The sequence below is a fragment of the Flavobacterium macacae genome (genome assembly GCF_003865365.1).
Lineage (GTDB): Bacteria > Bacteroidota > Bacteroidia > Flavobacteriales > Flavobacteriaceae > Flavobacterium > Flavobacterium macacae.
The window spans coordinates 68,249-125,919 of the sequence record NZ_RQVR01000012.1; the positions used below are offsets into that span (position 1 = coordinate 68,249).

General features: G+C 35.2%; 58 protein-coding genes (2 of these 58 running past the window's edge). 26 read left to right on the plus strand and 32 right to left on the minus strand.

What is annotated here, in order from left to right:
- The 5 genes from EG849_RS11145 to EG849_RS11165 form a co-directional block, all read left to right on the plus strand.
- Positions 1-460, plus strand: the final stretch of a protein-coding gene (locus EG849_RS11145; RefSeq protein WP_125013162.1) for a T9SS type A sorting domain-containing protein. Its footprint begins 1,298 nt before the window's first position; only the last 460 of its 1,758 coding nucleotides appear in the window; its start codon lies off the left edge, out of view; it ends in the stop codon at positions 458-460.
- 89 nt (positions 461-549) lie between these two features.
- Positions 550-1,548 (plus strand): glycosyltransferase, encoded by a 999-nt coding sequence (locus tag EG849_RS11150; protein ID WP_125013163.1) that lies wholly within the window; start codon positions 550-552, stop codon positions 1,546-1,548.
- 12 nt (positions 1,549-1,560) lie between these two features.
- A complete protein-coding gene (coaE, locus tag EG849_RS11155; protein WP_125013164.1) occupies positions 1,561-2,145 on the plus strand; it encodes a dephospho-CoA kinase in 585 nt (194 codons plus the stop codon).
- A 71-nt stretch (positions 2,146-2,216) separates the two neighbouring features.
- The gene (locus tag EG849_RS11160) at positions 2,217-3,803 is read left to right on the plus strand and encodes a sensor histidine kinase (protein WP_125013165.1); all 1,587 of its coding nucleotides are present in this window, start codon (positions 2,217-2,219) and stop codon (positions 3,801-3,803) included.
- Between the two features lie 3 nt (positions 3,804-3,806).
- Positions 3,807-4,529 carry a response regulator transcription factor gene (locus EG849_RS11165; protein WP_125013166.1) on the plus strand — a complete coding sequence of 241 codons (723 nt, stop codon included), beginning with the start codon at positions 3,807-3,809 and terminating at the stop codon, positions 4,527-4,529.
- An 80-nt stretch (positions 4,530-4,609) separates the two neighbouring features.
- Here the strand turns inward: EG849_RS11165 and EG849_RS11170 are convergent, their stop codons facing one another.
- The 8 genes from EG849_RS11170 to EG849_RS11205 form a co-directional block, all read right to left on the minus strand.
- Positions 4,610-5,347, minus strand: a complete 738-nt coding sequence (locus EG849_RS11170) for an acyl-[acyl-carrier-protein] thioesterase (protein ID WP_125013167.1) — start codon at positions 5,345-5,347, stop codon at positions 4,610-4,612.
- Between the two features lie 17 nt (positions 5,348-5,364).
- Positions 5,365-6,288 (minus strand): tRNA (adenosine(37)-N6)-dimethylallyltransferase MiaA, encoded by a 924-nt coding sequence (gene miaA, locus EG849_RS11175; RefSeq protein ID WP_125013168.1) that lies wholly within the window; start codon positions 6,286-6,288, stop codon positions 5,365-5,367.
- A 234-nt stretch (positions 6,289-6,522) separates the two neighbouring features.
- The gene (locus EG849_RS11180; protein WP_125013169.1) at positions 6,523-7,359 is read right to left on the minus strand and encodes an ion transporter; all 837 of its coding nucleotides are present in this window, start codon (positions 7,357-7,359) and stop codon (positions 6,523-6,525) included.
- 23 nt (positions 7,360-7,382) lie between these two features.
- Positions 7,383-8,744, minus strand: coding sequence for an exonuclease domain-containing protein (locus EG849_RS11185; RefSeq protein ID WP_125013170.1), 1,362 nt, complete (start codon positions 8,742-8,744; stop codon positions 7,383-7,385).
- Between the two features lie 85 nt (positions 8,745-8,829).
- The gene (locus EG849_RS11190) at positions 8,830-9,492 is read right to left on the minus strand and encodes a YggS family pyridoxal phosphate-dependent enzyme (protein ID WP_125013171.1); all 663 of its coding nucleotides are present in this window, start codon (positions 9,490-9,492) and stop codon (positions 8,830-8,832) included.
- Between the two features lie 18 nt (positions 9,493-9,510).
- Entirely contained in the window at positions 9,511-10,728 is a 1,218-nt protein-coding gene (locus EG849_RS11195) for a DUF1015 domain-containing protein (protein WP_125013172.1), read from the minus strand.
- A gap of 259 nt (positions 10,729-10,987) precedes the next feature.
- Positions 10,988-11,875, minus strand: a complete 888-nt coding sequence (locus tag EG849_RS11200; RefSeq protein WP_125013173.1) for a 3-hydroxybutyryl-CoA dehydrogenase — start codon at positions 11,873-11,875, stop codon at positions 10,988-10,990.
- A gap of 105 nt (positions 11,876-11,980) precedes the next feature.
- Entirely contained in the window at positions 11,981-12,946 is a 966-nt protein-coding gene (locus EG849_RS11205) for a Gfo/Idh/MocA family protein (protein ID WP_125013174.1), read from the minus strand.
- Positions 12,947-13,113: 167 nt separating this feature from the next.
- Between EG849_RS11205 and EG849_RS11210 the strand changes: the two genes are divergently transcribed.
- Both EG849_RS11210 and EG849_RS11215 read left to right on the plus strand, forming a co-directional pair.
- Positions 13,114-13,755, plus strand: a complete 642-nt coding sequence (locus tag EG849_RS11210) for a protein-L-isoaspartate(D-aspartate) O-methyltransferase (RefSeq protein WP_125013175.1) — start codon at positions 13,114-13,116, stop codon at positions 13,753-13,755.
- A 43-nt stretch (positions 13,756-13,798) separates the two neighbouring features.
- Positions 13,799-17,548: a transglutaminase domain-containing protein gene (locus EG849_RS11215; protein ID WP_125013176.1), complete on the plus strand. Its 3,750-nt coding sequence runs from the start codon at positions 13,799-13,801 to the stop codon at positions 17,546-17,548.
- A gap of 48 nt (positions 17,549-17,596) precedes the next feature.
- Here EG849_RS11215 and smpB read toward each other — a convergent pair whose 3' ends face one another.
- A complete protein-coding gene (gene smpB / locus EG849_RS11220; protein ID WP_125013177.1) occupies positions 17,597-18,052 on the minus strand; it encodes an SsrA-binding protein SmpB in 456 nt (151 codons plus the stop codon).
- 144 nt (positions 18,053-18,196) lie between these two features.
- Here smpB and EG849_RS11225 point away from each other — a divergent pair, with 144 nt between their 5' ends.
- Positions 18,197-18,877: an OmpW/AlkL family protein gene (locus tag EG849_RS11225; protein ID WP_125013178.1), complete on the plus strand. Its 681-nt coding sequence runs from the start codon at positions 18,197-18,199 to the stop codon at positions 18,875-18,877.
- A 55-nt stretch (positions 18,878-18,932) separates the two neighbouring features.
- Here the strand turns inward: EG849_RS11225 and EG849_RS16035 are convergent, their stop codons facing one another.
- The 3 genes from EG849_RS16035 to EG849_RS11235 are packed head-to-tail and all read right to left on the minus strand — an operon-like array spanning position 18,933 to position 19,933.
- A complete protein-coding gene (locus EG849_RS16035) occupies positions 18,933-19,220 on the minus strand; it encodes a GNAT family N-acetyltransferase (protein ID WP_317125204.1) in 288 nt (95 codons plus the stop codon).
- Entirely contained in the window at positions 19,159-19,479 is a 321-nt protein-coding gene (locus EG849_RS16040) for a GNAT family N-acetyltransferase (protein WP_317125205.1), read from the minus strand. Before EG849_RS16040 ends, EG849_RS16035 begins: the two co-directional genes overlap by 62 nt.
- A complete protein-coding gene (locus EG849_RS11235; RefSeq protein WP_125013179.1) occupies positions 19,466-19,933 on the minus strand; it encodes a phosphoglycerate mutase family protein in 468 nt (155 codons plus the stop codon). Before EG849_RS11235 ends, EG849_RS16040 begins: the two co-directional genes overlap by 14 nt.
- Positions 19,934-20,023: 90 nt before the next feature.
- Between EG849_RS11235 and EG849_RS11240 the strand changes: the two genes are divergently transcribed.
- Positions 20,024-20,254, plus strand: a complete 231-nt coding sequence (locus EG849_RS11240; RefSeq protein ID WP_125013180.1) for a VF530 family protein — start codon at positions 20,024-20,026, stop codon at positions 20,252-20,254.
- A 283-nt stretch (positions 20,255-20,537) separates the two neighbouring features.
- Here EG849_RS11240 and EG849_RS11245 read toward each other — a convergent pair whose 3' ends face one another.
- The 3 genes from EG849_RS11245 to EG849_RS11255 form a co-directional block, all read right to left on the minus strand.
- Positions 20,538-21,089 (minus strand): DUF3575 domain-containing protein, encoded by a 552-nt coding sequence (locus tag EG849_RS11245; protein ID WP_125013181.1) that lies wholly within the window; start codon positions 21,087-21,089, stop codon positions 20,538-20,540.
- A 54-nt stretch (positions 21,090-21,143) separates the two neighbouring features.
- Positions 21,144-21,992 carry an aldose 1-epimerase family protein gene (locus EG849_RS11250; protein ID WP_125013182.1) on the minus strand — a complete coding sequence of 283 codons (849 nt, stop codon included), beginning with the start codon at positions 21,990-21,992 and terminating at the stop codon, positions 21,144-21,146.
- A gap of 77 nt (positions 21,993-22,069) precedes the next feature.
- Positions 22,070-22,468 carry a hypothetical protein gene (locus EG849_RS11255; protein ID WP_125013183.1) on the minus strand — a complete coding sequence of 133 codons (399 nt, stop codon included), beginning with the start codon at positions 22,466-22,468 and terminating at the stop codon, positions 22,070-22,072.
- Positions 22,469-22,896: 428 nt separating this feature from the next.
- Here EG849_RS11255 and EG849_RS11260 point away from each other — a divergent pair, with 428 nt between their 5' ends.
- Positions 22,897-23,178 (plus strand): BRCT domain-containing protein, encoded by a 282-nt coding sequence (locus EG849_RS11260; protein ID WP_125013184.1) that lies wholly within the window; start codon positions 22,897-22,899, stop codon positions 23,176-23,178.
- A 16-nt stretch (positions 23,179-23,194) separates the two neighbouring features.
- Positions 23,195-23,434 carry a hypothetical protein gene (locus EG849_RS11265; protein ID WP_125013185.1) on the plus strand — a complete coding sequence of 80 codons (240 nt, stop codon included), beginning with the start codon at positions 23,195-23,197 and terminating at the stop codon, positions 23,432-23,434.
- Between the two features lie 152 nt (positions 23,435-23,586).
- Here the strand turns inward: EG849_RS11265 and EG849_RS11270 are convergent, their stop codons facing one another.
- The 3 genes from EG849_RS11270 to clpB form a co-directional block, all read right to left on the minus strand.
- A complete protein-coding gene (locus tag EG849_RS11270) occupies positions 23,587-24,036 on the minus strand; it encodes an SRPBCC family protein (protein ID WP_125013186.1) in 450 nt (149 codons plus the stop codon).
- A gap of 81 nt (positions 24,037-24,117) precedes the next feature.
- Positions 24,118-24,312: a hypothetical protein gene (locus EG849_RS11275; protein WP_125013187.1), complete on the minus strand. Its 195-nt coding sequence runs from the start codon at positions 24,310-24,312 to the stop codon at positions 24,118-24,120.
- A 247-nt stretch (positions 24,313-24,559) separates the two neighbouring features.
- The gene (clpB, locus tag EG849_RS11280; RefSeq protein WP_125013188.1) at positions 24,560-27,160 is read right to left on the minus strand and encodes an ATP-dependent chaperone ClpB; all 2,601 of its coding nucleotides are present in this window, start codon (positions 27,158-27,160) and stop codon (positions 24,560-24,562) included.
- Between the two features lie 127 nt (positions 27,161-27,287).
- Between clpB and ytxJ the strand changes: the two genes are divergently transcribed.
- Complete coding sequence (ytxJ, locus tag EG849_RS11285; RefSeq protein WP_125013189.1) at positions 27,288-27,689, plus strand: bacillithiol system redox-active protein YtxJ; 402 nt, start codon at positions 27,288-27,290, stop codon at positions 27,687-27,689.
- Between the two features lie 186 nt (positions 27,690-27,875).
- Here ytxJ and EG849_RS11290 read toward each other — a convergent pair whose 3' ends face one another.
- From EG849_RS11290 to fahA, 13 genes are all read right to left on the minus strand, one after another.
- The gene (locus EG849_RS11290; RefSeq protein WP_125013190.1) at positions 27,876-28,949 is read right to left on the minus strand and encodes a type I restriction endonuclease; all 1,074 of its coding nucleotides are present in this window, start codon (positions 28,947-28,949) and stop codon (positions 27,876-27,878) included.
- A gap of 212 nt (positions 28,950-29,161) precedes the next feature.
- Positions 29,162-30,472 (minus strand): argininosuccinate lyase, encoded by a 1,311-nt coding sequence (argH, locus tag EG849_RS11295; protein ID WP_125013191.1) that lies wholly within the window; start codon positions 30,470-30,472, stop codon positions 29,162-29,164.
- Positions 30,473-30,480: 8 nt separating this feature from the next.
- Positions 30,481-31,548: a M20 family metallo-hydrolase gene (locus tag EG849_RS11300; RefSeq protein WP_125013192.1), complete on the minus strand. Its 1,068-nt coding sequence runs from the start codon at positions 31,546-31,548 to the stop codon at positions 30,481-30,483.
- A complete protein-coding gene (gene argB, locus EG849_RS11305) occupies positions 31,545-32,327 on the minus strand; it encodes an acetylglutamate kinase (protein ID WP_125013193.1) in 783 nt (260 codons plus the stop codon). The genes EG849_RS11300 and argB overlap by 4 nt, the downstream gene beginning before the upstream one ends.
- On the minus strand, positions 32,317-33,267 hold the full coding sequence (locus tag EG849_RS11310; RefSeq protein ID WP_125013194.1) for an N-acetylornithine carbamoyltransferase: 951 nt from the start codon (positions 33,265-33,267) through the stop codon (positions 32,317-32,319). Before EG849_RS11310 ends, argB begins: the two co-directional genes overlap by 11 nt.
- Positions 33,264-34,409 carry an aspartate aminotransferase family protein gene (locus EG849_RS11315; RefSeq protein ID WP_125013195.1) on the minus strand — a complete coding sequence of 382 codons (1,146 nt, stop codon included), beginning with the start codon at positions 34,407-34,409 and terminating at the stop codon, positions 33,264-33,266. Before EG849_RS11315 ends, EG849_RS11310 begins: the two co-directional genes overlap by 4 nt.
- A 122-nt stretch (positions 34,410-34,531) precedes the next feature.
- The gene (argC, locus tag EG849_RS11320; RefSeq protein WP_125013196.1) at positions 34,532-35,509 is read right to left on the minus strand and encodes an N-acetyl-gamma-glutamyl-phosphate reductase; all 978 of its coding nucleotides are present in this window, start codon (positions 35,507-35,509) and stop codon (positions 34,532-34,534) included.
- Positions 35,502-36,695, minus strand: coding sequence for an argininosuccinate synthase (locus EG849_RS11325; protein WP_125013197.1), 1,194 nt, complete (start codon positions 36,693-36,695; stop codon positions 35,502-35,504). Before EG849_RS11325 ends, argC begins: the two co-directional genes overlap by 8 nt.
- Positions 36,696-36,699: 4 nt before the next feature.
- Positions 36,700-37,308, minus strand: a complete 609-nt coding sequence (locus tag EG849_RS11330) for a GNAT family N-acetyltransferase (protein WP_125013198.1) — start codon at positions 37,306-37,308, stop codon at positions 36,700-36,702.
- Positions 37,309-37,760: 452 nt separating this feature from the next.
- On the minus strand, positions 37,761-39,230 hold the full coding sequence (locus EG849_RS11335; RefSeq protein WP_125013199.1) for an N-acetylmuramoyl-L-alanine amidase: 1,470 nt from the start codon (positions 39,228-39,230) through the stop codon (positions 37,761-37,763).
- 1 nt (position 39,231) lies between these two features.
- Positions 39,232-40,077 (minus strand): TolB family protein, encoded by an 846-nt coding sequence (locus tag EG849_RS11340; protein ID WP_125013200.1) that lies wholly within the window; start codon positions 40,075-40,077, stop codon positions 39,232-39,234.
- A 102-nt stretch (positions 40,078-40,179) separates the two neighbouring features.
- The gene (locus EG849_RS11345) at positions 40,180-41,364 is read right to left on the minus strand and encodes a hypothetical protein (RefSeq protein ID WP_125013201.1); all 1,185 of its coding nucleotides are present in this window, start codon (positions 41,362-41,364) and stop codon (positions 40,180-40,182) included.
- Between the two features lie 318 nt (positions 41,365-41,682).
- On the minus strand, positions 41,683-42,966 hold the full coding sequence (gene fahA / locus EG849_RS11350; protein ID WP_125013202.1) for a fumarylacetoacetase: 1,284 nt from the start codon (positions 42,964-42,966) through the stop codon (positions 41,683-41,685).
- 110 nt (positions 42,967-43,076) lie between these two features.
- Between fahA and glyA the strand changes: the two genes are divergently transcribed.
- The 12 genes from glyA (at position 43,077) to miaE (ending at position 54,889) form a co-directional block, all read left to right on the plus strand.
- Positions 43,077-44,351, plus strand: coding sequence for a serine hydroxymethyltransferase (gene glyA / locus EG849_RS11355; protein ID WP_125013203.1), 1,275 nt, complete (start codon positions 43,077-43,079; stop codon positions 44,349-44,351).
- 196 nt (positions 44,352-44,547) lie between these two features.
- Complete coding sequence (locus EG849_RS15625; RefSeq protein ID WP_158611944.1) at positions 44,548-44,781, plus strand: hypothetical protein; 234 nt, start codon at positions 44,548-44,550, stop codon at positions 44,779-44,781.
- The gene (locus tag EG849_RS11360) at positions 44,753-46,399 is read left to right on the plus strand and encodes a type VI secretion system Vgr family protein (RefSeq protein ID WP_233581786.1); all 1,647 of its coding nucleotides are present in this window, start codon (positions 44,753-44,755) and stop codon (positions 46,397-46,399) included. Before EG849_RS15625 ends, EG849_RS11360 begins: the two co-directional genes overlap by 29 nt.
- 11 nt (positions 46,400-46,410) lie before the next feature.
- Positions 46,411-46,578: a hypothetical protein gene (locus EG849_RS15630; protein WP_158611946.1), complete on the plus strand. Its 168-nt coding sequence runs from the start codon at positions 46,411-46,413 to the stop codon at positions 46,576-46,578.
- Between the two features lie 7 nt (positions 46,579-46,585).
- Positions 46,586-48,151 (plus strand): glycoside hydrolase family 19 protein, encoded by a 1,566-nt coding sequence (locus tag EG849_RS11365; protein WP_125013205.1) that lies wholly within the window; start codon positions 46,586-46,588, stop codon positions 48,149-48,151.
- 10 nt (positions 48,152-48,161) lie between these two features.
- A complete protein-coding gene (locus EG849_RS11370) occupies positions 48,162-48,887 on the plus strand; it encodes a hypothetical protein (RefSeq protein ID WP_125013206.1) in 726 nt (241 codons plus the stop codon).
- 76 nt (positions 48,888-48,963) lie between these two features.
- The gene (locus EG849_RS11375) at positions 48,964-49,719 is read left to right on the plus strand and encodes a hypothetical protein (protein WP_125013207.1); all 756 of its coding nucleotides are present in this window, start codon (positions 48,964-48,966) and stop codon (positions 49,717-49,719) included.
- Positions 49,709-50,212 carry a DUF4280 domain-containing protein gene (locus EG849_RS11380; RefSeq protein WP_317125206.1) on the plus strand — a complete coding sequence of 168 codons (504 nt, stop codon included), beginning with the start codon at positions 49,709-49,711 and terminating at the stop codon, positions 50,210-50,212. Before EG849_RS11375 ends, EG849_RS11380 begins: the two co-directional genes overlap by 11 nt.
- Positions 50,213-50,223: 11 nt before the next feature.
- Positions 50,224-52,533, plus strand: coding sequence for a phospholipase effector Tle1 domain-containing protein (locus EG849_RS11385; protein WP_125013208.1), 2,310 nt, complete (start codon positions 50,224-50,226; stop codon positions 52,531-52,533).
- A 77-nt stretch (positions 52,534-52,610) separates the two neighbouring features.
- Positions 52,611-53,597 (plus strand): DUF2931 family protein, encoded by a 987-nt coding sequence (locus EG849_RS11390; RefSeq protein ID WP_233581787.1) that lies wholly within the window; start codon positions 52,611-52,613, stop codon positions 53,595-53,597.
- 140 nt (positions 53,598-53,737) lie between these two features.
- Positions 53,738-54,055: a hypothetical protein gene (locus EG849_RS11395; protein ID WP_125013210.1), complete on the plus strand. Its 318-nt coding sequence runs from the start codon at positions 53,738-53,740 to the stop codon at positions 54,053-54,055.
- A 246-nt stretch (positions 54,056-54,301) separates the two neighbouring features.
- Positions 54,302-54,889 (plus strand): tRNA-(ms[2]io[6]A)-hydroxylase, encoded by a 588-nt coding sequence (miaE, locus tag EG849_RS11400; protein WP_199732280.1) that lies wholly within the window; start codon positions 54,302-54,304, stop codon positions 54,887-54,889.
- On the opposite strand, the gene EG849_RS11405 is transcribed toward miaE, so the two are convergent.
- Entirely contained in the window at positions 54,876-55,469 is a 594-nt protein-coding gene (locus EG849_RS11405; protein ID WP_317125207.1) for a pentapeptide repeat-containing protein, read from the minus strand. The genes miaE and EG849_RS11405 overlap by 14 nt on opposite strands.
- Positions 55,470-55,602: 133 nt before the next feature.
- On the opposite strand from EG849_RS11405, the gene EG849_RS11410 reads away from it, so the two are divergent.
- Both EG849_RS11410 and EG849_RS11415 read left to right on the plus strand, forming a co-directional pair.
- Positions 55,603-56,721: a vWA domain-containing protein gene (locus tag EG849_RS11410; protein WP_125013212.1), complete on the plus strand. Its 1,119-nt coding sequence runs from the start codon at positions 55,603-55,605 to the stop codon at positions 56,719-56,721.
- 146 nt (positions 56,722-56,867) lie between these two features.
- On the plus strand, positions 56,868-57,671 hold the 5' portion of the coding sequence (locus EG849_RS11415) for a magnesium chelatase (protein WP_125013213.1). 660 nt of this gene lie beyond the right edge of the window; only the first 804 of its 1,464 coding nucleotides appear in the window; it begins with the start codon at positions 56,868-56,870; its stop codon lies off the right edge, out of view.

The window sequence follows — 57,671 nt, forward strand, 5'->3', positions numbered from 1 at the left end:
AGGTAATGACAGCTTTATAAACGCAAATATCAGAATTGTCAATGCTTCAATTTCTGCAGAGAGTAAAATAGTTCAATCGGAAACGGCTTCGGGTGAATATTCTCTTTTTTCACCCGCTTCTATTGTAGGAACAGGAACTTTAACAACAGTTTCACCAATAATAGCGACTGATTTTAAAGGTTTCTTTTCTCACGGAATTGAAAACCAATTAGGAACAGATACTTTTACAAAATCTGTTTTTAAAGCGTATCCAAATCCTGTAAAAGATGTTTTAAACTTAAGTTCTTCTGAAGAAATCAGTTCAATTGAAATTTATAACTTGATTGGACAAAGGGTTTTATTTAAAAAAGTAAATGATTTACAAATCAGCATTGATTTGAGTTCTTTACCTAAATTAACTTACATTTTGAAAGCATTTTGTGGAGATTATGTACAGACCGTTAAGATTATAAAAGAGTAATTTATTCTCAATTTCAATACAAACCAACCTAAAATTTTAGGGTGGTTTTTTATTTTTAAAACTTATCTTTGTTAAAGTTAAAATCTACTATGAAATTCTCCTTTATAATCCCTGTTTTCAATCGACCAGACGAAATTGACGAACTTTTGCAAAGCTTGGCTAAGCAAAATTATTTAACTGATTTCGAGATTGTTGTTGTGGAAGATGGATCCTCAGTTCCTTGTCAATTTATTATAAATTCGTACAAAGAAAATCTGAATATTTCCTATTTTTTTAAATCAAATTCAGGTCCTGGAGATTCACGAAATTTTGGAATGAGAAATGCAAAAGGCGACTATTTTTTGATTTTAGACTCCGATTGTATTTTACCCCCAAATTATTTATCCGAAGTTGAAAAGGCTTTAAATGAAGATTATGTAGATTGTTTTGGCGGGCCAGATAAAGCTTTAGTTAGTTTTTCTGATGTGCAAAAAGCAATTAATTTTTCAATGACTTCTTTTATGACAACGGGAGGAATTCGGGGCGGATCAGAAAAAATAGGCAAATTTCAACCCCGAAGTTTTAATATGGGATTGTCAAAAAAAGCCTTTGATGCTAGCCAAGGCTTTGGGAACATTCATCCGGGTGAAGATCCAGATTTGTCTATTAGATTATGGAAAATGGGCTTTGAAACCCGACTTTTCATCAATGCGCATGTCTATCATAAGAGAAGAATTGATTGGTCTAAATTTTATAAGCAAGTCCATAAATTTGGTAAAGCAAGACCGATTTTAAACAGTTGGTATCCAGAATACAACAAATTGACTTTCTTTTTTCCATCCTTATTTTTAATCGGATTTTTGTGTTCTGTGCTGTTTCTAATTTTCGGAATTTCATTCTTTCTCGGAATGTATTTGTTGTATTTTCTATTGGTTTTCGTTATTTCTACAATTCAAAATAAGAGTTTAAAAATAGGAAGTTTTTCTCTTTTGGCGGTAGCCACGCAGTTTTATGGCTATGGTGTTGGCTTTATAAAGTCATATTATAATGTAATTATTTTAAAAAGAAAACCGCAAGAAGCAATGCCCGAAATGTTTTTCAAATTATAAAAAACTCAAATTATGCCTAAAATAATCGGATTAACAGGAGGTATCGGAAGCGGGAAAAGCACTATTGCAAAGCATATCGAACAGCTTGGAATTCCAGTTTATATTGCAGATATTGAAGCTAAAAAAATCCTTGAAACAAAGGTAATAATCGATAGAATTAGCGACGCATTTGGTCATGATATTCTTGAAAATCAAAAAATTGACAGAAAAAAGTTGTCAAAAGTGGTATTTGAAAACCCAGAAAAGTTGAAAACTTTAAACAGCATAATTCATCCCGAAGTTGCCAAACATTTTAAAAATTGGGTACAAGAAAATCAAAATCACCAAATCGTAGTCAAAGAAGCAGCTATACTTTTTGAAAGTGGAAGTTATAAAAATTGCGATAAAGTAATTTTAGTAACAGCGCCAAAAGAAACTAGAATTCAGAGAGTTATAAATCGAGATAACATTTCGAGAGAAGAAATTGAAAATAGAATGGCGAATCAATGGAGCGAAGAAAAGAAAAAAGAGTTAAGCGATTTTGTAATTATCAATGAAGATTTACAAGAAGCTTATAAAACTACCGAAATGATACTTTCTTTATTAAGGAATAAATAATTTAGGAATTAGATGTTAATGTTTGGTTAATGTATTAATTGCTTAAATGTTAAAATGTTAATTTTGTTTCGATGAATAAGACATTGTTTCGCTTGCTAGTTGTATTAATGAGCCTATCACTGATAGGAATTATTTTGGTTCAATTGTATTTGATTAATACTTCGTTCAAAAATAATGAAGAGCAATTTAAATACCACGTTCAGCAAGTTATCGCAAATGTTTCTGAAAAATTAAAACAAGAAGAAACGTACAGTCTATTAAATCAGTATAATATTTTAAAAGACAGCATTGGAAAAGCACCGAATACTAGTGAACTATTAGATTTTGTGTTGGTTCAAAAAAATAAGGTTACTAATGAAACAGTAATTTATTCGAATAATATTATTGCTGAAGATTATAATGTAAACCTTTCGTTCTTTGATAAAAAAAAGGATTCAATAAGAAAAGCTCAAAATTACAGCGCAAAGCGAAGAACAGAAATTTATTCTGGCAATCAGATTGACAATTCTGCGATGCAAAAAACAACAACTCCAGATATTACTGTGGAAAAATCAGGTAATATGGAAATGTTGGTCAAAGCACAATACGATACATTTTTGAAAGATATTGCTGAAACCAAGCCGTTAAAAGATAGAATTTCAAAAGAAAAACTTCAAAAGATGTTAGCGCACGAGCTTAAACTATATGAAGTAAAAACACATTTTGAATACGGAGTTTACAGTGACGGATTGGCTACAAAAATAAAATCTGATAATTTTAAGTTCGATAAAAATTCGACTTTTCAGACACCAATTTTTGCAGACAATGAAGGAAAAGCTAAATTTCAATTACTAGTAAGTTTTCCTGACAAAAAGAAATTTTTGTTTACCGATTTGATTGGAATTACGATTTTGTCCATCACATTTACGCTAATTATCATTATTGCTTACGCAAGTGCTTTGAATCAATTAATAAAACAACGTCAGATTTCTGAAATCAAAACCGATTTCATTAATAACATGACACACGAATTTAAAACGCCTATTGCCACTATTAACTTGGCTTTAGATGCAATCAAAAATCCAAAAGTAATCGAAGATACTGAAAAAGTATTCAGATACCTGCAGATGATTCGTGACGAAAATAAAAGAATGCACGCTCAAGTTGAAAACGTTCTTCGAATTTCTAAATTAGAAAAAAGAGAACTTGAAATCAACAAAGAACCAATGAGTGTTCAAGAAATTGTGGAAGATGCAGTAGAACACGTAAACCTGATTATAGAAGACAGGCATGGCGTAATTAACACCCATTTTGCTGCAACAAGAACAACAACATTAGTCAATGATGTTCACTTTACAAACGTAATGGTAAACATTTTAGACAACGCCATAAAATATTCTCCAGAAGCGCCAGTCATTGACGTTTACACAGAAAATGTAAAAGATTTCATTGTGATAAAAGTAAAAGACCAAGGACAAGGAATGAGTAAAGTGGCTCAAAAACGAGTCTTTGAGAAATTTTATCGAGAGCACACAGGTGACCGTCACGACGTTAAAGGTCACGGTTTAGGTTTGGCTTATGTAAAAAGAATTGTTGACGACCACAATGGTCAAATATTTGTAGAAAGCGAAAAAGGGAAGGGTAGCACCTTCATTATAAAATTACCACTAATCAATTAAGCTATGGAAAATGTAAACAAGAAAATCCTTTTAGTCGAGGACGACCCAAACTTTGGTTCAATTTTAAAAGATTATTTAAATCTGAACGATTTTGAAGTTACTTTGGCAAAAAACGGGATGGAAGGTTTCGAAAAATTTAAAAAAGACACATTTGATTTGTGCATTCTCGACGTTATGATGCCTTACAAAGATGGATATACTTTGGCTAAAGAAATCAGAGAAAAAAATAAAGACATTCCACTTATTTTCTTGACGGCAAAGTCAATGAAAGAAGATGTGTTGAAAGGATATAAAGTGGGGGCTGACGATTATTTGAACAAACCTTTTGATTCAGAAGTATTGTTGATGAAAATCAAGGCAATCATCCAAAGAAAAGCATCTGACAGCAAAACAGATAACACTAAATTTGAATTTCAAATTGGTAATTTCCACTTGAATTCAAAATTACGTTTCTTGACTTTCAAACAAGAAGAGCCAATAAAACTATCTCCAAAAGAGAACGAATTATTGAAAATGTTAGCTGTTCACGAAAACGATTTGATGCCGAGAGAACTAGCCTTGACAAAAATCTGGAGAGACGACAACTATTTTACATCAAGAAGTATGGACGTTTACATCGCCAAACTAAGAAAATATTTGAAACTGGACGAAGAAGTAGAAATTCTAAACATCCACGGAGAAGGATTCAGATTGGTAGTGAAAAACAAACCAGCTGTATCAGAATAAAACATCAAAGCTTCGAGAAATCGGAGCTTTTTTTTATGTCTTTTTTTGAATAAATCTCTAAAAATTTGTGGAATCTGTGTTTAAAACCCCAATTCCAGAGCAAAACAAGCCTTTTTATCTTTCAAAATAGCATAAATCAATTTGCCTTCTTCTTCAAAAGAATCAATAGAAACAGCATCATCCAGCATCAATTCCTTCCTAAAATTCATGTCGATACTTTTCAATTGTTTTGTCAAAATCAACTTTACATCGGCCAAATCCAGGCACCATTCCAGATATTTGACATTATTTACGTGATTGACAATATCCAAATCTGACAGCACCACTTTTCTTTCGTGTAAGGTTTTCATTTCTTTGGGCAAATCAATTTTTTTCACGCGCTCAGTGGTAGAAAATGTAGTTCCGAATATTTCAAAATGTTCGTGAGGCAAAGCCAGCGCTTCCGGACGACGCAATTTGGTATTAAAAACCGCCCAGAAAGATTCACAGCCTACAATTTTTTTTCCGTTCAAATGCATTTCTAAAGCTCTTATCGAGCGCGAGTTTTCTAACGACACAATCCACGTTTTTACCGTTACCACATCGCCCCATTTGGGCAACGCATCAATTTCAAGTTTCATTCTGCTCAAAACCCATGCCTGGTTGAATTCCTGCATATCGGTAAAACTAATGCCACCCACAACCGAATGATCTCCGGCTGTCAGCTGTAGCAAATTGCACAAATCAGTATATTTCAAATAACCGTTCGGCGTGCATTGTGTGAAATTGATTTCCCAGTCTCTGCTGAAAATAGAAGTGAAATTTGGAGAAATTGGCATTTTAAAAGAATTATGAATTATGAATTTTCGGAATTAGAAATTGAATTTATAATTTTTTCAACATCTGTTTTATAATCAAACCATTTTGCATTTTCTTTTCTTTTAAACCACGTCATTTGGCGTTTTGCAAAACGTCTTGTATTTTTCTTGATTTCTTCGAGGGCAAAATCTAAGGTAAATTCACCATCAAAATGACTGAACAATTCTCTATAGCCAACGGTTTGCAAAGCGTTCAATGTTTTATTTGGATATAATACTTTCGCTTCTTCCAGTAATCCGGCTTGCATCATCAAATCAACCCGACAATTGATTCGGTCGTACATTTCTTGACGATCGGCTTCCAGGCCAATGATGATGGGCGTGAAATTTCGTGTGTTTTTCTTTTGGTTCAAGAAAGAAGAATACGGTTTTTTGCTTCCGATGCAGACTTCCACAAAACGCATCATCCGCTGTGGGTTTTGCAACGTTTGTGGATTTTCTTTGGAAATGATTTCGAAATAGTTTGGATCCATTTCTTCTAATTTATTTTGAAGATATTCAATTCCGAATTGTTCATAATTAGAAATAATATCAGTGCGGACAGCAGTTTCAATCCCTGGAAATGTATCAAAACCTTTTAAAATAGCGTCAACATACAGTCCGGAACCTCCGACTAAGATGGCATAATCATTGGTTTTAAACAATTCATCAAGTTTTGAAATAGCTTCTCTTTCAAAATCACCAACGCTATAATTTTCAAAAATCGATTTGTTTTGGATAAAATGGTGTGGGGCAGAAGCCAGTTCTTCATCAGAGGGAACAGCAGTCCCGATTTTCATTTCTTTAAAAAACTGGCGTGAATCGCATGAAAGGATTTCACAATTGAAATGTTGCGCCAATTTGATGCTTAACGCCGTTTTGCCGATTGCCGTTGGGCCAATGATGGTGATGAGTTTTTTCATTTGTAGCAAAGTTACTTTTTAAACAACGGTTTTAAAAATTCTGCTGTTGATTTTTAGTAATTTAGTTGATTTTTAGTAGTTTGATAGCCCTGATTGTAGTGGAAAGCTTTTTTGAGAAGCCTACATTTTTTTGCCAGATAAAAAAAACGACCGGGGGAAGCTCTTTTTATTTGTGCAAAAAAGGAGGCTTGAAAAAAACTTGTAGCGGAAAGCCGGAAATAGCTTCTTAAAAAATTAATTTTCGAGCGTTGTTCCGCATTTGTAGCAGAACTCAGCTGTATTTCGGTGATCGCTTGTGCCACATTTTGGACAGGCTCCCGGAAGCAACTTTCGAGATTTAGACCCACTTGCAAGTTCAGCCGTTACGATTCCGGTTGGTACGGCGATGATACCGTAACCTAAGATCATTATGAAAGACGCAATGACTTTTCCTAATGGCGTTATTGGGGCGATATCGCCATAACCAACGGTTGTCAGCGTCACGATACACCAGTAAATACTGGTAGGAATGCTGGTGAAACCGCTTTCTGGACTTTCGACCACGTACATTACGGCACCAAGCAAGATGGAAATGATGAAGACGAAATAGATGAAAACGATGATTTTGGTCTTACTGGCGTTGATGGCTAATTTGAGCTGTGACGCTTGACCTGAAAATTGCACTAAATTTAAGATTCGGAAGAGTCTTAAAAGTCGTAAAGCCCTTACCACTGTTAGTATTTTTGAACTTGGTATAAAAAACGAAAGATACATGGGCAGTATCGAAATTAAATCAATGATGCCATAAAAACTAAAAATATATTTCAAGGGTTTTCGGGTAGAAATGATTCGGAGAATGTATTCTATTGAGAAAAAAATGGTGATAACCCACTCTGAAATAATGAAAAATCGATGGTAAACAATATCGAGTGTTTCAACGCTTTCAAGCATTACCAAAACCACGCTGAGTAAAATAATGAAGAGAAGAATAATGTCAAAAAGTCGCCCTGCGGGCGTGTTGACGCCGTGGATGATGATATTTATTCTTTGACGAAAAATGTCATAAGGTGTTTTACACTCTTTTTCTTTCATACTTCTAAAGTAGCAAAAATATTCTAAAAATGGATGATTTTCGCCTGCTTGCTTTTTTTAATGTAAGCGAGCGCGGTATTTTTTGAATCGCGGTTATTTGGAATTGCGATTAAGATGTTTTTTAGCACTTCAGTATTGGTAACCTGATAGTTCAGATCGTAGAACGCATACCCTTTCAGAACGCCATTTTCAATAAGGACAGCACTTCGTTCGTGCATGTTTCGGCCTTTTTCAATGATGATTATATTTTGATTCTGATATTCATTATTTTGAAGAAATTCTTCTACACGGGCGTTATAATCTTCAGGATCTTCTTGCCCTATGCAGGCGCCATTGCATTCATTCATTTCAAATGGAAAACAATGTGTTTTTACATTTTCCAAATGATTTATTTTTTGACAAAGAACATATTTATCGGTAATTTTGAATAAAGCACTTTGTGCTTCAGCTTGGCTCGAAAAGGAGGCAACTTCTTGTTTCCGGGCATCCGTTCTTTGAAGTTTTAAAGCAATGAAACCTTCTTTAGTTATGCTTTGATACAATGAAACAGGGAAAATGTTTTTTCGTAAAACCCTATTGTATTTGGGTTTATTCAGTTTAACTTCTTCTGATTCTTTTAATAATGCAATCAATTCACTGCCCGTTTCTTCATAGGTTACTGAAAAAACTTCTGCTTGAATTTTTTTATCTTTTCGAGAAGAACCTGTAAAATGCTGGTTGACGCGTTTTTTGATGTTTTTATTTCTTCCGATATAGATAATTTCGCCATTTTCTTTGTGAACATAGTATATTCCGGTTGTGGATGGAAGATTTGAAATTATATCGAGCAATTTTGGAGCAAGACCTTTTTCAATTTCAGTCTTGATGAACGTTTTTACGATTTCTTTTTCCAAATCTTTCTCCAAAAGCATCTTGAAAAGTTTGACAGTCGCCAAAGCATCGCCAGAAGCACGGTGTCTGTCAGCCATCGGAATTCCCAAAGCACGAACTAATTTTCCTAAACTATATGATGGCTGTTCTGGAATTAATTTTTTCGCCAACTCAACGGTACAAAGGTGGTGTCTTTCGAAATTGTAACCCAAGCGATTGAATTCTGTGCGTAAAATTCGGTAATCGAACTGTGCATTATGAGCCACTACCACACAATCCTGTGTAATTTCAATAATGCGTTTTGCTACTTCATAAAACTTAGGAGCACCAACAAGCATCGCATTGTTAATGCCGGTAAGTTTGACCACAAAAGGCTGAATCGGCTTTTCAGGATTTACTAAACTGATAAATTGGTCGACAATTTCGTGTCCGTCAAATTTATAGACAGCAATTTCTGTAATTCCTTCTTCGTTGAATTGGCCTCCAGTGGTTTCTATGTCGAGTATTGCGTACAAAATAGTAGTTTTCAGTGTTTGGTTTTAGTTGGCAGTGAATTCGAAGCTTAAAGTCAACGCAACATCTTTTTTTCTGGCTTTTTTTCTAATTTCTATTCCCAAAGATACTACTTCCAATCCGAACCATTGTACTTCCGCAGTCAATTGCGAGTCGATAATCGCCCGACATTCCCATGGAAAGAATTTCCAGTTGGCAGTTTTCAGTTTTCAGTTTTGAAGTTGTATCGAAAATAGTTTTTAAATGTAAAAATTCTTTTTTGATTTGGTCTTGGTTTTCAGTGAAAGTGGCCATTCCCATCAAGCCTTTTATTTGGATGTTTTTTAGATTTTTGAAGGATTCTGAATTTAATAATTCGCTTAATTCCTTTTCGTCTAAACCAAATTTGGTGTCTTCTTCCGCAACATGGATTTGCAAAAGACAATCGATGATTCTATTGTTCTTTAATGCTTGCTTGTTGATTTCTTCTACTAATTTCAACGAATCAACGCCGTGAATCAAGCTTACAAACGGAGCCATAAATTTGACTTTGTTGGTTTGAACATGTCCAATCATGTGCCATTCGATGTCTTTGGGCATCTGCTCGAATTTGTCTGCCATTTCTTGGATTTTATTTTCTCCAAAAATGCGTTGTCCCGCTTCATAAGCTTCCATTAAATCAGCAACAGGTTTAGTTTTTGAAACAGCAACCAGAGTTACATTTTCTGGAAGTGATGTTTTTATTTCGAGTAAGTTTGATTGTATTGACATTTTTTTGAAATTATCGAATTATAATTCATAAACCACCAAACCGCTTCTAAATTTCGGATCGATGTACGTACTTTTTGGAGGCATAATCAAATTATTATCGGCCAATTCTTTTATTTCAGAAATATCCGTTGGAAAAAGCATAAACCCCAATTCAAATTCGCCTTCGTCCACGACTTCTTTTATGGTGACTATAGATTGCTTTCCAGGAATATAATCAATGCGTTCGTCGTTACGCAAATCTTCAATTCCAAGGATTGGATTTAGGACTTTTTCGTATAAAATTTGAGCGTCTAAACTTTCTAAAACCGAAGTAAAACTGTGTTCATCTTTTAAGGTCAACGAATAAAATTCGCCATCAAGATACATTCCGAATTCGAATTTTTTTGTGGGTTTCCACAATTCTTGCTCTTTGTTTTTAAGCCAGAAACTCTCGGATAATTTATTCAGAAATGCCTCTTTTGAAAGTCCGTTTAAATCGCGGATGATTCGGTTGTATTCGTATATTTTCACGTTGCTTTCGGCAATGAGGAAACTCATAAAATAGTTCAAATTCTCGTTTCCGGAAGCTTTGTCTTCTTCGTATAATAATTCTGCCGAAGCCGAACGGTGGTGTCCGTCAGCGATATATAAATTGCCAATTTCTTTGAATTTTTCTTGAAGCCAAGCCATTTCGTTTTCGGCTTCAATTTTCCAAAGAATGTGTTTTTCTCTTTTGGTAGTTGAAAATTCGTATAAAGAATCGGTTTGTTTTTTGTCCGAAATCCAAGCGGTTAATTCTGGATTGTCGGGATACGTGATTAAAACGGGTTCGGTGTTGAAACCGGTTCGATGCAAATAATCTTTGAATAATTCTACACGATATTGCAACGTGTCTTCGTGTCTTTTGATGACATTGTTTTGGTAATCTTCAATGGAAGTTCCGGCGATGATTCCAGTGAAATTTTGGTTTTTGGTTTGGATTTCGTAGATGAAAAAAACCGGTTTTTCTTCTTTTATCAAAACGACTTCTTCCTTAAAATCATTGTATTTCTGGGCAACGAGCTTAAATCTTTTTTCAAGTCCGATTTTTTGCTGGTTGACATAAGCCGGATTCAAAACGTGAAGAAATGAAAACGGATTAAAATCCAACTGCGACGCCAATTCAGCTGGAGAATATTCGTCGTACGAACGCGATGTTACCAGGCTGACCTTGTCGCGGGTTGGTCGGACTGCTTTGAAAGGGATGATTTTTGCCACTTTTTTTGTTTAAAGTTTAAAGTCTAAAGTTGGATTTCGAAAGAACTTTATTGTGTTTTTTTTTTAAGCCAAACGGTAGAAATAAAGTAAGTCTTTTTCCCGCTTTTCGTTCCAATCTTTTATCTCGTTAAAGAAACGAGATAAAAGGATTTTCTCTTCAATCGGGGCTAAATGAAAAGTTTAGGCACTTTTTAAAGGTCAGTTTTCCAATCTTTGTCGATACCGAAAACTTTAGACTTTAAACCTTAAACTTTTATTTTTAAGAAAACTGCTTGGCTACTTTTTCTGCCTTTCTGCTTTCGGAATAATCATAGAAACCTTCGCCCGATTTCACGCCTAATTTTCCGGCGCGAACCATATTGACCAAAAGTGGGCAAGGAGCATATTTAGGGTTTTTAAAACCTTCATACATTACATTTAAAATGGCAAGGCAAACGTCAAGACCAATGAAATCAGCCAATTGCAACGGACCCATTGGGTGTGCCATTCCTAATTTCATCACGGTGTCGATTTCATAAACGCCAGCAACACCGTTGTATAACGTTTCGATGGACTCGTTAATCATCGGCATTAAAATTCGGTTGGCCACGAAACCAGGATAATCATTAACTTCAACCGGAGTTTTGCCTAGTTTTTCAGACAGATCCATAATGCTTTTGGTTACTTCATCTGAAGTATTGTAACCGCGAATGATTTCGACCAGCTTCATAATAGGCACCGGATTCATAAAGTGCATTCCGATAACGCGTTCAGGATGGGTGACAACGGCTCCGATCTGCGTGATGGAAATCGATGAAGTGTTGGTTGCCAAAATGGTATCGTGCGAACAGGCTTCGTTTAATTGTTTGAAGATGTTCAGTTTTAGTTCAACATTTTCGGTTGCAGCTTCAACCACTAAATCAACGCCAACAACGCCGTCCTTAATGTCGGTATAAGTGATGATATTGCGGATGGTTTTCATTTTATCGTCTTCGGTAATGGTTCCTTTTGTGACCATTCTGTCCAAATTTCCGGCGATAGTTGCCATTCCTTTGTCTAACGATTTTTCTGAAACGTCGATTAGTTTTACGGTAAATCCGCTTTGTGCAAACGTGTGCGCGATTCCGTTGCCCATTGTTCCGGCTCCGATTACTGCTATGTTTTTCATATTTATATTGAAATATTTAAAAATTTTATGATTGAAATATTTTGAACCATTAAGAGATTAAGGAAAGTAAAGACTTAATGAAACGTAATTCCCGTAAGATTAAATTTACTTCTTGAAGCAATCTATAATTTGATACGCCACTCTCAAAGCATCCGTTCCGTCTTCTAAAGTCACGATTGGCGTTGTATTATTGTTGATGGCATCAGCAAAAGTTTCCAATTCGTCCAAAATAGCGTTGTTGTTTTCCACATCTGGATTGTCAAAATAGATTTGCTTTTTTACACCTTCGGCGTTTTGCAAAATCATGTCAAAATCACCTGGCGTTTCTGGAGCGTCTTTCATTTTCACGACTTCGCATTTCTTTTCTAGGAAATCGACTGAGATATAAGCGTCTTTTTGGAAGAAGCGTGATTTACGCATGTTTTTTAAGGAAATTCGGCTTGAAGTCAAATTCGCAACACAGCCGTTTTCGAACTCAATTCGAGCATTTGCAATGTCTGGAGTGTCCGAAATTACCGAAACACCACTTGCGTGAATGTTAGTCACTTTTGATTTTACAACGCTCAGAATAGCATCGATATCGTGAATCATCAAATCTAAAACCACAGGAACATCGGTACCGCGAGGGTTGAATTCTGCCAATCGGTGCGTTTCAATGAACATCGGATTTATGATGTCATTTTTCACCGATTTAAACGCCGGGTTGAATCTTTCTACGTGACCAACTTGTCCTTTTATATTATATTCTTTCGCTAAAGCGATAATTTCTTCTGCTTCTTCAACCGTATTTGAAATGGGTTTTTCAAGAAATATATGTTTGCCTGATTTGATTGCAACTTTAGCACATTTATAGTGTGAAAGCGTAGGAGTTACAATGTCCACGACGTCAACAGCGTGAATTAATTTGGCAATAGTATCGAATTTTGTATACCCAAATTCCTTGGCTACTTTTTCGGCATTCTCCTGATTTGGGTCATAAAAGCCAACTAATTCGTATTTCTCAGATTGTTGTAATAAACGCAAATGAATTTTTCCTAGATGTCCGGCACCTAATACTCCAACTTTTAGCATATAAATGTATTTTCCACAAAAATAGCATTAATTGTTTAAAGTACATAAGTTGAATGCCATAAAGTCGCAGGCTAAAAGAATTTTTTGGCATTGCTTAAACTTTCAACTTTAGGTTTGACTTTCGACTTTTCTTTGCCTATTTTTACCAAAAATAATTACTCCCAATTTTGAAAGATACTGGCAAACATCAAGGACTTCGCAATCAATTAGTAACCGTTTTAGAACAGAAAGGGATTACGGATAAAAATGTATTGGAAGCGATCAGAAAAATTCCAAGACACTTGTTTTTGAACTCCAGTTTTGAAGATTACGCCTATCAAGACAAGGCTTTTCCGATTGGAGCTGGGCAAACTATCTCGCAACCTTATACTGTCGCTTTTCAATCGCAGTTATTGGAAGTTGAAAAGGAACATAAAATTTTAGAAATCGGAACCGGTTCGGGATACCAAACGGCTGTTTTATGTACGATGGGAGCGAAGGTTTATAGCGTGGAAAGACAAAACGAATTGTTTAAAACGACTTCATTATTACTGCCTAAATTAGGAATTCGCCCGAAATTATTAACTTTTGGAGACGGATACAAAGGACTTCCCAATTATGCTCCGTTTGACAGCATCATTGTAACGGCCGGAGCTCCAATTATTCCAAAACCTTTGATGGCACAGCTGAAAATAGGAGGAAGGTTGGTAATTCCGCTTGGCGAAGAGCATCAAATTATGACCATGCTGATCCGTAAAAATGAAACGCAATTTGAAAAACACGAGTTTGGAGAGTTTCGATTTGTGCCTTTGCTAGAAAATAAAAACTAGAATAAGATTTTTCGCTATATTTATCGCCTAAACTATTTATATTGTGAAAAAAATTACTTTATTGTTCTGTTTATTGCTTTCTATTGTAGCATTCGCACAAAATTCTGAAAAAAAGGTTTGGGATTTATTATTAGCAAACAAAAGAGCTGAAGCCAGAAAATTATTCGACAAAGATTTAAAATCCCAAATAGACAAAAATATTGACTATTTGATTTTGGATGCATTAATTCACATCGAATCTGGGAAAACTGAATTCGACGAGAGTTTCGCTATTAAATTTGCCAAGTTTCCTGAAAGCAAATATTATTTTTTACCATTGTTGAAATCGCCTCTCTTGGTAGATGACATCTCAACTTTAGGATACAATAATTACACTTACAAAAAGATTGATTTTCTTAGCCAAGAACCCTTCTTGAAAGATAATTCTACTATTATTTATCATAAAGCAACTGCAGATAGAAATCGTAAAAATACAATTGGTTTTACTGAAGAAATTAATGAAATCAACGCAATTACTGCGTGGCAATTTTGTGGTGTTTTCGAAAATTTGAACGACAGCGGACTTGATATAGAATATGAACCAGAGTACTATCCGAAGAATGATAAGCTTTTTGATGCCAATAGTAATGGAAAAGTAGGATGGTATAATCCTGCAATCCCTTCTAATGAAGTTTATCAAATATTTCAAAATGAAGGAGAATATGGACACGGAATTATGTATTCACAAACCTTCATTGATAATCCAGAACAGCGTGAAGTTTTCTTAAGTTTTGGATCTGGTTCGTCTATAAAATTATTTTTAAATGATACCGAAATTTACTCCAATAATTTAATTTATCAATCGGATCAAGAAGCATTTAAGTTAAAAGTGAATCTCCCAAAAGGAATGAATCGGTTGCTAGTAAAATCTTCTGTGACAAACGGAAACGACTATTTTATAATCTCAATCACTGATTTGGAAGGTAAAAAAATAACCAATCTTAGTTACAATAAAAACTTTAAAGAATATCAAAAATCTAGTTTAGAACAAATTAATCCAGTTGAATTTAAGACGGTTCAAGAGGAATATTTGACTGAAAAGATTGCTAAAAATCCCGATCATCCACTCTATAAGTTTTTATTATTCCAAACATTTATGCATAATAAAAAGCTGGAATTAAGTGATGATGTAATTGAAGATTTAGATAAAAAATATCCAAATTCATCGATGATTAAAGCAAATTTGGCTAGTTATTTTGCCATAAAAGGGGATGATGCTAAAAGCAATGAGATTACAAAAAATCTCGAAATACAAGATCCAGAATATTATTATAATTTGTTGCTAAAAATTCAAGATGATGATTGGATGCGTGCAGCAAGTGTGGAACAAATTGAACAGCTTAGAGAAAAATCTAAAAAACTACCTTCAACCACAATTACCTATTTGTTAGACTTTATGATTGCCGCTCGAAATAACAATCTTCAAGTTATGATTGCCAAGATTGACGAGATGATTGCGAATTCAAATAATAGTGAATTTTTTATTACGTCATTTTCTCCATTGTATGATTCTTTAGAAAAAGACAAAGCAAAAACAATTTCGTTGCTTGAAAATCTTTACAATCAATCTGAAAATTTTTCTGCTTTCAATCAATTGACCCGATATTACAAAGCTGCAAATAAGAAAGAAGAAGTAAAAGAAATGGTTTTTGAAAGAAAAAACAGATTTCCTTACAACAACAGTTTGGCAATTGAGTACATTAATATTTTAATCGAAGAGAAAAAATACGATGAAGCGTTGTCAGAAATTGACAAATGTCTTGCGCAATTTCCATTTTCTTTTGATTTGATGGAAAAAAAAGGAATGGTTTATAATTTAAAGGGAAATTTGAAAGAAGCTGAAAAATATTTCAGACAATCTCTTTCACATTATTCGTCAAATTCACGTTTGAGAAAAACGCTTTATGATGTAACAAAAGTTCCTGATGAAATTGATTTAGTGAAAACTGCTGACGTTTATAAATTCATAAAAGAAAAAAGAAATTCGAAGCTAAAAAGTGATTATGGGGTGAATGTTCTTTTGGATGAATATATTATAAATATTTTACCAGAAGGCGGACGCAAGTCAAAAGTAACAATGGTTTATGAGATTACAGCCGAAAATGGAATTGAAGAATTAAAGGAATATAATTTGAATTCATACGGAATTTCATTGCTGAAATCTGAAATCGTTAAGGTAGATGGTTCGATTGTTCCTGCAGAAAATGGCGGAAGTAAATTAGTTTTTACAAATTTGAAAGTGGGCGATGTTATTTATCTTGATTATGAATCGTACGATAATTCTACCGGAAGATTCTACAAAGATTTTAATTTTTCCTATGCTTTTAATGGAACGTATCCAATAGTAGAAGCGGTTTTTGGAATTATTTACCCAAATGATGTCGCATTTAATGTTGATTATAGCAATGGAGAAATTCCTACTACCACTAAAAAAATAAACAACAAAACATATAAATCTTGGAAAAAATCAAACACAGCTTCATTGGCTTTGCTTGATAGTTATTCTGCTTATTATGATGACTTAAGGAATGTGGTTCGAATTGGAACAATTAAATCTTGGAAAGAAATTGCAAATTGGTACGCTGATTTGGTGAAAAAGACTTTGAAAGCCGATAAAGTTACTACAAACACTTTTAACGGAATTTTTCCTGAAGGTGTTGCAAATCTTTCGCAAGATGATAAAGCCAAAAGAATTTACAAATATATTGAGGACAATATTACTTACAGTTCTTTAGATTTTAGACAAAGTGGCTATGTGCCTCAAAAGCCCTCAAAAACGATTACAACCAAGTTAGGCGATTGCAAAGATGTGTCAACGCTTTTTGTAGCTTTGGCTGATTTAGCGGGTTTAAAATCAAATTTAGTTTTGGTTTTAACAGCAGATAATGGTTTGAAAAGCGTCAAATTACCAAGCGTAAATTTTAATCATTGTATTGTAAAACTGGATTTAAACGGGAAAGATCATTTCCTTGAATTGACGGACAAATATTTGCCTTTTAACGCGATGCCAATGAGTTTGGTTAACGCCAGTGCATTGGTCATTTCTTTCGATAGATTTGAAAATGAAAAAGCAAAATTGATTAGCATTCCGGTTGATAACGCTTTAAGAAATGTGAGTTCAAATAAGATGGAGGTTACAATTGATGATAATTCAAAACAGTACAAAGTAACTTCTCAAGTACACGGGTTTTTAAAAGCTTATTACAATGAATTGTTTTCAAATTCAATAACCGAAGATGTCAGAAAGAAAGAATTTGAAGATGATTACAATTCAAAATTGGCTTCAAACATATTATTTAAGTCGGCAAAAGTGATAACAAACGACTTTTATTCTGATGAAATTGTTTTTCAATCTGAATTTTCTGTTCCAGAAAGACTGCAGAGTGTTGGAAGTTTAAAGATTTCAAGTATTCCTTTTTTAGACAAAGTTTATACTCGAAACATTATTGAGGAAAACGCTAGAAGCTATGATATTTTTTATGCAAAATATGAAAACTGTAAAGAATATAATTCAGAAATTATTTTGAATATTCCGGAAGGGAAAAAGTTTTCTGAAATTCCAGAAACTAAAAATTTGAATTACAAAGACCACAATTATGCAATTTCTTTTGAATTGATTAAACCAAATACCTTGAAGATCTTTAGAAAAGTAACGCTTCCTTGGAAAGATATTTCCAAAGAAGAATATTTAGATTTTAAGAAATATGTAGAAGATGTTATTGAAATTGAAAAACAGATTGTAGGTTTCAAATAACTAAAACAGAAGCACACAAAAAATCCCGCAATTGCGGGATTTTTTTATTTAAAATGATTTTTTAATTCGGTCTAAATCTCTTTTTGTATCTTGTTCTTTTAACGATTCTCGCTTGTCATAGGTTTTTTTACCTTTTGCCAATCCGATGTCCAGTTTTGCCATTCCTTTTTCATTGGTAAAAAGTTTCAGCGGAACAATGGTCAATCCTTTGGCCTGGACGCTTTTTGAAAGCGTTTTTAATTCCCTTTTATTCAGCAGAAGTTTCCTTTCGCTTCTGGCTTTGTGGTTAAATTGGTTTCCAAAAGCATATTCTTCAATATACATATTGATCGCAAAAAGCTCATTACTTTCGTTAAACTCGCAAAAACTTTCAGTGATATTGGCTTTGCCCAAACGAATCGATTTGATTTCAGTTCCGGTCAAGACAATTCCAGCGGTATATTTCTCGATTATTTCATAATCAAAGCGCGCTCTTTTGTTTAATATATTTATCGTTTTCAGCATAGGATTGCAAATGTAATGACAATATAGTGAAACAACAATATAGGTAAAAAAAATCTGCTCTAAAAAAACTTAAAACAATGATTTTTGTCAGTTTTTCAGCGGATTTTACGTGCTAATTTTGGGGTATAATTAAAACCAAGACAAATGAAAAAAATAGTGTATGCCTTTATGGCGATGTCTTTTTTGACAGCAAATTTTGCCAATGCCCAAGAAGAAAATAAAACAGAAGATTTTAAAAAATGGCAAGTTAGAGTTCGCGGTGTGGGCGTAGTTCCTGATGAAAGTGCTAAAATTGGCGTAATCGGCGGTGATGTGAATATTTCAAATACCTTGATTCCAGAACTTGATATTACTTATTTTTTTACAAAAAATATTTCTGCCGAATTAATTTTGGGAACCACAAAACACGAAGTTAATACCGTGGGTTCTGATATTTCTGCTGTCGGCGGGCCGACTTCTGCAAATGTTGATTTGGGAAGCGTATATCTTTTGCCTCCCACTTTAACGGTTCAATATCACTTTTTTCCTGACAAGGTTTTTAATCCTTATGTGGGTGCGGGCGTGAATTATACGATTTTTTATAATGAAAAAGCAGGAAGCGTTGTTCAGGGAATTGATTACAAAAACACCTTTGGATATGCTTTTCAAGTCGGGTTTGACTTGATGTTTGACGATACATTTTTTATCAATGCTGATGTCAAAAAACTTTTTTTGAATCCGGATGTGACGGTTGACGCTTCAAATTTGGCTCCAGATTTAAGCATTCCGGCCGATGTAAAAATAAATCCATGGTTGATTGGATTGGGCATCGGAATGAAATTTTAGGTTGTAGTATTTATAATTTTAGTTTGGAAAAGACCGTTTTTTAAAGCGGTCTTTTTTATTTTTTCAATAGGGAATAAATTATGGTGTCTAAAAATTCATTGTTATAAAAGAAGTTTTCCTTGAAATGTGCTTCTTTTTTGAAATTTGCTTTTACCAAGAGATTTTCAGAAGCGGTATTTTTCGGATCAATTACTGCTTCGATCGAATGAAAATTTAAAGTTCGAAAGCCAAATTGCAATGCTTTGTCTAAAGCTTCTTTCATAATTCCTTTTCCGTGGAAATTAGGATTTAAGATATAACCAACTTCGCCTGAAATTTTCAGGTTGCATTCTGAAAAAGCCAATCATTCCTATTAATTTATCTTCTTTTTTAGACGTAATAGCCCAATTGATCAAGTCGTTTTTTTCGATGGACGCGTTGCAATCCGTGATGAATTTTTGAGCATCTTCAATGGTTTCTGCCAAAGGTCTTGGTATAAATTTCATCGTTTCAGGATTGGAACGTAACGCAATAACTTCGTGATCGTCATTTTGACTGATCTGTCTTAAAATTAAATTTTCGGTTTCTAAAACGGGAAAAGGAGCAAAGTTAAACTGAAGCATTTTCTTCTTTTTTTGGAACGATTAATTGACTGCTAATTTCGCCGTCAATTTCCTTAATAATATAAAGATTTCCAAATTCCGGTTCGGTTATTTCTGGATATTTTTCCTGTCCCAAGAGGGTGTTTATAAAAGTAGGAATTCTGTTGCTGTGACCTACAATCAAAAGGGTTTTTCCTTTTTTTTTTTCGATAATTTTTTTTAGATCCATCTGGTGGTTTTTGTAAATATTGACCTGTTGGTCACGCTCAAAAGCCATGGGCTGGCAGGTGCGTCGTGCACGCTGAAAACCTGAAGAATAAAAAGAGTCAATTTTGGTATCTTTAAAATAGTTTTTCCAGAATTCGGCTCGCTCAAAACCTTCGGCGGAAAGGGTTGTGTTTTTTGTGTCATCGAGCTTTTCGGCGTGGCGAATTAAAAAAAGCGTGGTTGCGTTAAGTGGCTGATTGTGTGTCATAATTTTCGAATTGATAACTTTAAATTACAATTTTTTGAAATGACAGGGTTATTAATTTAGAGTAATTTATGAATTTAGTACCTTTGGCAAATGGAAAACAATCATCAAAATAATCCGCTTCACGGAATTACGCTTCAAAAAATAGTGGAAGATTTAGTGGCTTTTTATGGTTTTGATACTTTGGGAGAATTGATAAAAATCAAATGCTTCACAGAAAACCCGAGTATTAAATCGAGCCTGACTTTTTTAAGGAAAACAGATTGGGCGAGGACTAAAGTTGAAAATTTATATATTCGTTCGCTTTCGAAGTTTCCAAAATAGCAAAAACTTCCTAAAATAGCCCCGATTGGCGGCAGCCTTTTTTTAATCCGTTTACGGTTTAAAAAAGCTACTGTAGAAAGCGGGAAATGCAATGGCTGGAAATGCCCGAACCCTTCGCTTCAAATCATTTTTAATCTTAGGCGGTTCCTTTTCGTTTTTTGATCTGTACTGAGAAAAAGAAGCGGAAAAGTGTATTATAGTTTAATGTTTTTTGTAAGACTTTTATAGAACAATATGTTATCCGAACTATATACTCCAATATTGCACAATAATGTATTGAAAATTATTTGATTTTGTAAGTAATCATTACTCCACCGCGGTAAAGGACCATTTCACCACTTTTATTCCATTCGTGAATCCAAGTGTCGTATCTATCCCCATTTGCTTCATAGCCTTTATAAATGGCTTCTTGGTGGCCGCCTCCGATAAATATGTCCACACCCCACTTATCATTTAGTTTCCACTGGTATCCGGCGGTTAATCCAAAGATAACATTATATCCTTTCTGATATCTTCCCGTGCCTTCATAACCATATTTTTGTAGTTTAAAAGTACCTCCAGAAACATTTGCTCCTAAATAAAAGCCATTAAATTTTTCTTTAAAGTGGTATCGAACCTCAGGTGTAATTATAAAAACTTTATAAGGTTTATCATTTACAGATTCCCAAAAAGAGGCAAGCGCATCTAATTGAAAAGTGGTTTTTTCGCCAATGCTAGTTTCAAAACCAATATTAGGAACGCCAACTAAAGCGCTGGCTCCATTGAATTTTAAAGTTGTTTGGCTATAAAGAAAAGACGAAAAAAAAAGAATAGGCAAAGCAAGGTATTTCTTCATTTAAAAAAATTTAGGCAAATGTATGTTTTAAATATTTTGCTTGCGTTAAAAGTTTTAATAAATCTGGATTGAAAATGAAGCACTGAAATTTTTATTACTTTCTAGAATTGTAATTCCTTGTTTTTCGGTGATTTTTCCAGAAGCATCAATTGTGTCAGAATATCCAAACCAAGGTTCGAGGCAAATAAATGGAGCATTTTCTTTTGTCCAAATTCCAAAATTCGGAAAGTCATCAAAAGTGAATTTAAGAATTGGATTATCATTTTCTACAATTTCGATAGAATTTGATTTTAGATTTTTAAAAATTAAAGCATCGTCTTTAAAAAGAGTATAGTTCAGTTTTAATTTATCATTCTCTAAAATAATTTCTTGAAAATCATCTGAAAGAAGATCATCTTTTAAAAAATAGCTGGAGATTATTTGATCGCCGTCGAATTTCAAACAATAGTTTTCAAAATTATTTGGTAGCGCAAAAGCGGGATGACCCCCGATTGAAAAAGGCATTTCAAAATCATTTTGATTAAAAACTTGATAATTGACTTCTAAATTAGTTTCACTTAAAGTGTAACTCACTCGCAATTCAAATTGAAACGGATAATTTTTAAACGTTTCTTCTGAAGATTTTAAGGAAAAAGTAATTGACTCTTTATTAGATTCATAAACCTGAAATTCTAAATCTCTAGCAAAACCGTGTCTTGAAAGTGAATATTCATTTGATTCAAAACTATATTTATTTTCTTTTAATGTTCCCACGATTGGAAATAAAATAGGAGCATGCTTTCCCCAAAACTCTGAATTTCCTTCCCAGATGTATTCGGTATTGTTTTTTTTTAAAGAATTTAATTCAGCGCCTTTTGAGTTTATTATTGCAACTAAATTACCGTTTGAAATTGAAAAGTTCATTTTTAATTATTTCTTCAAAGTTAACAATTGTATCAAATAAAAACGCCAGCTTGGTTGCTGGCGTTTCAAAAGTTTAATTATTCAATCACAACAGTTTTTGTAATGAAAGCCGTTGCGCTAGATTTAAATTTGAAAACATAAGTTCCCGCCGTATTTAATCGAAATGTATAAGGTTCTGTTTTTGTTGAAGCGGTAGCGCCACAATTTGTTCCTCTATATTTTGTTTGAACTTGAATCGTTTTTGTATTTCCAGATATAGTTTCCAGATACTGGTGAAAATTACCGCATGAATTTTCTACATCAAATGATACTTGAAAAGTAACATCTTCATTGATTGCAGCAGTATCTGGTCCGGTTACCGCTGTAACTAATTCGTTTTTTGTAATAATTGTTTCGCTTTCATCATCGCTGCTGCAAGCAAAAAGCGTTGAAACAAATAAAACAAGCGCGAAAGTTTTCAATGCAAAATTTTTCATAGGTATTCTGAAATTTAAGTGTTAGTCTAAATAAGAGCAAAAATACTAAAAAGGTTGCGTAAATAGTCAGAAAATAGGATTCTTACGCAATATTTTAAGTTTGTTTTAAGTAAATAGCGGATTTACAATCTTAGCTGCCAAATATTCCAAAAATTTAAGCACATATCCAACTGGATTAAAATTTAAATACGCTAACTGCGAAAAAAGATTTTTCCCTAAAAAATCCATTTCCAGAATTGTTAAAAATGGTAATTGTATAAACATAAAATTTATTATATAAAAAGTATCAAATAACCGCCTATTTTATCCTTTTTTTAACAATTAATTGCGTAAAATTTAATACTTCAGACAGAAGCGAATCAAATATTTAACGCCAAATTTGTAAAACAACCAACCACTAGTATTAATAACAAAATCAACCATTGGCTATGAAAAATCTAATCACACTATTGAGCATTAAAGAATTTATCATTGAAAACGCACTGACGGATAGTGTAATGCTTGTTTTGCATCCGAAAAATTTTGACGAATTGGCCTTGGAATATATTGAAAGCAATAACATGCAGATCGAAAGACCTTTTGAAATTTTGGGAATCTGCATTATCGAAGATACTGATGATGAAGTGGCTTACAATGAAATTGATATTCTGGAAGTGGCCTATGACCATCATGAAGAATTTGAATATGAATATTTAAGAGCAGCTGTATAATTTTAATACTATAGATATGAGACGTATTGCCTTTGCCATTTCGGCTGTTGGACTTGCAGTGTCCCTTTATGCACTTCCTGGAAGATTTGCAGATAATTCTGCAGATTTGACAAGTTATATACTGAAGGGAAGTTTTGTATTAATGTTTCTGGTTTCTTTGATAATTAATGTGATCTGTATTCATGATTATTTTAGAAAAAGTAAAAACAATATTCGTACAATCAGACAATATTACTTGCAGAGAAGCATCCGCTAAGGCGGCCATCTTCCTTGCATACAAAAAGCCTAATCAAATTTTGATTAGGCTTTTTCATTTTTGTGAATTTTGTAATAAAAAAAGCCACAGATCAAATTAAGAGGATTCAACTCTAAATAAAATCCTAATAATAAATCTGTGGCGCAATTTTTTTAGTGTATTCCGGAACGGGAATAGGTGTCTTGTTCTGCTAACTCTTTTATTTTTTGGGAAGCTGTTTTTCCAAAGATGACTGACTCTTCATATAATTTTCCATCTTCCAGTAAAACGGCAAACTCTCCAATTTCAATTCGAAGCCATGTTTTTCCATTTTCATCCACATTGATTTCATACGAATAAACCGCATCTGGAATGGCTTGCAATGTAAAATCAGAAATGTGCATCGAGTAGCGAATCACTTTTCCAGGTTCAAAAGCAGAAACTTTCAGTCTTGAATAGCCAGGAAAGTCAATTTCTGTTGCTGCATTTACCGCTTCATCACCAAAATCTTCTGGAAGTCTATCCCATTGGCGGATATATCTCGGATCAGTTAAAACATCCCAAACTTTTTGAGGTGAGGCGTCAATTTGAATGTAGTTTTTTACGATTAGATTGTGGTCCATAAATATTGGTTTTAAGGTTTATAGCTCTTTAAATTTAATAAATCCAAAAGACACTAAAAACTCATTTAACTTTTGTTTAGTTTAAGATTCGTCTTTGGTCGTTTTTATTAATCCGATGCCAGAAACAAAGAAAATCAATCCCAAAACGCCATAAATTGCAAGCATTTTATAGCTTTGCGTGCCTCCAGATACATTTATAAAAAGGTAGGCGGCATAAATCAGGCCGATGATTCCGAGCGTGGTCAGAATCGTTCCGAAAATTCTTTTTAAATTCATAATAATTAAAGTTTAGTTATTAAATTGGTTGAACTTAAATTTACTTGAATTTCTTCGTAATTGTCTTATATGTAGGGAGAAAATTAACATTTTTGGCCAAGAAGAAAGAAAAAGAAAAGAAGCAAAAAGCAAGAAAACAATCAATACTTGAAAATCTACATTATCCGCCAAATTCGCGTTTCATTAATTATAAAAAAAAACACCAACATTGCTGCTGGTGTTTTTGGGGCAATCTGTAATCAACTATTTATTTTGCCAATTCGGTCTGGTTTCTGAAAACCAATTCCCCGTCAAAACTATCCAGCAAAATAATGCTATCGGTGGTCACTTTATTCGAAAGAATTTCTTTAGAAAGTTGGTTCAAAACTTCTTTCTGGATCACTCTTTTTACAGGCCTTGCGCCAAACTGCGGATCAAATCCTTTTTTAGAAAGATATGAAATGGCGTCTGGAGTTGCGTCAAGCGTAATGTTTTGGAGCGCTAACATCTTCGTAATTGACTTCAATTGCAAGCCCACAATTTCTTTAATATTTCCTTCGTTCAAAGGCGTAAACATCACGATGTCATCAATTCTATTGATAAACTCAGGACGAACGGTTTGTTTCAATAAGCCCAAGACTTCGACTTTCGCCGCTTCAATCGTACTTTCAGGATCGCCTTTTAAGTTTTCAAATTTCTCTTGAATTATCGAGCTTCCCATATTGGATGTCATGATGATAATCGTGTTCTTGAAATCAGCCAGACGCCCTTTGTTGTCCGTCAAGCGTCCTTCATCCAGCACTTGCAGCAAGATATTAAAAGTATCAGGATGCGCTTTTTCAATTTCGTCTAACAAAACCACGGAATAGGGTTTTCTTCGAACGGCTTCCGTCAACTGTCCGCCTTCATCATAGCCCACATACCCCGGAGGCGCACCGACTAATCGGCTCACGCTGTGTCGCTCCTGGTATTCGCTCATATCAATTCGAGTCATCGCATTTTCATCGTCAAACAAATATGTTGCCAATGCTTTTGCCAATTCTGTTTTTCCAACTCCAGTCGTACCAAGGAATAAGAACGAGCCGATTGGTTTTTTGATGTCTTGCAAACCGGCACGGCTTCGTCTCACGGCGTCGCTGACGGCTTCAATGGCTTCTTCCTGGCCAACCACTCTTCTGTGCAATTCTTCCTCCAAATGAAGCAATTTCTCGCGTTCGCCCTGAAGCATTTTCATCACTGGAATTCCAGTCCATTTGGCCACCACTTCTGCAATATCTTCTCGGGTAACTTCTTCCTTGATTAAAGAATGGCCTTCGTTTTCTTGCAGCTGCTTTTGAAATTGGTCTAATTTTTCCTGCGCTTCCTTGATTTTTCCATAGCGAAGTTCCGCTACTTTTCCATAATCGCCGTCACGTTCGGCTCTTTCCGCTTCAATTTTAAAATTTTCAATTTCTAATTTAGCCGACTGCACATTATCAACAATATCTTTCTCTGATTTCCATTTAGCAAAAATCTCGTTGCGTTCTTCTTTTAAGTTGGCCAATTCCATACCTAAACCTTTCAGCTTGTTTTCGTCCTTTTCGCGTTTGATCGCTTCCATTTCAATTTCAAGCTGCATGATCTTTCTGTCTAAAACATCCAACTCTTCTGGTTTGGAATTGATTTCCATCCGAAGTTTTGAAGCCGCTTCGTCCATCAAGTCAATCGCTTTATCCGGAAGAAAACGATTGGTAATATAGCGTTGCGAAAGTTCTACCGCCGCAATAATTGCATCGTCTTTAATTCGAACTTGGTGGTGTGTTTCGTATTTTTCTTTGATACCGCGCAAAATAGAAATCGCACTTTCGGTATCGGGTTCATCGACCAAAACTTTTTGGAAACGTCTTTCTAATGCTTTGTCTTTCTCAAAATATTTTTGGTATTCGTCAAGAGTCGTCGCGCCAATAGCTCTCAGTTCGCCACGCGCCAAAGCAGGTTTCAAGATGTTTGCGGCATCCATCGCGCCTTCGCCACCGCCAGCTCCTACCAACGTATGGATTTCGTCGATGAACAAAACGATGTCGCCTTCGGCGGAAGTCACTTCCTTTACAACCGATTTCAATCGCTCTTCAAATTCCCCTTTGTATTTCGCTCCGGCAATCAACGCACCCATATCTAATGAGAAAACGATTTTGTCTTTCAAGTTCTCTGGAACGTCGCCATCCACAATTCGATGCGCCAGACCTTCTGCAATTGCGGTTTTCCCAACACCAGGTTCCCCTACAAGCATCGGGTTGTTTTTGGTTCTTCGGGTTAAAATCTGCAAAACCCGGCGAATTTCTTCATCGCGTCCAATAACCGGATCGAGTTTGCCGTTTCGGGCCAATTCGTTTAGGTTTTTGGCATATTTATTTAGCGAATTATATGTTTCTTCCGCAGAAGCAGAAGTCACTCTTTCGCCTTTTCGAAGTTCGTCAATCGCACTTTCCAATCCTTTTTTGGTAACGCCTTGATCTTTCAAGATTTGGGCAATCTTACTTTTCGAATTAAAAACGGCAAGCAAAAGATGTTCGATAGAAACGAATTCGTCATTCATCTTTTTAGCTATATTTGACGCTTCAATCAGCGAATTGTTGGCGTCTCGCGACAGTATCAGTTCCCCGCCAGAAACTTTTGGAAACGATTGCAAAGTGCTATCTAAAATTTGCTGAAGTAATGGTATATTGACGTTCAGCTTTTTAAGCAGGAACGGAGTAACATTTTCATCAACTTCAAAAATAGCTTTAACGATATGCTCGTTTTCAATCTGCTGGTGGCCAAAACTTTGAGCAATTTGTTGCGCTCTCTGAATCGCTTCTTGAGATTTTATGGTAAAATTATTAAAGTTCATAAATTATTTTTTTAAATTTATAAGAGTCATTTCAATTTATGTTCCAACAGGATAAATCTGACAAAATGGCTTAAAAAAGAATAACAATACTAATTTAACAAGACAAAAAGTCTTAAAAACTGACGATATGGGTATATTCGGAAACATTTTTGGAGGTTCAAACGAATCAGACAATAAAGATACAAACCAAAACGGCCTCAATTGGAATGCTTTAACAGAAATAAAACAGTTGGATTCTATTGTAGATGCTTCAGCTGAAAAGCCTGTCGTAATCTTCAAGCACAGCACCAGATGCAGTATCAGCAGAATGGCGCTGAAAAATTTTGAAAGAGAATATGATTTAGCCGAAAGCGAAGCCGCGCCTTACTTTTTAGATTTGCTGGAACACCGCGATATTTCAAACGAAATTGCACAGAAATTCCAGGTCATCCACCAATCGCCACAATTGATATTGATTAAAGACGGTAAAGCGGTTTATAATGCTTCGCACAGTGAAATCGATGCGGAAGCGTTAAAATCTAAAATTTAGAGCAAAATATCATTGCGACGAAGGAAGCAGTTTATAAAGCTTTTTGAGTACGAGTTGCTTCGTTCGTCGAAATGACATTGAAATGCTTTTTATATAAATAGAATTATTGCCATTCAGTAATTTCAGAAAGGTTTTGAGTATTTAAAGTGCTATTTTTATTTTTTAATGATTGTTGGATTTTATCAATTATTCGTAATTATTGATTGTAGCTAATAATTCATTTTTAAAGCTGTAAATTTCATCTAAGGAAGATATGAGTTTTTTTTCTCCACTTTCTTTTCCATTATTGAATAGTTCCACATATTTGTTTGAAGAATTAAAATGTAGGCGACAGATAGGTTTGCGGTTATTGTCATCTAACAAGATTCCGAAGTAAGATTGTGTGTCTCTAAATGCAATTCTAGATGCCGGTAAGATTTCTCTTAAAATAGCTTTTATTATTTGAGATCCTTCTATTTCTTCTTCAGTTGTTATAAATTTTGGAGCTTCAGTATTCTCGTCAATAGGTATTGTTTGGTCAATAGTTTTAGATGGAACATTTTCATTAATGTTTAAAGCGTTTTTGAGCCTAAAGCTTATTGATTCATTGATGGAATTTGAGAAAGCTTTTTTAGTATATTCTTTGAAAGTAGCCAATCTTGATGCTGTCAATGGCTTGCCGAAAAATCTATTTACTAACAATCTTACCATTTCATCTGAGGGTTCTTGTAGTTCTTTTTCAAACTCATTTCTAATGGCTTTTATGTATTTCAAAGCTTCTGCGGAATCTAAAATTTCTTCTAGATTATAGCCGTTTTTAGAAAAATTCTCTAATATTTTTAAGCTGGAATCTTTGAGGTCAGATAGATCTAATGTGAAAAATGGCTTTTCATCCATTATATTAGGTTTTTCTAAATCAGCGTAAAAATTATATTGATGCCCATTTGTTAAAACACCAAATCGAGATTTCGAAACATGATAATATCTGTGAAGCTGTGAATTATGAGCGTCCACTTTTTCTTTCCAATGCTTGCATTCAATAATTAAAATTGGTTCGCCATCTCTTTTAATAACATAATCAATTTTCTCACCTTTTTTGGTTCCTATGTCACATATAAATTCAGGAATTACTTCCGTTGGATTAAAAATATCATATCCTAGAATTTGTATAAAAGGCATTACAAACGCATTTTTCGTAGCTTCTTCAGTGCTTATTTGATCTTTTAAAGCATCCACTCTTTGGTGTAATTGCTGTAACTTTAATTTAATATCTGCTTCCATATTTAAGATTTAATTTGTCAAAAAGGTTAGGGGTTATTTAATAGCGATTGAACAATTAGAAGTTAATAAATAGTGATTGTAGGTTAAATATTACTTATTTTGGTATTGTTTATTTTTCACTAAAGTAATATAATTCCTAAGATATGATTATGTTTTACTATAATTACCTAAAATATTTTTAAATTAAATCTAAAAAAAATTCACTTTATTGATTAATAACCTGGTAGATTCAGTGATTCTAAGCCTAATTCTCTCTCCATCTTCAAAACAATTTCTTTCAAACACAAATTATTAATACTTCCTTCGTGTGTATGTTTCGTGGCTTTTGGTGATTGAAAAGTCTTGTTTTCAATTTGTTCGGCCACGATTTTATAGGCGTCTCTAAACGGTGTTCCAGCGGTAACCAACTCATTTAAAGAATCTACCGTGAACAAATAATCATATTTGCTGTCTTTTAAAATGTTCTCGTTTACCGAAATGTCTTTGATGGCAAAATGAAAAATTTCCAAACACGATTTTAAACTCTGAATCGCCGGAAAAAGGCTTTCCTTCAACAGTTGAAAATCCCTGTGGTAACCGCTCGGCAGGTTGTTGGTCAGCAAAGTCAATTCATACGGCAACGCCTGAATTTTATTGCATTTGGCTCTGATCAGTTCAAAAACATCGGGGTTTTTCTTGTGGGGCATAATGCTCGACCCGGTCGTCAAATGGCTTGGCAAACTGATAAAATTGAAATTTTGGCTCAAATACAAGCAAATATCCATTGAAAATTTTGACAGCGTCGAAGCCAAGCTCGCCATGGCAAAAGCCGTCGCTTTCTCTGATTTCCCTCTGCTCATTTGCGCAGCAACAGAATTGTATTTCAACGTTTTGAATCCTAATAATTCTGTCGTAAACGTTCGGTCAATTGGAAACGAACTGCCATAACCCGCAGCAGAACCCAACGGATTTTGATCCACAATTTGCAACGCCGCATTCAACTGCGTCACATCATCGATCAAAATCTCAGCATAGGCCGAAAACCACATTCCAAAAGAAGAAGGCATTGCCACTTGAAAATGCGTATAACCCGGAATCATAACGTTTTGGTGTTTTTTACTTAAAGTAATTAATTCGGTAAAAAGTTCCTTGGTTTGCAATTTTATTTCGCTTAATTCGGCTTTTAAAAACAAATGAACGTCAGTCAAAACTTGATCATTTCTAGAACGCGCCGTATGGATTTTCTTTCCGGTATCGCCTAATTTTTCGGTCAAAAGATATTCTACTTTTGAATGTACATCTTCAAAAGAATCTTCAATTGTAAAGTTTCCTTTTTCGATTTCTTCCAAAATAGCTTCCAATTCTGAAACCAAATTAGCAGTTTCTTCTGCAGTCAAAAGATTGATTTTATGCAACATTTTGGCATGCGCAATCGAGCCCAAAACGTCATATTTTGCTAAAACCAAGTCCAGTTCTCTGTCATTTCCAACCGTGAAAAGGTCTATTTTTTTATCTGTCGGTATTCCTTTTTCCCAAAGTTTCATATGTGATTTTATTTAAAAAAGTTGGTTAATAATTTGATATACAAATCGATGCCTTCTTTTATTTCGTCCAAATAAATAAATTCGTCAGCTGTGTGCGAACGCAAAGAATTTCCTGGCCCGAGTTTCATCGATTGACAGCTCAAAACAGATTGGTCGGAAAGAGTAGGAGAGCCATAAGTGTTTCTGCCCAAGCTGATTCCGGATTGGACTAAAGCATGATTTTTGTCAATAAATGAAGCGTTCAGATGCAAAGAACGGGGCGTGATTTGTGCGTTTACATTCTCGCTGATGATTTCCAAAATCTCCAAGTTTGAATAACAATCATTCACCCGGATATCGACAACCAAACTGCATTCTGACGGAACCACATTGTGCTGTTTTCCAGCGTTTAGTTGCGTTACGGTCATTTTTACCGGACCTAAAACTTCTGATTTCTTATCAAATTCATATGTTTTAAACCAATCAATTATTGGCAAAGCGTTGTAAATTGGGTTGTCCAAATTTTGATGTGCGGCGTGGCTTGCCGTTCCTGGAACGATAATATCCAAGACTAATAAGCCTTTTTCGGCAATGGCCAAATGCATTTCGGTCGGTTCGCCTACAATCGCGCATTCGATTTCTGGCAAATGCTTTAAAATACTGTTTAGGCCTATCGGACCGCTACTTTCTTCTTCGGCAGTCGTGGCGATAATCAAGTTGTAAGGAAGGTTTTCAAACGCATAAAAATAAGTGAAAGTCGCCATCAATGAAACCAGACAGCCACCGGCATCGTTGCTTCCCAAGCCAAATAATTTACCGTCTTTTTTAATGGCTTCCAGCGGATTTAAAGTGTAGCCTTGATTGGGTTTCACCGTGTCGTGGTGGGAGTTTAGGAGCAAATTAGGTTTTGATTCGTCATAATTTAAATTATACGCCCAAATGTTATTGTTCTCTCTTTTAAACGGAATTTCATTAGATGAAAACCATTGTTCAAGCAAAAGCGCGGTTTGGTCTTCTTGTGAAGAAAAAGATTCGGTTTCAATCAATTTTTTCAATAAAGCAATCGCTTCTTCGGTCAGTTGGTTGATGGTTTTCATAATTTGATTTTGGTGTGAATCGTGCTGTTTTTCAATACGTTTTGATTTCCAATGAGGATATTTTGAACGCCATTGGAAAGAGATTTGAAACAGTTTTCTAACTTCGGAAGCATTCCGGAATGAATGATTTTTTGTTCTTTCAGAATTGAATATTTCTCGAAATTAATTTCTTCAATAACGGATGCCTCGTCTTCAGAATTTGATAAAACGCCTTTCTTTTCAAAACAATAAATCAGATTGACGTCAAAAGCATTCGAAAGCGAAATCGCAATTTCAGAAGCAATCGTGTCCGCATTTGTATTTAATAACTGTCCGTTTCCATCGTGTGTAATTGCGGAAAAAACAGGCGTTATGTTTTGTAAAAGCAACATTGAAATCAACTCTTTATTTACGGAAATTACATCACCAACAAAGCCAAAATCGACTTCAGAATTTTTCCTTTTTTCGGATAAAATTACGTTGCCGTCCGCTCCAGAAAAACCGATGGCGTTAGTTTTTAAAGCTTGTAATTGAGCTACTATTTGTTTGTTTAATAAGCCAGAATAAGTCATAACTGTTACATCAAGCATAGCTTTATCTGTAATTCTTCTTCCGTTTGAAAATAAAGGTTTTAAATTTAATTTTTCTGCAATTTCAGTGGCCGTTTTTCCACCGCCGTGAATCAAGATTTTAGCTTCTTTCAATTCGGAAAAATCGTTTAGAAAATCACTCAATAATTGTTCATTATCAATGATGTTTCCTCCGATTTTTACGATAGTTATTTTGGGCTTATTTTCCATCTTCCAAGATTTTTTTCAGAATCGCTTGCGTTGCAAAAGTTCTGTTGTTTGCTTGCTGAATTACGATCGAATTTTCACTATCCAAAACTTCGTCAGTCACAATCATATTTCTCCTTACCGGAAGACAATGCATAAATTTTGCATTCTTGGTAAATGCCATTTTTTCAGAAGTTACGGTCCAATTGGCATCATTTGAAAGGATTTTTCCGTAGTCATTGTACGAACTCCAATTCTTGGCATAAATAAAATCGGCGTTTTTAAAAGCTTCGTCTTGATTGTCAGTAATTGTAGCTCCTTTTGTGATTTCCGGGTTCAATTCGTAGCCTTTCGGATGCGCAATAACCAAATCATATTCCGATAATTTCATCATTTTCACAAACGAATTCGGAACCGCGTGAGGCAATGCTTTTGGGTGTGGCGCCCATGTCAAAACCACCTTCGGCTTTCTTTTCGTCTTGTATTCTTGAATCGTCAGCGCGTCAGCCACGGCCTGCAAAGGATGTTCTGTGGCGCCTTCTAAGCTGATAACCGGGATCGTGGCGTATTTCACGAACGAGTTGATCACTTGTTCTTGTTCATCATTCTCCTTGTCGGTCAATGTTGGGAAACTTCTGATGCCGATGATGTCGCAATATTGCGAAATCACCTGCGAAGCTTCCTTGATGTGTTCGGCTTTGTTCCCGTCCATAACGGTTCCGTTTTCGAATTCAAGCGACCAACCCTCAGTATTTAAATTCATCACGATGCAGTTCATTCCTAAATTCAATGAAGCTTTTTGCGTGCTCAATCTCGTTCTCAAACTTGAGTTGAAAAACAATAATCCTAATGTTTTATTTTTGCCTAATTCGCTATTTTCAAACGGATCAGATTTTATTTTTTTAGCCGATAAAATCAATTCCTCTAAATCGATAATATCATCTACAGAAGTGAATTTTTTCATAGCGTAATTTTTAAAGAGTGTAATGCATTTTTCAGACCTACAGTAAATTGGTCTATTTGACTTGAAGTGATTGCTAAAGGTGGTAAAATTCTCAAAAGGTTTTTTTGGGAAGCATTTCCTGTGAAAATGTGCTGTTCGTAAATCAAGTTTTTACGCAATTCAGTCACGTCAAAATCGAACTCCAAACCAAGCATCAAACCTTTTCCTTTTATCTTTTTTATTTCCGGAATTTCAGAAACAGCTTGGATAAAATAAGCCGATTGTTGCTTCACATTTTCAAGAATATTTTCGTTTTCGATAATTTCTAAAACCGACAAAGCGGAAGCAGAAGCCAAATGATTGCCACCAAAAGTAGTTCCTAACAAACCGTACGAAGCCTTGAATTTATCGCTGATCAGCAAACCGCCAATCGGGAAACCGTTGCCCATTCCTTTTGCCATCGTAATGATATCGGGTTTGATAGTGTGATGCTGGTGTGCGAAAAACTTTCCAGAACGGCCATATCCGCTTTGAATTTCATCTAAAATCAAGATGACATTATTCTCATTACAAATGGTTTCTAATTCTTGAAAAAAGGCTGTCGTTCCTTCGTCTAAACCGCCAACGCCTTGAATTCCTTCGATGATAACTGCCGTAATTTCATTTTCAGAAATGGCTTTTTTAACCAAATCAATTTCGTTTAACGGAAGAAAAATAACGTCGTGATTGGCATTTATCGGAGCAATAATCGATGGATTATCAGTCACGGCAACCGAAGCAGAAGTTCTTCCGTGGAAGCTTTTTTCAAAGGTAATTACTTTTGACTTTTTATTGTGGAAAGAAGCCAATTTTAAGGCATTTTCGTTCGCTTCAGCACCAGAATTACACAAAAAAACACTGTAATCAGGATAACCGGAAACTTCAGTCAATTTTTTTGCAAAAGCTTCTTGCAACGGATTTTGGATTGAATTCGAATAAAATCCGATTTTTTCAATTTGGTTTTGAATCGCTTCTACATATTTTGGATGCGAATGCCCGACAGAAATTACGCCGTGACCGCCATAAAAATCTAAATATTCTTGACCGTTTTCATCCCAGACTGTTGCTCCTAAAGCTTTGAATGGCTTGATGTTATATATTGGGTATACGTTGAATAAGCTCATGTTGATATTTAATTATGTTAATTTCAGAGAAGTTTATTTCTCGATTAGAATTTTTCTTTTCGTAGCGTGCGACAGATTTTTATTTCTCGCAAAGACGCCAAGGCGTAAAGTTTTCGGAAGAATTAAAAACCGCTCGGTTTCAGCTTTAATCCAGTAGTTTCTTCCAATCCGAACATCAAATTCATATTCTGAATTGCTTGTCCAGAAGCACCTTTCAAAAGATTGTCAATCACGGAAGTGACCAAAACATAATCGCCTTTTTTCTCTAAACTGATGATGCATTTGTTGGTTTGAACCGCCATTTTTAAATTAATGTTTTCGCTTGAAACGAACGTAAAGGGATGACTTTTGTAGAAATTTTGATAGATTTCGATCAATTCTTCCAATTTTTTGTCTGTTTTGGTGTAAAGCGTCGCAAAAATTCCTCGCGTAAATTCACCACGATTTGGAATGAATAAAATGTCGCTTTGAAAATTATTTTGCAATTGGTTTACACTTTCCTTTATTTCTGCCAAATGTTGGTGCTCAAACGCCTTGTAATGCGAAATATTCGAATTTCTCCAGCTGTGATGCGATGTTTCCGTCGGTTGAACTCCTGCGCCAGTGCTTCCGGTAACGGCATTGATGTGAACATCGTTTTGCAATAATTTTTGCGAAGCCAAAGGCAAAAGTGCCAACTGAATTGCAGTGGCAAAACAACCCGGATTGGCGATGAATTTTGCTGTTGAAACTTCAGTTTTGTTCAGTTCTGGCAAGCCGTAAACGAAATTTTCTGATTGAAATTCTTTGTCATTTTGCAATCTAAAATCGTTGCTCAAATCAATAATTCTCGTGTGCGAAGCAAATTGATTTTCTTCCAAAAAAGCTTTCGATTTTCCATGACCAAGGCAAAGAAAAACGACATTCACTTCGGGATTTATTGTATCGGTAAAAAGCAAATCTAATTCTCCGATCAAATCAGGATGCGCATTTGTCAGCGGTTTTCCGGCTTGTGATGTGCTGAAAACAAAGTCGATTTCCACATTGGGATGATTGCTTAAAATTCTCAAAAGTTCGCCAGAAGTATAACCAGCGCCACCAATAATTCCTGCCTTAATCATAATCTACGTTGTTTACGTGTGAATAAATCGCCTGTGCATTCCCAAGAATTTTGATAAAACCTTTAGCGTCATCGGCGGTCCATGCATTGTTGACTTCGCCATATTGCCCGAATTTTGAGTCCATCAAATCGTGTGGCGAAGTGATTCCGTCAAGCGAGAAATGATAGGGTTTTAAAGTAACCGTCACTGTTCCCGAAACCATCTTCTGCGTATCTTCCAGAAAAACTTCGATATTTCGCATCACCGGATCTAAAAATTGACCTTCGTGGAAAAGCATTCCGTACCAGTTGGCCAATTGTTCTTTCCAGTATTGTTGCCATTTTCCAAGTGTGTGTTTCTCTAAAAGATGGTGCGCTTTGATGATAATCAACGGCGCCGAAGCCTCAAAACCAACTCTTCCTTTGATACCGATAATGGTGTCGCCAACGTGAATATCTCTGCCGATTGCAAAGGCATTTGCCAGTTTTTCAAGCTTGATAATATTTGCTGAAGGTTTGTCAAATTCATTGTTGATTCCGACAATCTGTCCTTTTTCAAAATGCAAAATCACTTTTTCAGGCGTCGTTTTTTCAAGTTGGGACGGATAGGCGCTATCTGGCAAAGGTTCACTTGAAGTCAGCGTTTCTTTACCGCCGACGCTGGTTCCCCAGATTCCTTTGTTGATAGAATATTGTGCTTTTTCCCAAGAATAATCTACGCCATTTTTTTGTAAATAAGCCACTTCTTCTTGTCTTGATAATTTTAAATCTCTGATTGGCGTAATGATTTCAATTTCTGGAGCGATGGTTTGGAAAATCAAATCAAAACGAATTTGGTCGTTTCCAGCGCCTGTGCTTCCGTGGGAAATGGCGTTTGCGCCAATCTTTTTGGCATATTTTACGGCTTCAATTGCTTGGAAAACTCTTTCGGCACTAACAGAAAGTGGATAGGTATTGTTTTTTAAAACATTTCCATAGACCAAATATTTGATGGCTTTTTCATAATAATTATCAACGATGTCTAAATTAATATGATTCGAACTTCCTAATTCTAAGGCTCTTTTTTCAATCGCTGATAACTCTTCAGAATCAAAACCGCCGGTATTAATTAAAACGGTATGTACTTCATAATGAAGCTCTTTTTGTAAATAAGTAATGCAATAAGAAGTATCCAAACCGCCACTGTAAGCTAAAACTATTTTTTTCATTATATTATTTTTTAAGAAAAGTCTGCTTGATTTCTTTCAATCTGGTCAGCACTTTTTTATTGAATTTTATTTCTTCTGGTTTTTTATTATTTGGATCGTAAAGCATTCCGGTACAGAGGCACATTTTGAATTCTTTTTTTTCTAAAATATCATAATTCGTGCATCCTTTGCAACCCGCCCAAAAAGTGGTATCAGCCGTCAGTTCTGAAAATGGAACCGGTTTGTAACCCAAATCAGAATTGATTTTCATCACCGCCAAACCCGTTGTAATTCCAAAGATTTTTGCGCCAGGATATTTTTCTTGGGAATACTCAAAAACCTTCTTTTTGATTTGTTTGGCCAAGCCCAAATGCCTGTAATCAGGATGAACGATTAAACCAGAATTGGCCACAAACTTCCCGTGTTGCCAACTTTCGATATAGCAGAAACCGGCAAATTTTCCGTTTTCCAAAGCGATGATGGCATCGTGGTTTTGCATCTTTTTTTGGATGTAATCTGGCGATCTTTTGGCGATTCCTGTTCCTCTTAAAAGGGCAGAAGCTTCCATAGTATCGCAGATTTCTTGCGCAAATTTATAATGCTCTTCTTGAGCAATAATAATGGATACACTCATCGTGAAATGTATGTTTAGATTAAAATTTTTAAAGAAAAAATTGGTGCGGAATTGAGAATAGGGCAGACCTATTCTATAAAATAGCTACAGACCTAAGGCCGAAAAAAAGCCAAAACTGCAAATAGTAAGAATAAAAAAGTATGGTCAGGAGTGTATAATCCCGAGAAAATAGCTGAAAATTTCAAAATGTAAAAAAATGAGGAATGAATAAAATAATTCGGAATCGATTTACTTGGGCGGTATAATTATGACCGCACAACCCGAGAAGTTTGGGTTGAAATTGTCCGTGAAATTATATGTAACTTGTAATTATTCATTGGTGCAAATGTATACCAAAAAAAATGATGTTTTCAATAAAAATATTTTTTTTAACAATTTGTGTAAATTTTTTCGCAACTAAAAAAGCCTGAAATTCTATAAATTTCAGGCTTAAAAAAAGGTGTTTTTATTGCTTAATTTTTAATAATTTTTTTACTGAATTCTTGATTGCCAAGAGTGATGTTTACCATATAAATTCCGGAAGGAAAATTTGAAATATCAATTTCTATATCTGAATGCATTTCTTTATCATCCAGCTGTTTGCTTTGGATTAACTTTCCTGTTACATCATAAATCACATAGCTTGCTTTACTCGCCATTTGTTTATTCATTGAGAGCGTAAATTTACCATCATTTGGATTTGGATAGAGCTTAATTTCAGCTAAAGAATCGGTATCATTTGCCATTTTTGCACTGCTACAGCTTATTGCTGTTTTTGATAGCGTTCCATTAGAATTATTTGCAGTTCCATTAGCATTTTTTGCACGGACAGAATACGTATAAGAAGTCCCGGCAGTAATTAAATAGGTATTTAAAAAGGAATTTCCGGTCAAGTCTGGCGCATAAAGGTTTCCATTTCTATAAATATCATAAGAAGTGGCATTGCTTGAAGTTGTCCAAGTGACATTTATTGCGCTTTGGGTTCCACTGCACGTTGCGGTCAAAGTTGCTGTAAAACTTCCGGGAGCTGCATTGCAAACCAAAGTTTTAGCCGAAAGAGTTCCGTTTGAATTTGTTTTTGTTCCCGTACTATTTTTCGCAATTACATGATAAGTGTAGGTTGTTCCGCCCGTTACAAGTGTATTTGTATATTGTGTTCCGGCAATGTTGCTGGCATAAAGCGCTCCATTTCTATAAACATCATAGCCAGTAGCATTTGTTGCTGCTGTCCAATTCAATCGGTTTTGCGTTGAAGTTCCGCTGCATTCTGGTGTAAGCGTAAGCGAGAAATTCCCTGGAACTGCAGTTCCGGCACAAGTCATTTGTAAATTGGATTTCAATGCATTAAAATAGGCAAGTGCAAAATTGTTACGCCAGCTGTCGCTATTTAGTTTCGCAGCATCAGCAGTGGTATCCACAAAACCGATTTCGTTCAGGCAAGCTGTTGCTGAAGAATACCTTAAAACGCCAAGATGGTATCCTAAATAACCAAAATCATCAACACACCTTCTATTGTTCCAGGATCCGTGTGTTACCATGTCTGCCTGGATTTTCTTTGCAAAAGCAATATCCGGAGCCGTATTGGTGTCATCGGCAGTACAATAAAAAGTTTCAGTTCCCGTGCCACCGCCCGCATTGCAATGGATGCTTATAAATCGGTCCGCATTCCAGTTGTTGGACATTAACGCTCTTTGATTGACAGAAATCCATCCGTTTACATTTGTTGTTCTTGTCAAGTGGGCTGTCCAATTACAACTGTTGCTAATTAATGTTTTGGTTTTTTGCCCGACAGCTAGCGAAGTTTCAATTTCTGTGGCTGTTCTTCCGTCAGGATTATTGCTGGTGCTTGCGCCATATCCATGGCCCGGATCGAGAACAATAATTTGAGCGTTTATTCCTAAAGATAGTAGCAATAAACCTATAATAAGAGTAATTTTTTTCATCTTAATTTGTTTTTAGAGTGGCTATAAAGAGACTTCCGCTTTTGTCATCAGCAAAAATTACTTTGTCTTTGTGAATCGTTGGAAACATTTCTGAAATAATCTCGGTATTGGTAATCTTTTTGGTTCGCGAATTTTCCACGTTAAAAAGGTACAATTCTGAGTTACTCACGGTGTGTCCGTCTTCACTTTCATCTAAAAACCCGATGAGATTTTTGTCGTCTTCTGTCCAAGCAGTTGCAATTCCAGTTCCGATTTTTTTTCCTTTAGAACTGCCGTCAATGTCATAAATATAAATATCTGGACCATTGTGAACAGCTACTTTTTTTCCGTCATTTGATAAGATCGCGCTGTAAAATTGCCCTTCATCATTGGTAATGGTCCATGTTTTTGAAGTGGATAGATCCAGAGCTTCAATTTTTAAATTGGCCAAATTGGTGTACACAACGGTTTCATTTCGTGATCCAGAATAAGACGGAAGAAAATTGTGGTTTACATTTTCAATCACCTTTGAGTAGTGATCTTGGATGTTATAGTTCATCACTTTTGAATTGGAAACATACTCTTTTTCAGATCTTTCCTTAAAATAAAAAGAGCCGCCAGATGTATCCCAAGAATAGGCATAACCGCTTCCGGGCGTGTCAGAAATCTGCTTGACAGAATTGTCCTTGAGATCAAGCAGGTAAACGCCTTTTAAATGATCGCCGGTAAGAAGCACAAATTCTCCGGTTGGAGAAAATAATGGATTGGTGTAAAAACCTTCGATATTGATTCGCTCAAAATCTTGGATTTTTTGCCCGTAAAAACTAAAGCTCAGTAGGAATGAGCCGAACAAAATAAATTTATTCATAATATAAGATTTAGGTTAATTATAAAAATAATCTTAAAACCTTAACAATGAATAATCTGAATGTTAATTTATAGTGTAGTTCGTCGATTTTTTGTAAGAATATCAGTTCTTTCTCAGTTTATTTCTTAAAATAATGTTCTTTATTTTTAATTTTAAATCTTCGCCACTGTCAAAAACCATTTGCTCATTTGATGGAAACGGAACCGATTTTCTTCCAAAATACGTATAATAACTTTCATCAGCCGCACGTTTATCGCCACGATAATTTGAATAAATGTTTTCAAAAATAAATTCGCTAGAAAGCGGAAAAGTTTCTAAAAGCTGATTCGTTTTTAAATCTACATAATCCACTTTTGCCGTGACTAAAACAGATTTAAACTGCCTGAATTCATAAATATCAACTTTAACCGTCTTAAATTTATCCACTTTAATAATGTTTCCAAGGCTGTCTTTTACCACATTTCCTCTCGCGTCAAGCAAATTTTTAAGACCGTCCTTAATCTGTTTTTCCTTGGTAAATTGTTTCTCCTTCAATTGTTCCGGTGAAATCAAAATATCTTTAAAATTTACCGCGATTCCATAATCATAAGCCACATTTTTTTGCTTGTTGCTGTGGTAAACCGTCCATTTGTCATTTAGGCCATACGTGCTGAAATCAAGCAAATCACGCTGTAAATCCTGCGGAATGACCATTTTTGTATCATTTTTCATCGAAACGCTCACATAATCGGTTCCTTTTGCGTAGGCTTCGTCAATCAATTTTTTGGTGTCTTTAAAATTCGGGCTTAGTTGTTCCAAATAGACCAAATCATCATACGCGCGACGGACCGTCATTTTGTCTTTCGTGAAAAGCAAGGCTTTTGCATTGTCATATAAATATTTCGCCAGCGCATTTTTACTGCTCACAATCTGGTCTGAATAATCGTCAAATTCAAACTTTGCATTTCTATTTTCTTTCATCAAATGCAACGGCAAAAGCGGGCGAATCTGCTCTTGGCGGTTGTGCAGCAAAATATAAGTATCATAAATTTTTTCTAATTTCTGTGGATTTGCATCTTTGACCAGCAAATTAATTTGGCGCAAGTCGCGGTCTTTCGCCTTTGCAAAAGCCTCTTCCAAAAGATAAATATAATCCTGTTTTCCTTTTTTGTCTTTGTTCTGACGCAGGCTGTTCACCGCATTATCAATCGCAGCATCATATTCGCCGCTGGCCAGCAAATTCGTCGTTTGCTTCACGCCGCACGAAACCAAAACCAGAAATAAAAACAGAGTAGTAATTTTCTTCATAAATGTTAAATTTAAAGCAAATATATATTTTTTTGAAGCAGTTTCCCGCTTTCCGTTACAATCTTTCCTCAAAAAATCTTTTTTCTGCGCCAGCAAATGAGCTTCCGTTGGTCGCTCTTTCCTGCCAAGAAAAAATAGATTTTTTTGAGGATAGGATTTTCACTTCAATCGGGGCTATTGACGCGGTTTGTTCGCTTTTGAAACCTATTATATGTGGGTCTTTTGGTTTTAGATTATGAAATGACTTGGTTCCTCGCAATTGCATAACGAGCAAAAAAAAAGCTCCGATTTCTCGAAGCTTTTGAATATAAAAAAAAATTATTTTCTGGTGAACGGCGGTAATAATTTACTGCAAACTTCGCCAAAACCAATACGAATGTCTTTGTTTTCACAAAATCCTTTCATAATTACGGTGTCGTTGTCATTGATGAACTTCCTTTCGGTTCCATCGCTTAATTTTAAAGGGTTTTTTCCGCCCCAAGTCAATTCTAACATAGAACCAAAACTATCAGGAGTTGAACCAGAAATCGTTCCAGAACCCATCATATCGCCAGAATTGATTCGGCAACCGTTTGATGCGTGATGTGCCAATTGCTGTGCCATGCTCCAATACATATATTTGAAGTTTGATTTTGAAATCAGGCTGGCTTCGGTATTTTCGGGCTGTATATATACTTCTAAGTTGATGTCAAAAGTCTTTTTTCCTTTTTCTTGAAGGTAAGGCAACGGCATCGGGTCTTGTTTCGGGCCTTTTGTCCTAAATGGCTCCAAGGCGTCTAAAGTCACGATCCACGGAGAAATAGAGGACGCAAAGTTTTTTGCCAAAAACGGTCCAAGTGGCACATATTCCCACTTTTGGATGTCGCGGGCGCTCCAGTCATTCAGCAAAACCATTCCGAAAATATAATCTTCCGCTTCGTGAACCGGAATATTTTCACCCATTATATTAGCATCCGTCGTGATAAAAGCGGTTTCTAACTCAAAATCTACCAATCTTGAAGGTCCGAAAACGGGAGTCGTTTCACCGTTTGGCAACGTTTGTCCCATCGGCCTGTGGACCGGAATTCCAGAAGGAACGATTGTAGAACTTCTTCCGTGATACCCTACCGGAATATGAAGCCAGTTTGGCAACAAGGCATTTTCTGGGTCGCGAAACATTTTTCCAACGTTTGTCGCGTGTTCTTTGCTGGAATAAAAATCGGTGTAATCGCCAATTAAAACAGGCAACTGCATTTCGATGTCTTCTACATTAAAGATAACCGTTTCTCTGTGTTTTTCGTTGTCTCTTAATTCTGCATTGTTAGCGTCAAAGATTTCTGCAATTCTGTTTCGAACCAGGCGCCACGTTTTTTTTCCGTCAGAAATAAAATCGTTTAGCGTGTCTTGCATGAACATATCATCCGTCAATTCGATGCCTTCAAAGTAGTTTAACTGCTGTAACGCTCCTAAATCGATTGCAAAATCGCCAATTCGGGTTCCAATGGTTACTACATCATCTTTTGTGAGGAAAACCCCAAATGGTATATTTTGTATAGGAAAATCGCTTTTTTTGGAGACATCCAACCAGGATATTCTACTAGGATCGTTAGCTGTTATAGGCATTGTTATTGTTAGTTTATTTGTTTATAAATCAGTCATCAAATATATAGTTATGTGGCATTTTAACAAACGTTTTTCGTACTTTTGTCGTCAAATTAACAAAAAATTATCAAATGCAACGCGACGAACAAATATTTGATTTAATCCTAGAGGAGCAAGACAGACAAATTCACGGTTTAGAATTGATTGCTTCAGAGAACTTTGTAAGCGACCAAGTGCTTGAAGCAGCTGGTTCAATCTTAACGAATAAATATGCTGAAGGATATCCTGGAAAAAGATATTATGGAGGCTGTGAAGTGGTTGACGTAATCGAGCAGATTGCGATTGACAGAGCAAAAGCTTTATTTGGTGCCGAATATGCAAACGTGCAGCCACACTCTGGTTCACAAGCAAATACGGCCGTTTACCACGCTTGTTTGAAACCTGGAGATAAAATTCTTGGTTTTGACTTGTCTCACGGCGGTCACTTGACGCACGGTTCTCCTGTGAATTTCTCAGGAAGACTATACAATCCGGTTTTTTATGGAGTAGAGCAGGAAACTGGCCGCTTGAACTATGATAAAATCCAAGAGATTGCTACAAAAGAACAGCCAAAATTGATTATTGCTGGAGCTTCGGCTTATTCTCGCGATATGGATTTTGAGCGTTTTAGGGTAATTGCTGACAGTGTTGGCGCAATTTTAATGGCTGATATTTCTCACCCCGCAGGATTGATTGCTAAAGGTTTAATGAACGACCCGATTCCGCATTGCCATATTGTAACTACTACCACTCACAAAACGTTGAGAGGACCTCGCGGCGGTATGATTTTAATCGGAAAAGATTTTGAAAATCCATTCGGAATCAAAACTCCAAAAGGAGAAACAAGAATGATGTCTTCATTAATTGACGGAGCTGTTTTTCCTGGAAATCAAGGCGGCCCTTTAGAGCACATTATTGCGGCAAAAGCAGTAGCATTTGGTGAAGCTTTGAAAGATGAGTTTTTCACATATGCTAGACAATTGCAGAAAAATGCCAATGCAATGGCTGAAGCTTTTGTAAAGAGAGGATACGATATTATTTCTGGCGGAACTGACAACCACATGATGCTGATTGACCTTAGAAATAAAAATATTTCTGGTAAAGAAGCAGAAAACGCATTGGTAAAAGCAGAAATCACGGTTAATAAAAATATGGTTCCGTTTGATGACAAATCTCCTTTTGTAACTTCAGGAATTCGTGTTGGAACTGCTGCAATTACAACTCGCGGTTTGGTTGAAGAAGACATGGAAACGATTGTTGATTTTATCGACAGAGTCATTGTTGACCATACAAACGAAGCGCTTTTAGAGCAAATTGCTGACGAAGTAAATGAAATGATGGGCGAGAGAGCCATCTTCGTTTTCTAAAACTAAAAGATTTATATTTTTCAAAACCCTTGCTACTGCAAGGGTTTTTTGTTTTAAAATAGTATTGATAAGGTATAAGTTTAATAGTGTAAATTTAATGTTAAAATTGATATTTACATGCTAATATTCGTTAAATTCACTAAATATATTCTTACATCTTCCCCCTAGACTGTAACTAACGATTAAAACTCTAATTATGCCAATAAGTACGCATATTCAGATTCAAATTGGGGGAGAAACACTTACACGTTTTTCTAAATTAGTCATCAATCAGAAGGTACATTCGCACCATCGTTTTTCGATTTTGCAACCGCTACCTAAAGAATTTGTGGCTGAAGCTATTGACAAATCTCAAGATTTATATTGGGAAAACGGTCAAGATCAGCATCACGCCAACAAGCATGCAGACTATTTCTCCATTAAATTTTGAAGGAATTATTACCGAGGCCCAAATGGTGAGAACCGCCGGCGCTTCAGGAGGAATAATTATAAATGGTTATAGTCCGACCATTTTGATGGAAGGTCCGCCGAATATCAGATCTTTTACTGATAAATCACTCGGAACAATTGTTCAAGAAGTTTTAGACGGATATTCCGGCAGCAATTTTAAATCGGCAATTTCGGTTGAAAAGGATGCAACTTTACCTTATACGGTTCAATATGGCGAAAGCGACTTTTCTTTCTTATGCCGAATGGCGCAGAAAAAAGGGCAGTGGTTTTTATACAATGGTGAGGAATTATTGTTTGGAAAAACAAAGCCTAAAAATTTTACTTTAGAATATGGCAGAACTTTACATTCTTTTAACATTGAAATGCGTGCAAAATCGGTTGGTTTTGAATATTTAGGCTATGATCCTTCAAATGGAGAAACACAAAAAGCGAATTCTTCGGAAGTTAACTATCAACCGAATGGCTACTCAAAATCAGTTTTTGAATCTTCTAAAAAGATGTTTCCAAATGTTTCCACAATGTTGTATTCGCATTCATTAGAAGAAGGGAATTCAAGAACACATTTAATTGACAGAGTTTCAACGCAGCTTCAGGCACGAACTTCTGATATGGTCACTGCCAAAGGAGATTCTGATGAAACCGGGCTTCGAATTGGTGATGTTATCGAAATAAAAGAACCCGCTTTTTCGTTGACCGGAAATCCGCTTGACGGCTTAAAAGAACAAAATTTTGGGAGTTATATTTTAACGGATATTATGCACGTTTGCGATGAATCAGGAACGTATCACAATTCATTTGATGCAGTGCCAGAAAGTGTTTTGGCACCACCTTACGGAAACGTTCATAGTTTTCCGACTGCAGAATCACAACCGGCAACCATTATTTCTAACGAAGATCCGGCAGGTTTGGGACGTGTTCAGGTCGCTTTTTCTTGGCAACAAGCCCAAGGAACAAATACGCCATGGATCAGGATGATAAATCCGCATTCTGGCGGCGGAAAAGGATTTTATTTTATTCCCGAAGTGGGAGAAGAAGTTTTAGTGGCTTTTGAAGGTGGCAATGCTGAAAAGCCTTTTGTTCTTGGCGCCATGTATAACGGAAGCGCTTCAAGCAATTATTACACATCAGGAAACGATCAAAAAGTGATTCACACCCGATCAGGAACTAAAATGATTTTCAATGACGCCGCTGGAAGCATTTTCATTGAAGATCCAAGCGGCAATACTTGGAAAATGGACGGAAAAGGGAATATAGAAGTCAATGCGCCAAAAGATTTTACTTTAACCGCTGGCGACAACGTCAATATCAGTGCTGGTAAAAATGTGAATGTCAATGCGGGCGAAAACATCAATAGTTCGGCAAGTAACAGCATTAATGATGATGCCGGAAAAGATATTAATCAAACTGCAACTGGAAACATCCGGGAAACTGCTGATAATAAAACTGAAATGATTCAAGAAACATATGTGAGAGCTTCACAAGATTCGACGCAATATGCCGAGAAAGTTTCGATTTTTAGTTCTAAAGAAAATATGCTTTTGGAAAGTTCTTCAAAGACTGTGGAAATAAATAGTGCAGAAAAATCAAATCTTTTTTAAATCTAAAGATTATGGCCATAAATAAAACAGCAAAGAATTTATATGTAACTCTTTTTAAATCATATGATTCTAAAGCTAAAAAAGTTGAAGAAACTGCAGAAAAGGTTGAAATTGTTGCAACAAAAGAAAACTTAAAATTGTTGTGCAATAAAAAAATAGTCATTACCGGAACCAAATAAGATTGTTATGAGTAATGTTGAATTTAACGAACCTCGATTCGTAAAACCCACAATGGGAAATACGCTCGACATTTATTTTGCCGAAAAAGAAGTAACTCCGATTTTTGAAAATACGGAAGAATCGATTGTTGCCAATAAAGGAGAAAACGAAAAAAAAATCAAGGCACGATTTGTTAAAGATCACAAAATCAATAGCAAAGATATAATTTCATATACTACTGAAAAGACATTTAAAACGGCTGTTGGAGGTGAAAATATTACGATTAAATATAAAAAGAAAGTTAGAGATGAAGTTTCTTTTCCAAAAATAGAGAAAACAAAAATAAAACAGAAAGTATGGATTGTCGCGATTTGCAATAGCCAAAACGGAATTCTATCTGTAGAAATTCTTGAGAATAAACAAACAAATGCTACAGCGATATATGAAGGTTCTGTAAAATTTCTCGTGGGCGAAGAAGAGAAGACTAAAATAGAATTTGATCTTTCGAAAGACAAAACAGGCGAGCCAAATATTTTTGCAAAAGAAATTAAGTTGCAACCAAAAAGCAATGACGATGTAAAATTATTACTTGATAAATATAAAGAACGACCTGATAAAAATTCGTTTCATTTTATAAAAGCAAGTGTTTCCGGAAATGAAGATGAGATCTTTTATCCGGATAATTCTAATGAATTTTTGAATAAGGATGCAAAAAGATTAGAAGTTCTGGGAGTTCCTTGCTATTGTGGCATTGATTTTACGGCAGAACAAATTGAAGAATTTTATAAGAAGAGTAATGGAGATGTCAAGGCGTTATTTACCGCTGACAACTGTCCGCTTCCGGCTGACAAAAAAACTTATAAAGAGTTTACGAAGGAATTAAATATGGCTATGGAAAATTATGAAATCAATACTTGTATTAGGAAAGCCCATTTTCTGGCACAAATTGAAGCCGAGACTTTCTTTGATACCACGCTTGAATATGCTAGTGGGTGGGATTATGATCATATGACGCATTTAGATAATTACAACAATTACAAGTTGTATTTGGCGAACATCAGTAAACCTAAAAATCCATATAAAGATTTTGGTACAAAAGCTGTTAAACGAGGACATGATAGATATTTAGAATGTATTGAACACGGTCACGATGTCAAAGGTCATGGCCCAAAATACAAAGGACGAGGCTTAATTCAGTTGACGTGGAAAGATACTTATGAGGCATATTTTGGTAAATTAACAAAACCAACTTTAATCACGACTCCAGAAGTTGTAGCCAACGATTTAAACATGGTTTGCGATTCTGCTGCTTGGTATTGGAAGGAAAGGTCCAGCTGGGGAAATTTAAATAATTATGCTGACAATGATGATTTTATATCAGCATCAGTTGGTGTGAATGGCGGTTTAAATGGCTTTGAACATAGAAAAGCGAACTTAAAAAAAATTCTAAAAACTTTACAAACCAAAGAAACTTGTGTTAATATAGATAAGATTACAAAGGTTATTGGAGAATATAAATATGAAACAAGCGGTATAAAAAACAAACAGTGGGGAAAAAAAAATAAAAGTAAAATTGAAGCGTATGACGACTAAATCAATACTTATGGCAATTATTGTATTAAAATGCGCTTTTGTTTTTTCGCAAGTTGAAAAAAAAGTTGTAGGTTTTTTTGATGGTGATAATTTATCAGACACTTTATATTATAAGGATTTGAGGTTTATAGACGAATTTAGAAATAAAGACATCGCCTATTCTTGCAAAATTTCGGGCGGAAACGGTAAGAAATATGAATTTAATCTTGGCTTGGGACATGAATCTTTGCAATTTTCGTCGCCCAAAATTGGCTATATTGAAATTTACCAATGGAAAACAGGATCACAAGGCTTTGAACAGTATGAAACCTATAAGTTTAATTCAGAATATGACACTTGGATTTTGCAAAAAATTGTGACCGAAAACGCCGATGGAAAAGAGGAGAATTACATTCCAGAAAAACCAACAAGTATCGACGGAACTGAATTTAAATCTGAAAAACCAAGTTACACTGGTAATTATTATTTATCAAATGATTCGAAAAGATTTAGTATCACGATAAAACAAAATGGAGAACAAAATGTGTTTGAGATATTTGATAAAGGTAAAAAGATATCTAGCGGGATCGCAAAAGTTCAAAAGGTAAAAGAAAAAGATTTGATTTTCTTAAATGATATTGAAGCCGAATATAAAAGCTGTGGCTTGATTGTAAAAAATATTCGGGATGGTTCAGAAAAGCAGTTGCATTTTACACAATATAAAAACGATTATCTGACGTTCAAAAAAGCAAAATAAAAAATAATAAATCTGCTTTTCGTTAAAGAAATTCATTTTTGGTCGATAATATTTTTATTACTTGTCAAGAAGCTACATGGAAAATTATATTTTAAGAAATTACGGAGTAGTATTTAAATATTTTAAAAATGAAGATGATTTTACTCAAATTCATTTTAAAACAGAGGTTACTTACAAAGGAGAACTGAATGACGGAAATCACTATTTTGTTATCAATAAAAAGGAAATTTTCATCAACGGAATGGCCCCAGATTTATTAGTGGAACAAATGGCAGAAAGTGCCGGTTCGTGCCTTTATCCGATGGAAATCGTAACAAATTCACAAGGTCCGTTTGAGGAAATTGCTAATTATGAAGAAATAAAAAAAAGATGGGATTTAAAAAAAATTGAGTTTCAGAATTATTACGAGGGTAAAATTGCAGAAAAAATAATCAAGAAATTAGATATTATTTATTCGAGCAAAACTAAACTTGAAATTGCGATTAAAGACGATTTGTTTTTTACCCTTTTCTTTATGCCGATTTATCGAAAGCATATTGATCGATTAGCTAATTATGAAATAGAAATTGTTTTTATTCCTTTTGAAGAGCCAATTTCTTTTCAAATTATACAAGAAGTAAAACCCTATTTGTCTAGATTGAATAAGCAATTATTAAGCTTAAAAGGATATTGTGATCAAGCAATTAACAGCCACCCAGAATTAGAGCTTGACTATAAAATAGATAATGAAACTAAGAGTTTATCATCAATTATGGGAAGCGTTGATTTAAAAATTGCGAAAGATTCAGTTAATAAAATTGAAATAGAAATTATTCAACTGTTTGAAAATTAAAGTTTCTAATATAAAAGAAAGAGATATGAGCGAAAAACATCTTGTCTGTCAAGGAGCCACTTATCAATGTCAGTTTGGTACAGCTCCTGATAAATTGAAAGTATTAACGCAAACCAAGCGTTACACAAATGATGGCAAAGGGGCTGAAAAGCTAATTGCAACCCACATGGATATTGGCAAAACTTTTGAAAAAAACACCTTTGGATCGTGCTCAAAGATGAACAATAACCCATGTCAAGTTGTTGTGAGTGAATGGAAAGCCTTTTATGAAAACGTAAAAATATCAGAAAACAATGGTAATCCACTTTTAGAAGATAGCAAAGCCACTTGCCCAGTTGGAGCGCCAGACTGTATTTCGATTATTTTTCATGGTCAAACAGCTGAAATCAGTCAACAAAATATTGATAATGCTGATAAGCAAGTGATAGCGCAAATGTTGCCCGGTTTTAATTTTGATGATTTTGACGAAGAAGAAGTAGAACACATTTTGTAAAAAATACGATTATGCACATATTAGGCGAAACAAGACCGATAATCAATAAAAAATACAGCTATCTTTTAAATTCAATAAATTTTGAAAACAATATTGTTGGTATTGATAACACACGAGTGACCAATAAAAATTATTTCACAATCGATAGATCATCATTGACTAAGGATGGCACAACTTGGGAGATATCTCAAGGCAAAAAAATAATCTCAAAAAATACAACAGGTAATTTTAATTTTTTAATAGGAAATCAAACTTACAACTTAAAAGCCATTGTAAAAGGCGTGATAAAAGCGCAGACTACGATAAGAACATTAGGGGGAAATCCGAAGATAGAACTTTATTGGCGAGATGATTATGGGCAAAAAATAGTAAACAGAACCGTGGGTTACCTTGACAGAATTTATCTCATTATAAAAACCAGCCATATTCCGGTTGGCGATACTTTGAGCGTGACAATATACGAGGATGAAAAAGCTGATGGCCACGGCGACAGTTCTCGAAATATGGGAACTTACACATCGAGCAAAGTGAATAAAAATGGTTATGCTTTTGTATATTTTACAAATCTTCAGGTGTTTAAAAAGGTATTGGACGATCAAGATTATGTAATTGAGTCAGAGCATGAATTTTATGTAAAAGTGACTTATGACAGTCATATCGCAACGATTTATGACAAAACCCAATTGAAAGTAAAAAATGAAAAAATAAAACTAATTGATCCGCCGGTAACAAATATTCCCACGATAGTTGGTGAAGTGGATAAAGATGTTTCTGATAGCCGAAAAGTTAAAAACTTGATTATCGGTGTTTTTATAGATGGAACCATGAACAATCGTTATGATACAATGGCTCGAACAAATTGGGAAAAAAAGCGATTAGGGGAAAATGCAAGTGCATACAACAATAATGAACATTTAAAAATATACGCTACAAAGAAAACAGATGTTGCAAGTGGTGATAATTATATGTATGGACAAACCAGTTATGAAAATGATCTTTCAAATCCAGCCATACTTTTTGATAATTATGAAAAAAATGACAAGACGGTATTTAAAGTTTATACCGAAGGTATGGGGACAAACACACTTGGTGATGAAAAATTAAACGTTTCAAAGTATGAAAAAGATGATCTTTTAGGCGCTGCGGTAGCTTGGGGTTCCTCCGGTATTGTGGAACGAGTAAAAAGGGCTGTAGAGCAAACGGTTGCTAAAATTAAAATAGATGATGGAGGCAAAGAGCGAATAGGTACTATAACCATAGACGTTTTTGGCTTTAGTCGCGGTGCAGTATCAGCAAGACATTTTATACACGAAATAAGCAAACCGGCTTATAAAGCAAGAACTGTAATAGGATCTAAGCCAATATCTTACTCGGTTAGAGATCAGAGAGTTGAAATGGCTGTCGATGATAACAGAAATCTAGTAGATAGCAAATACAGAAAAAAAATGATGCCGACCAATGGCAGATTAGGCTATTTGCTTACTGAAAAAGGAATCACTATCGATAGGCTCGTTATCCGTTTTGCTGGATTATACGATACCGTGGCGCATCACGGGGTAATTCAAGGCAATGATGTTGACGATTTAGGTCTCAATACAATCAGTGGAAAAGCGCAACACATCGTTCACATGACAGCAGACGACGAACACAGATATAATTTCAGTTTGTCAAGAATACCGCGCAAAAAGAATCATATTGAACTTAATATTCCAGGAGTCCATTGTGATGTAGGTGGAAGTTATGTCGAAGGACGACCAGAAGGTTTACCAACTGGTGTCAAAGTTCAAGATTTTGAAGAGAGCCATGTTTTGGCGAAAGATGACACAAGCGATACTGTAAAAATTTCACCAAAATTAGAGCAATTTAGAACAGCTTTAATCAATGAAGGCTGGTTTACAGATAAACAAATCCATGTAAACTCAAAGTTTTATTCTTCCGGAAAAGAAACTTTTAGATATTCGCACAAATTAGTTTCCAGCCGAGCTTATGTGAGCAATCAATACAGTTACATTCCGTTACACATGATGTTGAAATTTGCTAAAGAAAAAAAGCTAGAATTCGGAAATTTTACAATAAAAAACTATGACTTTACGCCAAACATTTTTCCAGATCATTTAGCATTAATGCAACGCATAAAAACTAATCTCGAAACTTATGCTGATAAAGTGATAGCAAGTCCATCAGCACAAATTAAATACCAAATACCTGAGGCGGATTTAAAAAGATTAAGAAATAATTACTTGCATTACAACGCTGTTGTTGGGTTTGTTAATAAACCCGAAAAAGGCAGAATAAGAGATATCATAAAACCCTCAAAATGAGAACCTATAAAAAAATAAAAAAACTTATTTGCACGATTTTTATATGTCTAGCAATAATTTCCTGTAAAAAAGAACAGATGAAAACACTAACTTACGATAATAAAACAAAAACCGATTTTAACTGGAGCTGTTCTGTAACATCTATAAAAGATTATCCGATTGAAATAACTACAGGTTATTTGGCAACTAATAAAGACTTTATCGCAGCTTTTAGAAATAATGGGATTGAAGACGATGGCTGGGATGTTGATGGACAAGAAGGCGGTTCTGGCGGAAATCAAATTCCTTCGTTGCTTTCACTGACATGGGTAAGTTATGCAGAGAAAAAGGTGTGGTTTTTAGACGAAGGTGCACTTCCAAGTGACAAAATATTGGCTTTATTCCAAGAAGGTTTTTATAATATTGACAATGGGAGTCAGCAACCCATTCACGAAACATATCAACATATAGTTGTGGGCGTCGCTCCGGGTGGCGTTGTCGTAGTTTTTCTAACAGGAGATTTTCACAGAGTTGAGGTTGCAAGATTTCAGGCAACCGAAACAGCCGAAGATGTCAATAAAAGCATGAGAAGACCCGGTATTTACAAAGATACAAAAGCATTTCTTGAAGATGGTTTTAAAACACTACTTACGGCTGAACAACAAGCAAATTATAAAAACAACGGTATTCCTTTTGGTTTGTGGGACACTTATAGAACGCGCTATAATTGGCGTTTAGATATGCAATTTTATAAGGAAGAAGACAAATTGGCAAAAAATACTCACGTTCAATATATTAATGGTGAAGAAGACAAACTCGATTTAAAAGAGGCAAACAAGTTTAAAAACCATACTTTACCAAAGACAGTGACTTTCTATTATAAAAATAATTGGAACGAAGCTAATTTTGACGAAACAGAAATAGTTGAAGCTTTCAAAAAAGCAACTCAAGATAATCCTCAACCTAAGGTTATTATAATTGCCAAAGTACAGTTTATGTACAAAGTTGTAAAATTCGTAGTAAAGTGTGGTGATAAAGAAATACCATTAGAAAAAGTAATTGTGGAAAATGGAGGCTATAATTAATATGAAATATATAAATTCAATATAAAATTAGATACTTGGTTTTTCCAAAAAATAGTGACAACAAACTCAGATGGAAAAGAAAAAATCTATGTTCCAGAGTAAGTAATGTGTATTCGTAAAAATTAAAAAGATAAAACTGAATGGATATTGACGCAAAAAATTTATCAGAACAAAATCCAAAAGTCAAGAAAGATTTGGTCCTTCATTTTGTGCAACGAACTCTAGCTCTGATTATTGGCTTAATAGTGCCACTTTTCATTTTATTAGCAGATAGTTTAGAAGCAATTTATGCACTTGTGTATATCGAACCCATCATTTTTTCAATTTGGATAGCATATCTTTTGATAGAAGCAATCATACTTTACAGCAGCAAAAAATACGCATTAGGTAATGTAAATTTGATTTTGATAGGTTCCGCAACACTATTCCTATATTTTATTGTTTTGCCATTGCTTTAATGTACAATCTTTAAAATTATAAGGGATAAAAAGTTAAACAGAGTTTCAATCATCGCCGAAAGGCAAATCAATCAAAAATGGTATCGAATAGATAACAAAATATAAATTTTTGTTACCGTTAGTTAGTCAAAAGGAGCCAAGCGAAAGCCAAAACTCCTTTTTGTATTTAAAAAACTTTGAAACTCAGTATCGTTGCAACTCTGCAACTTATTGACTAAATTTGCATTTAAATCTTTCATTATGTCCATGCTACGCTTACAATTGCCAACAGATCCAAGATGGGTTAATATCGTCGAAAAAAATATTGAAGAAATCTTGACAGACCACGCTTGGTGCGAACAAAAAGCGGCGTCAAATGCCATTACCATCATCACGATAAATTCTGAATATCCTGATTTGGTGACGGATATGTTGGCTTTGGCAAAAGAAGAAATTGAGCATTTTGAAATGGTTCACGAAATCATTAAAAAACGCGGGCTTACTTTAGGCCGTGAAAGAAAAGACGAATATGTGGGCGAATTGGCTAAATATATGAAACAAAGCAACGCGGGAAGCCGTGTTTCTGGATTCGTGGAAAGAATGTTGTTTTCTGCCATGATCGAAGCCAGAAGCTGCGAGCGTTTTAAAGTGCTTTCAGAAAATATCAAAGACGAAGAATTATCAAAATTCTATTGGGATTTGATGGAAAGCGAAGCGGCTCATTACACGACATTTATTACCTACGCCAGAAAATACGGAACAGGAATCGACGTGGAAAAACGCTGGAGAGAATGGTTAGAATTTGAAGCGTCTGTAATCGCAAAATATGGAAAAAGCGAATCTATCCACGGATAACCAACTCGTGTTTTTCTACCAAACCTTTTAAGCCAGCCAACGAAAAGCTGGCTTTTTTTATTTTATTCTTCTCTGGATCAATCGAAAAATTGTAGCTGGTCGTAAAATCGGCCCTGTTGGCAATCGTGTTGTGAAATACGGCTTTGTGCAAATTACAATTCTCAAACAAAACATCAGTCAGGTCGCTATTCATAAAATCAATGGCAATCATACTGCAGTTTATGAAACTTGTTCCAACCATTTTCAGGTCATAAAACTTGGCAAAATCAAGAATGCAATCCTTAAAATGAATCTCAAAAATCAGCTTGTCACACATTGAAAAGTTGACGTCAAGAACTTGGCAGTCAATAAAAGTAACGCTTCTGAAAGCCACGTGATTGATTCTTGCTCCGCTAAAATCGCAATTGGTAAAGGTACAATCAGTGAAAGTCACGCCAATAAAATTACAGCTTGTAAAATCACAACTAGTAAAATTACAGACTTCAAATTCCTTTAAATTGAATTCGTCTTCGGTATACGTTTTGTCAAAATGGTTTTCGTCGTGAAAATAATCGGTCATAGCAATTTGTAATTTCTGCAAAGCTATTGGAATTTTATTAATTGACAATTAGAATAGGCCTTTTACCTAAAACGTTTTCTAATAAAACTTTTTAACTAAAAATTAATAACAGTTGAAAAGCAAAACATCCAATTAAGTAGTAATTTTAGCATCTATGGAAACTAATAAACGAAAAGGCTTTTTATTTAAGCAATATGAAGCTCCAAATTTGTCTCCGTTTGACAAACTCTTCGATATTTTCAAAGAATTGATCACGCACACTTCAGGCGATTTGGACGAAGCGATTGACTGGCTTCGTGAACTAGACAAAGAATATAAGTTAACAGATTCAAGCTACACGATTGATGATTTTATCGAAGATTTAAAGAAAAAAGGGTATATAAAAGACGAAGTCAAAGACGATGGTTCGGGCGGTTTGGCCATTACGGCAAAAACCGAAAGAGCCATTCGCCAGCAAGCACTTGACCAAATTTTCGGCAATTTGAAGAAAAGCGGTTCCGGAAGCCACAAAACAAAATATTCGGGCAGTGGCGATGAGCACACGGGCGAATTCAGAGAGTTCCATTTTGGCGACAGCCTTGAAAGAATTTCGCTGACCGAAAGCATCCGAAATGCGCAAATCAACAATGGCGTGGACGATTTTCAATTGACCGAAAGCGATTTGGTCGTCGAAGATTCGCAGTTCAAGGCGCAAATGAGTACCGTTTTGATGATTGACATCAGCCACAGCATGATTTTATACGGCGAAGACCGAATTACACCGGCAAAAAAAGTAGCGATGGCTTTGGCAGAATTAATTACGACGCGCTACCCAAAAGACACGCTCGATATTTTAGTTTTTGGGAATGACGCTTGGCCGATTGCCATCAAAGATTTGCCTTATTTGCAAGTCGGGCCTTATCACACCAACACAGTTGCGGGGCTTGAATTGGCAATGGATTTATTGCGAAGAAAGCGAAATACCAACAAGCAGATTTTTATGATTACCGACGGAAAGCCGAGCTGTGTCAAAGAACGCGACGGTTCCTATTATATGAACAGCAACGGCCTCGACGAATATATCGTAGATAAATGTTATAATATGGCGGGTCAAGCCCGAAAATTGCACATCCCGATTACGACTTTTATGATTGCAAGCGACCCATATCTTCAGAAATTCGTCAACCATTTCACCGAAGCCAACCAAGGAAAAGCATTTTACACCGGATTAAAAGGCCTGGGCGAAATGATTTTTGAAGATTATGAAACGAACAGGAAGAAGCGAGTGAAGTAGATTTCAGTGTACAGTATTCAGTATTAAGTTTCCAGTCGTGAAGTTATTGCGATAAAGCAAACAAACACATAAAATAGCCGGCAAAATTATAGGAAGAAAAAATTAATGAACCTTAACATCTTAATGGTTCAAAAAATAAATAAAAAATGACCAAAGAAAATATAAAAACACTAGCCGAATTAAAAAAATTAGGCTATCAATCAAAAAGTATCAAAGACGAATTGCGCGATAACCTTTGCCAGAAAATCTCAAAAGGAGAAACTGTTTTTGAAGGCGTTCACGGTTATGAAGACACCGTAATTCCTGAATTAGAAAGAGCCATTCTTTCCCGCCACAATATTAATTTATTAGGATTAAGAGGCCAAGCCAAAACTCGATTGGCACGTTTGATGATAAATCTTCTTGACGAATGGATGCCTATTGTTACCGGTTCAGAAATCAATGACGATCCGTTGCAACCGATTTCAAGATTTGCAAAAGATTTAATTGCAGAACACGGAGATAATACACCCATTTCTTGGGTTCACAGAAGCGAGCGTTTTTATGAAAAGTTAGCGACGCCTGACGTGACCGTTGCCGATTTGATTGGAGATGTGGATCCGATAAAGGCTTCTAATTTAAAATTATCGTATGCTGACGACCGCGTAATTCACTTTGGGATGATTCCGAGAGCGAACCGTTGCATTTTTGTCATTAACGAATTACCCGATTTGCAAGCCCGAATTCAAGTGGCTTTGTTCAATATTTTGCAAGAAGGCGATATTCAAATCAGAGGTTTTAAACTTCGTATGGCTTTAGACCTGCAATTTGTTTTCACGGCAAATCCGGAAGATTATACTAACAGAGGAAGCATTGTCACGCCGTTAAAAGACAGGATCGGTTCACAGATTTTGACGCATTATCCAGAAAGCATTGAGATTGCAAGAACAATTACCGAACAAGAATCAAAA

Bases quoted from the DNA above. Each gene is read 5' to 3' on its own strand.
- EG849_RS11300 (WP_125013192.1), bottom strand. From the start codon at position 31,548: ATGAAAACCATCAACCAACTGACCGAAGAAGCGATTGCTTTATTGAAA.
- EG849_RS11180 (WP_125013169.1), bottom strand. From the start codon at position 7,359: ATGAAAGAAAAAGAGTGTAAAACACCTTATGACATTTTTCGTCAAAGA.
- EG849_RS11265 (WP_125013185.1), top strand. From the start codon at position 23,195: ATGAGACGTATTGCCTTTGCCATTTCGGCTGTTGGACTTGCAGTGTCC.
- smpB (WP_125013177.1), bottom strand. From the start codon at position 18,052: ATGCTGAAAACGATAAATATATTAAACAAAAGAGCGCGCTTTGATTAT.
- EG849_RS11190 (WP_125013171.1), bottom strand. From the start codon at position 9,492: ATGTCAATACAATCAAACTTACTCGAAATAAAAACATCACTTCCAGAA.
- EG849_RS11340 (WP_125013200.1), bottom strand. From the start codon at position 40,077: ATGAATAAATTTATTTTGTTCGGCTCATTCCTACTGAGCTTTAGTTTT.
- EG849_RS11365 (WP_125013205.1), top strand. From the start codon at position 46,586: ATGAGTAATGTTGAATTTAACGAACCTCGATTCGTAAAACCCACAATG.
- ytxJ (WP_125013189.1), top strand. From the start codon at position 27,288: ATGGGTATATTCGGAAACATTTTTGGAGGTTCAAACGAATCAGACAAT.
- argC (WP_125013196.1), bottom strand. From the start codon at position 35,509: ATGATTAAGGCAGGAATTATTGGTGGCGCTGGTTATACTTCTGGCGAA.
- EG849_RS11205 (WP_125013174.1), bottom strand. From the start codon at position 12,946: ATGCTAAAAGTTGGAGTATTAGGTGCCGGACATCTAGGAAAAATTCAT.
- fahA (WP_125013202.1), bottom strand. From the start codon at position 42,966: ATGCCTATAACAGCTAACGATCCTAGTAGAATATCCTGGTTGGATGTC.
- EG849_RS11225 (WP_125013178.1), top strand. From the start codon at position 18,197: ATGAAAAAAATAGTGTATGCCTTTATGGCGATGTCTTTTTTGACAGCA.
- glyA (WP_125013203.1), top strand. From the start codon at position 43,077: ATGCAACGCGACGAACAAATATTTGATTTAATCCTAGAGGAGCAAGAC.
- EG849_RS11250 (WP_125013182.1), bottom strand. From the start codon at position 21,992: ATGAACTTTTCAATTTCAAACGGTAATTTAGTTGCAATAATAAACTCA.
- EG849_RS11150 (WP_125013163.1), top strand. From the start codon at position 550: ATGAAATTCTCCTTTATAATCCCTGTTTTCAATCGACCAGACGAAATT.
- EG849_RS11390 (WP_233581787.1), top strand. From the start codon at position 52,611: ATGAAAACACTAACTTACGATAATAAAACAAAAACCGATTTTAACTGG.
- EG849_RS11335 (WP_125013199.1), bottom strand. From the start codon at position 39,230: ATGAAAAAAATTACTCTTATTATAGGTTTATTGCTACTATCTTTAGGA.
- EG849_RS11375 (WP_125013207.1), top strand. From the start codon at position 48,964: ATGGAAAATTATATTTTAAGAAATTACGGAGTAGTATTTAAATATTTT.
- EG849_RS11165 (WP_125013166.1), top strand. From the start codon at position 3,807: ATGGAAAATGTAAACAAGAAAATCCTTTTAGTCGAGGACGACCCAAAC.
- EG849_RS11235 (WP_125013179.1), bottom strand. From the start codon at position 19,933: ATGACACACAATCAGCCACTTAACGCAACCACGCTTTTTTTAATTCGC.
- EG849_RS11325 (WP_125013197.1), bottom strand. From the start codon at position 36,695: ATGAAAAAAATAGTTTTAGCTTACAGTGGCGGTTTGGATACTTCTTAT.
- argB (WP_125013193.1), bottom strand. From the start codon at position 32,327: ATGGAAAATAAGCCCAAAATAACTATCGTAAAAATCGGAGGAAACATC.
- EG849_RS11170 (WP_125013167.1), bottom strand. From the start codon at position 5,347: ATGCCAATTTCTCCAAATTTCACTTCTATTTTCAGCAGAGACTGGGAA.
- EG849_RS11270 (WP_125013186.1), bottom strand. From the start codon at position 24,036: ATGGACCACAATCTAATCGTAAAAAACTACATTCAAATTGACGCCTCA.
- EG849_RS11260 (WP_125013184.1), top strand. From the start codon at position 22,897: ATGAAAAATCTAATCACACTATTGAGCATTAAAGAATTTATCATTGAA.
- EG849_RS15625 (WP_158611944.1), top strand. From the start codon at position 44,548: ATGCCAATAAGTACGCATATTCAGATTCAAATTGGGGGAGAAACACTT.
- EG849_RS11200 (WP_125013173.1), bottom strand. From the start codon at position 11,875: ATGAAAAACATAGCAGTAATCGGAGCCGGAACAATGGGCAACGGAATC.
- EG849_RS11395 (WP_125013210.1), top strand. From the start codon at position 53,738: ATGGATATTGACGCAAAAAATTTATCAGAACAAAATCCAAAAGTCAAG.
- EG849_RS11345 (WP_125013201.1), bottom strand. From the start codon at position 41,364: ATGAAGAAAATTACTACTCTGTTTTTATTTCTGGTTTTGGTTTCGTGC.
- EG849_RS11310 (WP_125013194.1), bottom strand. From the start codon at position 33,267: ATGAAAAAATTCACTTCTGTAGATGATATTATCGATTTAGAGGAATTG.
- EG849_RS16040 (WP_317125205.1), bottom strand. From the start codon at position 19,479: ATGCTTCAGTTTAACTTTGCTCCTTTTCCCGTTTTAGAAACCGAAAAT.
- EG849_RS11290 (WP_125013190.1), bottom strand. From the start codon at position 28,949: ATGGAAGCAGATATTAAATTAAAGTTACAGCAATTACACCAAAGAGTG.
- EG849_RS11315 (WP_125013195.1), bottom strand. From the start codon at position 34,409: ATGAGCTTATTCAACGTATACCCAATATATAACATCAAGCCATTCAAA.
- EG849_RS11275 (WP_125013187.1), bottom strand. From the start codon at position 24,312: ATGAATTTAAAAAGAATTTTCGGAACGATTCTGACCACGCTCGGAATC.
- EG849_RS11385 (WP_125013208.1), top strand. From the start codon at position 50,224: ATGCACATATTAGGCGAAACAAGACCGATAATCAATAAAAAATACAGC.
- EG849_RS11245 (WP_125013181.1), bottom strand. From the start codon at position 21,089: ATGAAGAAATACCTTGCTTTGCCTATTCTTTTTTTTTCGTCTTTTCTT.
- EG849_RS11370 (WP_125013206.1), top strand. From the start codon at position 48,162: ATGGCAATTATTGTATTAAAATGCGCTTTTGTTTTTTCGCAAGTTGAA.
- EG849_RS11330 (WP_125013198.1), bottom strand. From the start codon at position 37,308: ATGAGTGTATCCATTATTATTGCTCAAGAAGAGCATTATAAATTTGCG.
- miaA (WP_125013168.1), bottom strand. From the start codon at position 6,288: ATGAAAAAACTCATCACCATCATTGGCCCAACGGCAATCGGCAAAACG.
- EG849_RS11240 (WP_125013180.1), top strand. From the start codon at position 20,024: ATGGAAAACAATCATCAAAATAATCCGCTTCACGGAATTACGCTTCAA.
- coaE (WP_125013164.1), top strand. From the start codon at position 1,561: ATGCCTAAAATAATCGGATTAACAGGAGGTATCGGAAGCGGGAAAAGC.
- EG849_RS15630 (WP_158611946.1), top strand. From the start codon at position 46,411: ATGGCCATAAATAAAACAGCAAAGAATTTATATGTAACTCTTTTTAAA.
- EG849_RS11360 (WP_233581786.1), top strand. From the start codon at position 44,753: ATGCAGACTATTTCTCCATTAAATTTTGAAGGAATTATTACCGAGGCC.
- clpB (WP_125013188.1), bottom strand. From the start codon at position 27,160: ATGAACTTTAATAATTTTACCATAAAATCTCAAGAAGCGATTCAGAGA.
- miaE (WP_199732280.1), top strand. From the start codon at position 54,302: ATGCTACGCTTACAATTGCCAACAGATCCAAGATGGGTTAATATCGTC.
- argH (WP_125013191.1), bottom strand. From the start codon at position 30,472: ATGAAACTTTGGGAAAAAGGAATACCGACAGATAAAAAAATAGACCTT.
- EG849_RS11410 (WP_125013212.1), top strand. From the start codon at position 55,603: ATGGAAACTAATAAACGAAAAGGCTTTTTATTTAAGCAATATGAAGCT.
- EG849_RS11255 (WP_125013183.1), bottom strand. From the start codon at position 22,468: ATGAAAAATTTTGCATTGAAAACTTTCGCGCTTGTTTTATTTGTTTCA.
- EG849_RS11160 (WP_125013165.1), top strand. From the start codon at position 2,217: ATGAATAAGACATTGTTTCGCTTGCTAGTTGTATTAATGAGCCTATCA.